Below are 57671 nucleotides of genomic sequence, written 5' to 3' on the forward strand. Positions count from 1 at the left end.
GACGGCACGAACGGCGATACGTCGTATTTCAGAAATAAAATCAGGCGCCGCCTCGTTCCCGTCCTCGACGCTCTTATTCCCGGATGGAAAAGCGCCGTTTTAGCGGGAGCGAAAAAAGCGCGCGACGACGACGACGCGCTTATCGCGCTTGCCGATTCCTTTTCGTGGAGCGAAAGCGGAGAGGGTATGCGTATGCCGAGAGCGGATTTTTCTTCCGCACCCCGTGCGCTTCAAAGGCGGCTTTTATACCACGCTTTTAATAAAATCGGAATCGAAGTGCGCGTACCCTATCGTTTTGTCGAGCGTATCTGTAACGCAGCGGCCTCTTCCGGAGTTTTTTTTGAAGAAGCGTCGGGTGTCTCCGTTGAAATAAGGTGCGAATCGATTTCCGTAAAAAAATCGCAAAAGGACGCGACCGACACGGGATTTTCTGCTATAATACGGAAAACGGGCGCTTATAAAATGCCTTTCGGTTTGCTTTGTGTCGAGAAAAAAGACGATGCTTGCGGCCGATCGGCCCGTAAAAGAGCGGCTGTTTTTTGCAAGGGCGAATCGGGGGAATCTTCCGTGCTGTGCGTTTCGCTTCCGTTTTGCATACGGAGCAGACAGGCGGGCGACTCCGTTACGACGGCTTCAGGCGGTGAAAAATCCGTGTCCGATATCCTCGCGGATTGGAAAGTTTTTCCTCGCGACAGAGAGCGCATCCCGATCGTGCAGGAACTTGCAAGGGCCGAACAAAAGATCGTGTGTATATGGGGAAGCGTATTGGGCATGCGCGATTGGATCGTAAACGATATCGAGGTTTGAACTATGAAAAAGACGGCGCTTGCCGCAGTGTTTGTATCGATTTTTTTTATTAATTTTTCCGCATCCCTTTTTGCCGAGGATAAAGGGCTTGCCGCGGCGAACAGAAAAACCGCCGTGAGATTTTTAAAACTCGCCGAAGATTATTTTGCCGAGTCCGCGTGGGATGCCTCTCTTGCTCAGGCGAAGATGGGACTCGCATACGATGACAGTGTCGCCGACCTGTATTATATCGAAGCGGCCGCGCTCGAAAAGCTTAAACACCCCCGCGCGGAAATTCTCCCGCTTGCGGAAAAGGCGCTTACGGGAGGCGTGTGGACGGGCTATAACCGTGACGGAGCTCGGCTTTTGTACGCGGATTTATTGTGCGATACGGGATCATACGAAAAAGCCGTCAGCGTGCTCGACGAGCCTTCGTTTATCTTTTCCGCGGACGCCGAATATGTGAGAGTAAAAGCGTATTACCGCATGAGGAGTGCGGATGCCGTCAATAAAGCGCGGAACAAAGTGAACGGCGCGCGCAAAATCTATTCGAACGATATGCGCTTTCCGCTTTTGTTTTTCCGCTATGAATACGCGATGAGGAGCGACGATGTTCCGCTCATCGTTCAGTCGATAGCCGATTCGCTTATTGCCCGCATGTCGCGCTTGGATCGTACCGATGCCGAGCTTGAAATCTATGCATGCCTCTTTGCATCGGGCGACGCGCAAAAGCGTATGCTCCAAGCCTTTGCGGCGGCAGGCAAGAGGCATCCGCTTTATGCCCGCGCGGCTTTATCTGCGGGACTTATATCGCAGGAGGAAGCCCTTTCGTATTTTTTTGATTTTGCCGATAAAACGATTTCTCTCCGCGATCTTTCGGACTTTGCAAGTGTCCTCACCGAAGAAAACGCAAAGCGCATTTTTGCCGAACACATCGCATCTTACGGCGGAGTGCTCACAGTCGACACTGACGGCGATTTGGAAGCGAACCTCACCGTCCGTTATGAACGGGGGAGACCTGCATCGATTTCATACGACAAAAACAGCGACGGCGTCGACGAATGGAGTGCCCTGTGCGATTTCGGTGCTCCCGTGTCGCTTTCGATGCGGAACTGCAAAATCGAATACGGAAATTATCCGTCGGTTTTAAAAGTCGAGTTTGCCGATCAGGCTTTGCAAAATCATACATCGTCATTCGATTTTGCCGACGGCGCATTTTTGTGGTCGCCCTTTTCGATGGATGTCCTTCGCGAGTTCAAAGACCGTTTCGGTACGGATTTTTTCGTTCCCGTCGTAAAAAACGATGTCTCACTGCCCGATACCGCATCTCTTTTGCTTGCCGCATCGAAGTATGAACTGCCGTCGACCGAGCGGGAGGGGGCGAATATCGTATTCAACGTGCTCGACGGAAAAGTGCAGACGGCCGATTATTATGCGGGCGGCAAAGCGTATGCGAGAGCCGTTTTTGAAAACGGTTTTCCGAAAACGCGTTCAGTCGACCACGACGGCGACGGTGTTTTCGAAACCGTCGAAGTTTTCGGAAAAGATATCGAAAACGCGATGCACCTTTCGGCCGAAGAGCGGCTTCGCGTTTCGAAAAACATACTCGGCTCTCCGAAAGACGAAGGCGTCTATATCAAAGCGATTCAAATCGACAGAGACGGAGATGCGTCCGCGGATTTTATCGAAGAATACGCAGCCGACAGCGCGAAAACCGTTTCGTGGGATACCGACGGCGACGGTTTATGGGACGTACGCTATGAGCGTATGGCGCAAAAGGCCGGGAAAGCGACGGTCGAAACGGCTTCGTTTTATCTCTTTCCCGAAAGACGCCTCGTCGTCGTCGGAAGTGAAAACGGTGTGCCGGTAAAAGTCGTTTCCGGCGGCACCCCTTATGATGTGAGAAAAGGAAAGCTCTCTTCTTTGTATTGGATAGGAGAAGCTGGAACGGCCGAAGACGAATCTCGTGCCGCCTCCGCCCTTGCATCCGTTTCCGAAGAGGGAAAAGTGACACCCGTCCAAGGCGCTTCGCGCCTCATGCTTGCAGTCCGTATCGGAAGCGTGACCTATGCCGCCTTTGTGCCGGATATTCCGAAAGAGACTTCTTTTTCCGAAACGGAGGGAGAAGTTTTGAAAGCATCTCCGCCTTCTGAAACTGCCGATGAAACGAAAAATGCGGGAGCCGTAAGCGAAGCGCAAAACGGAGTGCGGGGTAATTGAGGTTTTCATGTATGTAATAAAATTAATAAAATATATTTTTATCGCCGCCGCTTTATCGTTTGCGCTTTCGTCGTGTAAATCGCTCGGCGAGCCGAAATCGGTTTATGAGCGTTTGAACTACACGGAAAAAGACGTATACGAAAACGAAAAAAAACGTATCGCGGATCTTGTAAAAACGGAACCGGTAAACGCGCTGTGGCATGCCGAGCTTCTCGGAGATGCCGATGCGATTTCTCTGTGCCGCACGGCGGTCTCTGAAAAATACGACGAAGCGATGGCAGCAAAAAACTATCTATCCGCTTTGAAATATTACCGCTCGCTTTCCGCAGTCGGTGCGGCATCCGTTTTGTCCGGAAGCCCGAGCGAAAGCGAATTGAGCGCATTGTGCGCATCCGGCGTTCCCGGTCTTTCGCTCGATGAGAGCTGTCTTCCGAAGACGATCGCCGACTGTATCGATGCGACGGTGACGGTGTGGATCGACCGCGGCATATCGATCAAAGACGGAGCGGGGTATGCCGACCGTGTTATCGGTTCGGGGTTTTTTATCTCCAAAAACGGTTATATCGTTACGAATCACCACGTCATCGAAGACACGGTAAATCCGAAAAACGAAAAGTATTCGCGCCTCTACATCAAACTCGCTTCCGATCCCGACACGCGCATTCCTGCGAAAGTCGTCGGATACGATGCGGTGCTCGATTTGGCGCTGCTGAAAGCGGAAGTGGACGCACCCTTCGTTCTTGCCCTCGGTTCAAGCGCGGAATTGGGAATAGGCGACAGAGTGTCCGCGATCGGCACACCTCTCGGACTCGGCGGCACGCTTACGCAGGGCATCGTGTCGAACGTCGAGCGGAAGCTCTTTACGACGGGAAGCGTTTTTCAAATAGACGCCGCGGTAAACTCGGGGAATTCCGGCGGCCCCCTCATCGACTCTCAAATGCGCGTACAGGCGGTCGTGTTCGCGGGCATCGTACAGTACCAGGGCTTGAACTTTGCGATTCCCGTCGAATATCTGCGGCAGGATCTGCCGATGCTTTTCCGCGGCGGAAAACGCGAGCATCCGTGGATGTGCGCGTACGGGCACACGAAAAAGACGAACGACGGAAAACAGAATATCGGGCTTGAAGTGCAATACCTTATGCCCGGCGGAAGCATGCATCGTGCGGAATTCGGTGCAGGGGACGTCCTTACGTCCGCCGGCGGAAAAACGGTCGATTCGATCGAAGCGATGCAGGATATCCTCCGCTCGCACATCCCCGATACGATCGTAAAATGCACGTATGTGCGCGGAGATGCTTCGGGCGAAAAATACGTTTATCTTGCGCCCCGTCCCGATAACCCCGGCTACGAAATATATAAAAGCGATTTGATTTCCGGTTCGTTCGTTCCGATTTTCGGCATGAAGCTCGCTTCTTCTTCGACCGTAAATCACCGCTCGTATACCGTCGTCGACGTGCTCAAAGGCGGCATCGCCGACGAATCCGGTTTTTCGGAAAACGATCCGGTGAGCGTTTCGCGCATCGTATTTGCGGACGATAACGATGCCGTGCACGTTTCGTTGTATACGCGCAGAAAGAAAAAAGGTTTTCTCGACATCGCGATGGGATTGACGGCTCCTCTCGACAGTCCTTATTATTTTTAACAATTTCGGAAGTGCTATGGATTTAAAGTACAAACGCAATTTTTGCATTACGGCTCATATCGACCACGGAAAGTCGACGCTTTCCGACCGCCTCATTCAAAAAGGAAAAATCATCGACGAGCGGAAGATGAAAGACCAGCTCCTCGATACGATGGATATCGAACGCGAACGGGGCATTACGATAAAAAGCCAGGCGGTGACGATTCCGTATACGGCAAAAGACGGAGTCAATTACGAACTCAATTTCGTCGATACGCCCGGTCACGTCGATTTTTCCTATGAAGTGTCCCGCGCCATCGCTTCGTGCGAAGGAGCGCTGCTGTTGATCGATGCGACGCAGGGTGTCGAATCGCAGACGGTGAGCAATATGTATATGGCGGTCGAACACGATCTCGTGATCATTCCGGTCATCAATAAAATCGATTTGGCGTCGGCCGACGTCGAAGGAACGAAAGCGCAGATCACCAAAGAGCTCGGTCTTGACGGAGATGAAGCCGTCCTCGTGTCGGCGAAAACCGGCGTCGGAGTCGACGAACTTATGGAAGCGATTGTCGCCCGCCTTCCGCCGCCCAAGGGATCGCCCGACGGAAAACTCTGCGCGCTTATTTTCGACTGCAATTACAACGAATACCGCGGCGTCGTCGTCCACGTGCGCATCATCGACGGAAGGGTAAAAAAGGACGACGTGATCCGCATGATGGCGGGTTCCGCCGATTACAAAGTCGAACAGGTCGGTATCTTTAAAATCGATTTTGAAGAAACCGATTGCCTCGAAGCGGGCGACGTCGGCTATATCATCGCGGGGATAAAGACCGTAAGCGACGTGCGCGTCGGAGACACGATCACGAATGCGGCCGACCCCGTCGAAAAAGCGATGCCCGGTTTTAAAGACGTAAAGCCCGTCGTCTACTCTTCCATCTATCCGATGGATTCGAACGAATACGAAGAGTTGAAAAACGCGCTCGAAAAATTAAAGCTCAACGATGCGAGTTTGATTTACGAAAAGGATAATTCGCTTGCCCTCGGAAACGGCTTCCGCTGCGGTTTTTTGGGGCTGCTGCATCTTGAAGTCGTACAGGAACGGCTCGAGCGCGATTACGATCAGTCGGTTATATTTACCGCCCCTTCGGTGCGCTACAAACTCGTTTTGACCGACGGCAAAGAGACGTACATCGATAATCCGTCGGAGTATCCTTCAGGCCGCATCAGAGAAGCCGAAGAGCCGTACATCAAAGCGTCAATCATAACTCCGTCTCAGTACCTCGGCTCGCTCATGGAGCTGTGCAAACAAAAACGGGGCGAACAGACGAATATGATGTACCTCGATGAAAAACGTGTCGAGCTCGTTTACGAAATGCCGCTTGCCGAAGTGCTCTTCGATTTTTACGACAAACTCAAAAGCTACAGCCGCGGCTACGCTTCTTTCGATTATGAACTCATCGGCTACCGACCGACAAAGCTCGCCAAAGTCGATTTTTTGGTAAACGGCAAACCCGTCGATGCGCTTTCCCAGTTGACCTTTGAAGGAAATGCGACCGAGCGCGCGCGGAGCGTATGCGAACGGCTCAAAGGCGAGATAAGCCGCGAACAGTTTAAGATCGCGATACAAGGCGCCATAGGCGGACAGATCATCGCGCGGGAAACGGTGAGCCCCGTCCGTAAAGACGTACTCGCAAAGTGTTACGGCGGCGACATCACGCGAAAGCGTAAACTCCTCGAAAAACAAAAAGAAGGAAAAAAGCGCATGAAGATGGTCGGAAACGTCGCGATCCCGCAGGCGGCTTTCCTCGCCGTTCTCAGAGAGAGCGAAGAAAAATAAGGGTCAGCCGTTTTCCAAAATCGATTTTCCGACTGCCATATTGTGTGCGCTCTTTTATAATCGTCAGTTTTTCCGTAAATAATATGTAGACATAAACTGAAGATATAGTAAAAAGATTGATTATATGGTATAATTTTTTTTATGAACTCTAAAAACGATAAGACATTTTATACCATAACATTGGCTATTGTTATTTGTACATTTATTTTTTTAGGAATTACAATTATTTCAAAAATCTTTTCTATTCAGGATTTGAATTTTCAGTTAATCAGTGCACTTTTGGGAACTATTATTTCAGGAATTGTTACGGTTCTCCTTTTGCGAGGACAATCAGAAATTGAAGAAAATAAAGATATCGGAATCCATTTATTTGAACAAAAGCAGAAGACATATTTTGACTTTATTGAAACTTTGGAAAATATCACTCAAGATGGAAAAATAAATGTCCCGGGAACGGTAGATTATAAGGAACCGAAATCTTCTGCTGAAATCAATGATGAATTACAACATTTACTTTATCAACTTGGTAAAGTTCAAATGACAGCCAGTAAAGAAACTTCTGATGCGGTTACAGCAAAAGTCGGCAAGCTTTTATCGATCGGTTTAGGTAAAGGAACCGACAAATCGGAAGTTTATTCTAGTTTTGCCGAAAATCTTTTTGGAATTGTAGCTGATTTAAGACGTGATTTATATGCATCAGCATCTTCTGTAAAATCTGAAAAAGAATTTACGCCGGTTTCAAAAGATACGATTATTGAAACAATCAGAAATGCTGGGGTGGCTGATAGCTCTCAAAATGTTAATGAAAAAGAAAATGTCTTAAGTGATTATGTTGATTTAATAGTAGCTGAATTGAAATCTTCATATCCGAATACGGATTCCACATATATCAGATTCATAGGTGGCAAAGATACTCTTGATAATACAACTTCGCTTGTTGCTGCTAAACGATTTCTCGATTCTACAAAACAAAATACAAAATATATTCAAATTTGTTGTCCTCTAAAAGGAAAAGAATTTTTGGCAATTGAACTTGTAAACGATCTGAAATATCCTCATACGCAAATTCAGGGCGGTATCCGTACTGTTTATTCATGGAAGTCGAAATTCAATGATGCCGCATTGAAGAAGATTAATTTTGTAACTGAAGACATAGCCTATAAACAATTTAAAGATGCGGAAAAGGCGGGGCGAGTTCAAATAGTAAAAGAATTTCTGGAATCTTGTGATAAATTAAAAGTTTTTCTCGAAAAAGAATAGAGTTAAAATTCTGGTATTGTCTCTAAAAAAAATATTTTTCACAAGATGGGCACGAAAAGGACTTGTAGTTTTGATAACAGCAAACTCTTCAAGAAAATATATTTCGTGTTGTTTTGACACCCAGCCGAACTGATAGGTTGTTCTACATTAGTTTATGATTAAAATTTTTCTAATGTTTTTAAGTCCTTTCTATCAAAAAATGATAGTATCTTTGCAATAAAATGAATTTTGGATGTATAATAATCTATGAAGTACTATCTATATTTGATAGGATAATTATGTTAGGATTTAATAAAACTAGCTGTATAGGAGGAATAGTATATGGCAATTAGTGACGTACAGGAAAAAAATAATTATTACTATGTGAGAGATGAAAGAGGAAAAGAAATTGTTCATGCTTCAGTTTCAAGCTTGGGAGAATTACATGATTTCTCTGGTTCACTTATAATATTCAAAAAAAACAATTACTATTATGTTAGAGATGAGGATTTAAAAGAGATTTCACATGCATCTGTATCCAGTCTTGGAGATTTTAAGAGCGTCGCGGGAGATACTATAAACTTCATTAAGAATAATTACGTCTATACCCGTGACAGACATCTAAAAGAAATCAGTCACAGATCTGCACGTTAATAAAATACTTCATTCAAACATCGAGATTGTTTTAGAAGACGGGTTGTTTTTTGTTAGCCCGTCGACTTTCGAATCGGTATTGAGGCACCCGCAATCGAGAACTTTGTTCGTCTGTACGCGTTTTCAGCTTCGTCTCACTACCGAGCTTGCTCTACAAATTCATCGTATAACTGTGCGGTCGATTTTTTAGGGCAGTCTTCAGCCTTTTGAGGGTTCTTTTACTCGTTTTCCAAAATCGATTTTCCGACTGCAATGTCTTTAATAAAAAAATCGATTTCCGCTCTGACGCGCTTTAAAAACGACAGCTCGAGAGAAGTTTTCAAGCCGTCGGGAAAATGCAGATACAGGTATTCGCGGGAGAGAAGCAGCTTTTCGATTTCGGCGCTGCGCTCTTTTTCACTCATGTTTTGCCCCGACGATAAAATATTTTTTAAGCGTTTGAGAGCGCACTCTTCTTCTTCGTAAAAATTTCGGACGGAGAGCGCTTTTCGCTTCGAGAACGCCGTCCCTTCGGCAAAGGTTTTTTCCGCATATACCGCTTTTTCGTCCGAATCCTTTCGAGCGATATCCGTTTCCGTTTTTGCCGTATGCTTTTGTTTTCGGTTCCCTGTATTCGATTCGTTCGAATCTTTCCCTGCGGCGGTCGTTTCCGCTCCGACCGTATTACCGCTTTCCCGAATCAATTCGTCCGCACCCTTTTGCGGGATCCCCAAGTCGATGCCCGTCGTTCCCGCATCGAAAAGATTCGGCGATTCGGAAAAATAAGCGCGGAAGGTTTGGGCATAAGAGAAGAGGGCGGGGGAAGTGAAAAAAGGTATATCGTCTTTTCCGATAATTTTTTGCATGAAGGGAGAGAATGCCGCATCGTAATTTGCCGCAGGTGCGGTTTTGAAACTCGATGCAAGGCGCGCCGTATGTGCTTCGGCTCCGCGCGCATGCGTCGTACCTGCGCGGTATGAAAAATCGAGTCCCGTAACGAAGACGGGGACATCTTCGGTTTTCCGAAGCATGAGAGCTATCTTCGTCGCGGTGAGCCCCACCGAACCGAGGGGCGGCATAACTTGAGGCAGGATGCGCCTTGCTACAAGAGAATCGAAAAAGACCGTGTCGTCGTAGTGCGGCGAAAAATAGCAGATATCGGCGCCGCACAGGTCGAAAAGTTTCGGCCACGACGTAATGCCCGCGAATACACGAAATCGCTTTCCGTTTGCGCCTAAAAAAAACGGAGCGATGACCGACTGCGCTTCTTCGCACACGACGGCGTCAGGCTCGATGCCCAGGCGAAGTAGCGGGGCAAGGGCGGCATCGGCTGCAACGATGTAAAACGCGCTTTGCACGTTTCGAATGCTTCGCCCTGTTTTTTCCATGCTTTCGCCCGCACCGAAAACGATGATTGGTTTTTCGACCGACTGTGCAAGGCTTTCGATCGGGACGGAGCGCCTTATGCGCGCTATGTTACGGAAAAGATTTCTCGAAAAACGGCGTCCGAATTTGATGAGCGTAACGCGATTTTTCCAAAAACGCATCACGGCGTTTTCCGCAGCTTCGGTAAGCGCCGCATAGTACTGCGGAAAAAACTGCGTACCTGCCGAAAAGTCCGCTCGCAAAACGCGGCGAAAGGTTCCGGCAGGGGGAAGGGGAGCACCGCTTTTTGTTTCGGCGCGGCGGCTTGTGAGCATAAACGGGAGATTCGGCAATTCCTCCGGCGAAAGCATCGCGAAATTCGGAATGGATGGAGGAATATATTTCAGCGAAAAATCGTACAGCGCCGCATCGAATTCGCATCCCAGTACGAAACAATTTTCAGGAAGCGAGGCGCACAATTCGGCAAGGCATAAGCACAGGACGGGGGAGCAGGCAAGCACGAGAGTGCTCGGTGCGACCGATTTCGACAAAACCGTGCGCTTGACCGATTTTTCAGGCGCGTATTTTGAATAGAGGTATCTGCCCTTATACAAAACGGAAATACCCCCTTCCGTTTCCAGCGGACGGGGATTTCCGTCATCGTTTTCAGTTAGTATTTCCCGCATTCATAAAATAATTGAAGTATACAGTAAAGAGATCGTTTTTCAATTTCGGGCTTGCCATAAGCGCCGCAGATGCCGACTCTTCGTCGCTGCTTACGATCTGTCTTTCAATCGATGAAGTGTTTTCCGACGGCTCGTCTTTTACTTCGTTCGTATACTGCAATACGAGCACATTTTTTCCGTTGACGACGGGCGACGAGATTTCATTCGACTTTAATGAAAATGCCGTCTGCAAAAAGTTTTTGTTCGTATCGGCACCCGAAAGTCCTTGTATGCTCGTATCAACGGGATTTGCAAAGGCGACGTTTCCGTAGTTGAGAGGGAAGGGCGCGATGTCCGCGTTCACCGTATTGAATTTTTTTGCCGTTTTTTCAAAGCCGTTTATTGCGGCTTCCGCTGCAAAATTCTTTGCGATATCCGTATAATAATCTTCGATACGCCCGGCTTCATTCGAGCGCAGATAGCTCCACACGTCTTTTACCGTCTGTTCGTCTGAAAAATCGGGATCGGAAGCGTTGCCGTCCGCATGAAACACGGAAAAACCGATATTCGTTTCGATGACGACGCTCGTCTCGTCTTTTGCAAGGGAGAGCGCTTTTTCGATATCGTCGGAATTTTTTATGATACGTTCGATTTCATAGCGATACGAGTTTGTCAATTTTCCGTTCGCATCGCTGTAGTTTTTTGAAGAATATTCGTTTACCGCGTCGGCAAACGTGATTTCGTTATTTTTGAGGCGCTTTGCGACGGTTTCCGCTTTCGATTTTTCGCCGCACGTGATGATCGACATATCGTATTTGATAAATTTCTGTGCGTTTGCGCGGCCGTAGGCTTCCTTTTCGCTGTCCGGATAATCGTCGGTGCTGAAAGACGCCATATCGAATCCCCGTTTTTCGGTACCGAAATTTTTAAAAAAAGCGATTTCGTTTTCGGACGATTTCAATCCGTAGAGCGCGTTTCCCGCAAACTGTTCGGAAGAACCGAACATATCGCCGGTATAGCGGCTCATCGTGAGTTCTTCGCGGATTTCCTTTTGCCTCTGTTCGATTTCCGATGCGGGGGTTTCTCTGTATTTGCGCTGCGAGTATTTGCCGTTTTCGAAAAAGTCCGGAAGCATTTCGCGGTTTACCGCGCTCTGCGGTACGGTATAACCGCTTTCGGCTACCGCCTGCATATATGCCATTTTTTGCACGACGGCATTGAAAGCATAATTGAAAATATAATAATTGGACTGCGGGTCGAGTTGTCTGCCCTGATTTTGGAAAAACTCCGCGTATCTTGAAACGTACTTTCTGAAATCGGAACCTTCTTCGAATTTTATTTTTTTGCCGTTATACGATCCGAACGGCGGAAGCGTGTCCCGATTGCCCCGTCCGACCAAAGCGGGAGCGAGGATGAAAGCAAAAGCCGATACCGCCAAAACGACGATAAGACCGGCGGTGTAAAATCCCTTTTTCATGATAAAATCCTTATACTAATTCGTGTAAAATAGAAAATTATATAATTTTATCACGATAAGGACGGAGTGTCAATTTACGGATCGATAGTCCTCATCCGCCGTTTCGAAACGCTTCTGCGCACCTTTACCGACGGAACTGCTTTCGCGTGCGGTAATACGTCTTTTTGTCAGCATAGAGCATATCGTCTGCTTTACCGATAAGAGAGGAAGCGCAGTCGTCGGGTGTTGTACATTTCGAATATCCTATACTGATCTTCAGTTCGTACGGCAGATTGAGCTTTTCAGATTTTTCGGCAAGGGTATTTCTGATTGCAGCGATGAATTGCTCGGGTTCGGGTATGTGCTGAGCTTCGGCTATTATAATAAATTCGTCGCCGCCCCACCGGGCGATAAAGCTGTGATACGTACGTCCGATTTCCTGAAACGTTTCGGCAATGATTTTAAGCGCCCTGTCGCCTTCCAAGTGTCCGTAGGTATCGTTGATGTGTTTAAAGCTGTTTATATCCGCGATAAAAAAATAAAGCGGGCGGCTTTCGGAAACCGATGCAAGTTTATTTAAAAGCCTTTCGTCGGCGAGCCGTCTATTGTTCAATCCGGTGAGCGCATCTCTGTAAATCTGCGATTCCTGAAGATTTGAAAAAACGATAAAAACTGCAAAAAGCATCGCCATTTCCAAAACCGGCAAATCGGGAATTATTTTATCGACAATGCCTGCGGCGAGCGGACAAAATAAAAAAGCGATGAGTGTAAAATATTCTTTTTTCTTCGTTGCAATTTTTGTTTGCCGCCATGCGATAAGGGCATGAACGGAGGCGAACAGAAGATAGGAAATGTCGAAAACGAGTTGAAGAGCGTAGAGCGGACCGCGAACGTATTTGCCGTCTGCGTCATAGTAAAAAAGCCATCCGGTAAAAGAAGATGCAAAGGCAAGGAGAATGATGATGCACATCGGTAAAGGATACAGGTAATGAAAATATTTCGATTGCCATAACGGCGACTGCAGTTTCAATTCGGTATATTGAAACCAAAAAAACGCGCACACGCTGATCGAAATTATATTCATGATGCTGAGCGCTTTGCCCCACGAAGCGGGAAGATAGCCGTGATTGCACCATATCCATACGCCGTTCGTTATTAAAAAAACTGCATAACCCGAAATGACGCCTCTGAATGCGCGCATTTCCGATTCGCTTCCGACATCGCTTGTAAGTTTCGTTGCGATGACGGAAGCTATGGCAAGGCATATTACGACTACGCAAAAATATGAAACGACATACGTGAATAACACAAAACCCTCCCTCTCGTGTACTCCATCGAACGGTAAAATTTTTTTTTATGGTAAAATTTTTGTGATTGTACTATAAAATAAAAAAAAGTACTATCTTTTTTGAACAAATTTCGCTACAGTATATTAAAGAAAACGGCAAGCGATGCCGTGCGATTTTTTGAGGTCTTCATGAAGGATTTTATAAAAACGGCCATACCGCATATATCGGGACTGCAAAAAGCGGCGATTTTGCTCGGCGAACTGGACAATGATGCGAGCAGCGCCGTTTTCGCGTGTCTGAATCTTTCCGATAACGAACGGAGAATGCTCGTTTCCGCGTTCAAGCGGCTCGGACGGTACAATCCCCACGACGAGCGGCAGGTTTTGCGTGAAAATGCGGTTTTGCAGGAAGCGCTCGACTACGGAGCGGCAAAGGGAATTTTTATTGCACCGCGGAAAGGAGCAGGGAAGACGGGCACCGCGCGGAGTTCCGGCGACATCGCGCATATAGCGAAAACGGATCCCGATGCGGTTGCGAAAATAATAAAAAATTGGCTCGAAACGTAATTGTGCGCTTCGAATCCGCGGTAAAAGACCGCAAAATCGGAGCGCATGCCATGTAGTTCAGGTCCGTTTTAAAAAACGGTTTCAATAGTCTTCCGACGTCTGCGTTTTAAACTTGCCGACTTCGGTGACGAGACTGTCGATCGAATCTTTATTTTTTGCCGCGATTTCAAGAGATTCCTGTGTCGCCGAGTTGATAAGATCGACTTGCGATTCGATGGAATCCATCGTTTTGCGCAAAACGCGCGTGAGCTCGTCGAGCTGCGTCGCTTGTGTTAGAATATTTTCGCTGCTCGCGAGCATTTCCGCAGAATTGTATTTTACGCCGTTCGTTATGGAACCGACATTTTTTATCATGTCGCGGACGCTCGAACTGTTTTCTTCCTGCTTATCCATCACTTTGACGACGCTTTCGATGGCGTAATGAATTTCATTTGAATAGTCGGAAATATAGTTGAATTTTTCAACCGCACCCGATGCCGAAGATGCAAGCAGTTCGATTTCATCGATGATGTTTCTGAGCGTCGTCGAGATTTTTTTACCCTGTGCGCTCGAGTTTTCGGCGAGTTTTCGGATTTCCGCCGCGACGACGGCAAATCCTTTTCCCGATTTTCCCGCATGCGCGGCTTCGATTGCGGCATTCATAGCCAAAAGGTTTGTCTGGTTTGCGATATTTTGGATAACGGCGCTCGCTTCGATCAGACTGCCCGACGCTTCGGAAATCCGCTGCGATATGTTGTTCGCCTGCGTAAGCGTTTCGCGTCCGGAGTCCGTTGCGGATGCGAGGTTTTGCATCGTGTTTTGTGCGCCCTTTATATTTTCTTCAACCGAGCTTACGAACTTCGTCATGCCGTCAAGCGAGGAAGTCGATCTTTCAACGACGGACAGCTGTCGGTCGATGCTTTCGTGCAAGGCTCTGATGGATTTGATGACTTCTTCGATCGCCGACGCGGTTTCGGAAACGCTTTTTTCCTGTTCGGTAAAATGTCCGCGAAGCTCTTCAATGCTGTCGGTAATCGCCTTTACGAATTCGCTTACGGACACCATATTGCTTTCAAGATCGGATCCGACGGTTTTCATTTCCGATGAACCGACGCTTACGGTTTTTATCGCGTTTCTGACTTTGAATATGGTTTCGTTAAAGTATGTCGAAAGCATTCCGGTTTCGTCTCTTCCGATAACCGGCAGATTTATAGTGAGGTCTCCTTCTCCCTGAGAAATATTGCGCAGAGCGTCGATCATCAAATTGAGCGGTTTTACGATATTGCGCGCTATAAAAAATCCGATGACGGATGCGATAAGGAGCAGGATAACCGAAATGAGGATAAAGGTTCGGATAAGCATCGTTATGTCTTCGGCGATGAATTCGGAAACCGGCGCCATGATAAGCAGCGTCCAGCCGGAATAGCGCATGGACGATACCGCCGAAATATAGCGCGTATGGTTTATTTCGGAGATGCTTACGCGCGATTTTCCGGAACTCAATGCGTTTCGCAAAAATCCCTGAAATTCTTTGCTTTCGTGTTCGAATACTTCGGTAAAAATATCTTTATATAATATTTCCGGCTGTCTGTTTCCGAGTACGATGCCTTCGGGACTGATTAAATATGCCGATCCGGTTTTTCCGACGGTCATATCGCTTACGAGATTTGAAAGCGAACCGCCCAAAAGCTTTGCGCTCATGACTCCGGTAATTTTTCCCTGAAGGTCGCGCAGAGGAATCGCGATCGTCGACACGTACATGCGTTCCGTTGCGGAAAAAACGGGCTCGGTGATAACGTACTTGCCGGTCAGCGCATCGCGGAACCACGCTTCGGCCGAAATATTTTCGGTTTTATTGTCGGTACGGTAGAGGATGCCGTTTTTTCCTCCGATGCCGAAATTGATCCAACCGCGCTGGCGCTGCATTTGAATTTCATTTTTTAATAATTCGATTTTTGCCCGATACGAAAGAGAGTCTTCCTGAATGTCGGGAATATTCGAAAAGGCTTCCAATTTTTCGAACATCGCTTTCGAGCGTTCGTCAAGCACTTTGGAAGAGCTGAATACCAATTCTTTGAGAAAGTAGCGTGTATTGCTCATGAGTGAAAAAGAGGCGAGCGCTATAGAGGCGATACATGAAATAACGGCGATTGAAAGAGAAAAAAACGCAAACGCCGCTATCATTTTATTTTTGATTGAAAATATTTTATTTCCTTTTTCGTCTGAAGAAATGTGCTTCATATCCCTTCCTTAATGCCGCAACCGTGCGCATTCGCGCACCTGTATATGAGCGAGTTTTCTAAAGAAAACTCGAAGTTAACAGAGCCGCGCAATTTAAGCGGTTCTGTTGATCCTATTTTTTTAGAGTTTCATCGGCGTTTTTGACAAACATATTCAGTACGCTCTGTATGTTTTTTCCCGTCGATGCGCTTTTCAGAGCCGCATTCCAATAGCCGCGCATTTCCGCAAATCCCGTGATATTGTTGTAGTACTGCCCGAAAAATTTTTGCAGCACCGAATTGTACAGAATTTCGGGATCGTCGGTTCGGATTTCGATTTTTGAAGTGACGGGAAAACCTCCGGTCGCCTCGACAAGTTTCGGCGCCCATACTTCATCGGTCGCCATAAAATGTAAAAATCTTTTGGCCGCTTCGATTTTATTTTGATTTTTATTTTTAAAAATGCATGCGCCGCCGACGATGAATTCGAGCGACGGAGCGCCGGAATTATTCGGAAACGGCATATAAATCGGCGTAAAATCTTTGCCGCGGTATTTGCGGTTTCCGTCATTCATTTTATTCAGCTGCGGCGAATAGAGAATCGTGTGTGCGGCATCGGATGCGACGAACATGGCGATGGCGTCGTTCGACGTAAGTCCCGCTCCGTCGAGCAGCAAACCTTCCTGCATCGCCCGTGCCGTCCACTCCAAATTTTTTACGGCTTGGGGAGTATTGAACGTATAGCGGGAATAATCGTTATTTAAAAGCGACACGTCGCCGAAAAGATTGACCAAAAAAGCCCGCGTACCCTGATCGCCGCCTTGAGTTTTATAGTAGAATACGCCGGGTGTTTTGCCTTTCGGCAATTTCGCTTTGAGCGCGCGCAAAAGGTTTTCATATTCCGCGACTGTCCACTGACGGTCCCGCCGAGTGTAGGGCAAAAGCGGGAGAATGCCCAAGTCTTCGAGCATCTCTTTATTGAACGCCATTGAAAAGGGACTTTCGTGCATCGGATACATATATGTGCGCAAATCTTTGCCTGCGGAAACCGCAAGCATACCCGTCATGATATAGGGCTTTTCCGTTGCGAGCACGTCGTCGAGAGGCTCAAGCAAACCTTCGTCAGCCCATGTGATGATGCGGCCGGGAGCGTCGTATACGATATCGGGAACATTGCCGGAGGCGATCGCCTGTTTGATTTTATCGGCTCCGTCGATATAACTGAGCGGCGTAAAACGCACGTTGATCGACGGATTTTCTTTTTGGAAAGCGGCGATAAGTTCTTTTTCGAAATCGCCCTGAATACCCGTTTCCGAAGTGAAGTTGGGGAATGACCAAAAGTCGATGTCCGCCGCGACGGAATCGGTTTTTCGATTCATACAACCCGCTAAAAGCGATACGCACACGATGATCGCACTGTGCTTCAGCAAAAGTCCCCATCGCCCTTTGTTCATAAACACTCCTAAGCTGCGCAATGTTTTTTGTATTAATTATGCAGATGTATAAATATCAATAATAGTACCGACTAAAGGAGAGTCTGTCAATCTTTAAAATGAATTTATTTGTTTTGTTTAAAATCCGTACAAGACGGAGTATTGAAGAAAATGCGGTAAAGAATCAGCAGTCGGGCAAGGCGGATTTGAACCGCCGACCTCTTGGTCCCGAACCAAGCGCGCTACCACCTGCGCTATTGCCCGTTCGTCGTTTTTTCCGGCGTGAAAAAAATACCCATTCCTTGGAATGGGTCGTTACGGGAGCGACGGGGCTCGAACCCGCGATCTCCGGCGTGACAGGCCAGCGCGATAACCAGCTTCGCTACGCCCCCGTGATTTGAACACTATAGCATAATTTTATTTTTTATGTCAAGTATCGTGAAAAAAAACGGGCGAAATTCGAAACGGTGTCGAGCGTAATACCGTATAAACGCTCTCCGTTTTTTCATATACAAACGGCCGGCACCCTGTTATAATCGGCGATATGAATCGCATCGATGTGGACGACATACAGCAGATCGCTTCCGCCGCAGGAGCGGTCGTACTTGAAAACGGCGGGGAAACTTATCGTGCGGAAAAAACGGTTGTGCGGACGGCTGCGGCTCTCGGCGCGATCGAGCCTTCTTCGTTTATAACAACGACGGTCGTTATGGTTTCGTTTCTCGACGAAAAGCGAAAGCATTATTCGTATTTCAAACGCATATACAAGCGCAATATCAATCTCAATAAATTGACGATGATCAACAGTCTGTCGCGCGCTCTCGAGCGGAGAAAACGCGTTTTGGACGCTGCGTTTATCGAGCGGCGCATCGCACATATCGGCGATGCGAAAGAGTATTCGGCAGCCTTTATCATCGCTTCCGCCGCGTTCAGCTCTTTTTTCTTTACGCTGCTTTTCGGCGGAACCGTACTCGATGCGCTGTGCGCGCTCGTTATCGGCGGTATCCTCCGTGCTGCGATCCGTCTTCTCGGAAAAAGCACGGTCAATAATTTTTTTGTTTCGCTGTGTGCGGGTTCTGCCGCTTCGATTATGACGGATATTCTCGGCATTACGCCGATCCCCCTTCATTCGTCCGTCGTCATCATCGGCGTGCTCATGCAAGTCGTCCCCGGTCTTGCCCTCGTCAATGCGATACGCGACAGCATTGCAGGCGATTTCGTCGCAGGAACTTCGCGTCTGGTCGATGCGCTTTTGACGGCTCTCGCACTTTCGGTAGGGGGTACCGCCGGCTTATTTGTGACACATGCGATACAAGGAGGGATGCAATGACTGCAAAAATCACGCTTGAAATTTTCTGGGCATTCGGAGCGTCCGCTTGCTGTGCCTTTTACTTTAATGCGGAAAAAAAAGACGCGCTTATCGCTTCTGCGCTTGCGGGTGTCGGTTGGTTTTTGTTTTGCGTGTTTAAGATAAACGGCGCACACGAATCGTTCGGATGCTTTTGCGCTTCGTGTGCGGTTGCCTCCGGTGCGGAAGCGTTTGCGGTGATCGTAAAGCGGCCTGCGACCGTTTATCTCGTACCGGGGATCATTCCCCTCGTACCCGGAGGCGGCGTGTTTTTGATGATGAGGAGCGCAGTGCAAGGGGATTTTTCCGCGTCCCTTTCATACGGTTACGGCGCGCTCGGTGCGGCGATCGCAATTGCGCTCGGTATCGCAATTGCATCCTCGGTTGCAAGAACCGTGAGAGCTGCGATCGCAAAACATCGCGGAGTGCATCGATAAAAGATTTCGGTCAATCGATTTTATTTTCAAAGCGTCGGATATACGCCGTCATTCCATAAGGTAATTGTAATCCGCGCCGGAATCTGCGGCATCGTCTTCCGTTTGTTTTCCGCTTCCGCCGTCGAAAAGGTCGGACGGAATCGTCAGCGGGGATGTGTCGTAGGCATGATCATAGCCGAATCCCGATTTGTACATTTCCTTTTGCAGCCGGTCTATAAATACGGCGGTCGCGTTTTTATCCGAATGAATCGTACAGATTTCCGTCGGTGCGGTTCCTTCGAGGAACCACTGCGTCGTTATGTGGTTGCCGCATTCGGGCGTCGGCAAGAGTCCGCTTTCGGTGCAGACCGTCGCGCGGATAACGCCCGATGCGGGAACGGGAAAATCTTTTGACGGAAGATCTTTGTGAATTGCGCCCATAAAGTCGCCCATCGCGGGACCGGCAAGTGAGGCTCCGGTTATGTTGAGTCCGAGCGAATTGCCGCGCTTATCGAAGCCAAACCAAAATGCCGACGTGTAATACGGACTGAAAGCGATCGTCCACGCGTCCGCCCAGTTTTGCGTCGTTCCCGTTTTGCCCGCGAGCGGTATCGCATAGGATTTCCCGCTTTCCGTTTTATATGAAAGCTTCGCTCCCTGTCCCGCGAGCGTTCCGCTTTTTACGGTATTGGTCAAAAGCTGCGTCATAACGTATGCGGTTTGGGGCGAAAGAATTTGCGCAGCACTGCCTTTTTGCTGCTGAGCCAAAAGGATATCGCGTTCTGGGTTCAATATGACGTTTCCGTTTCTGTCTTCGACCGTACGGATCGCCATAGGTATGACTTCTTTTCCGCCGTTTGCAAATATCGCAAATGCGCGCGCCATTTCGATCGGCCGCACGTCGCAGACGCCGAGACCGAAAGGATAGACGGGGATAAAGCTGCGCTCGCGGTATTCTTTTTGCGGAATGCCCAGCAGTTTTGCCGCCCTGTCGATTGCGGCGTCGAAGCCGACGGCATCGAGTATTTTTATGGAAGGTACGTTCATCGAATGGGCGAGCGCGTACCACAGTTGGACATTGCCTCGATAGACGCCTTTGAAATTCTGCGGAATGTAGGGAGTTCCGTCGGATTTATGAAAAACGGTCGGCGTATCGGATATAATTGTCGCGGCCGTAAATTTTTTCGAATCGATCGCCGCCGAATAGTAAAGCGGTTTGAATGTGGAACCGGGCTGGAAGCGCGACTGGACGGCGCGGATAAATTGATTGCTTTGTCCGTATTGACTGCCGCCGACGAGAGCCGTGATATAGCCCGTATCGTTTTCGATCGCGATCATCGTTCCTTCGATCGTCGTCCGCTCGCTTTCCGCCTGCGAAATTTTCGTCGCATTGTTGACGATCTGCATTTTCAAATCTTCAAGTCCGAACATGAGGGAGCAGGTGTCGAGTACGGGATTGATCTGATCGACAAACGCTCCGTTCGCCGTTTTTTGTGCGCGTTCGGCCGAAAGCTTTATACCCGGCAGATCGAAGGTGAGTGCGATGAGTTCGGAAAGGGGGACGTAGGGGCTGAATGTCGTTACCGCCCTGTTTCCCTGTTCCCGCCGCCACATTCGGTTCGCCTGCGAAATGTATTTGTCCATAACCGCCTGCGCCGCCGCCTGATGCGAGAGATCGAGGGTCGTATTGACGGTAAAGCCGCTCGTGTAGATATCTTCCGAACCGTAGATCATATTGCCGAGTTCGCGCCGCACGTATTCGCTGAACCACGGTGCTTTATCGTCCCTTGTAAAATATGCCGATGCGCTCGTTCTCGTATAATCGAAATTCGCCCAGTACTCGTCGAAAGATTCGTCGGCGTCCGCCTTTGTGATGTAGCCGCCGTTTACCATGGAAGCGAGGACGTCGCGCTGACGGTCCATCGCTCTGTTGGGATGATCGAAAGGATTGTAGTACGCGGGATTCGACAGCTGGATGACGAGAATCGCGGCTTCTGCCGGAGTGATTTTGGTCGCGTCGTGTCCGAAATAATATTTCGATGCGGCATTGACGCCGTAAGTGCCGCCGCCGAAGTAGATGCGGTTGAGATATGTTTCGAGAATTTCGTTTTTGGAGAGCCTTCTCTCCATCTGCATCGCCCACCACAGCTCTTTGATCTTTCGCTTTATGCTTCTGTCGGAGCGGTCGCAGTAGAGCGTTCCCGCAATCTGCTGCGTCAAAGTCGAACCGCCGCCGAGACCCAAATGCAGCGCCTGTCCGATTACGGCGCGCACGATCGCCTTTGCAGAATAGCCGCGGTGTTTGTAAAAGACGCGGTCTTCGCGCGTAAGAAGCGTATTTACTACGAGGCGCGGCAAGCGCTCGAAACTGATGATTTCGCGCTTTTCGTCGGATGCAAGCTCCGTAATGAGTTCGCCGTTTATGTCGAGGAGTTTTGTCGGCAGCGCCGTTTCGAATTCGGTGATGTATTCGGTGTTTTTAATGTTGATCGTTTCGGACAATGCCCAGCCGAGCGTTCCGCCTGTCACGAGTGCAAAAAATGCGAGCAGTGCAATCTCTATAATTGTCGATTTTTTAATCGAACCGGTAATTGTATTTCGTATCATACGCGTCAATACGGGTATAGTAGCCCGAATAGCGTATTTTGTAAATCACCCGATTTTAAGGAACCGTATTCATGCATCGATCTGAATAAAAAAGGAGCCGGTACGCAAACGCATATCGGCTCCAATGCCCATCAGGCAATCGGGGACATGGGTGGGAGGGGAAATGCCCCCGATATATATAATATCGACTTAAACGACGAAAAAGAACAGCGGATTTTAAAAAAATACCGCATTTTTTGCTTTTGACGCAGGGGCGATACGCGCTTAGTCTTCGCTTATCTTCAAATCGACTGCGACCGAAGCCGTATAGGATTTTCCTTTTTGCGCGTTGATCGTACGCACGATTTCGTAATCGCCCATGACGAAACGCACCGTATGTTCGCCTTCGGAAATCTCGAACGCTTTACCGAATCCGCCGCATTTTTGCCCGTCGACGTATACCGAAGCATTGTCGGGAGAAGCGACGGTAAGCGTCGGAACGAGGCTTTTGAGCGCAATCGCAAGCTCCGTCGTTTTCGCCTGATCGATGCGCACGGTACGCATTTCACTGCGGTAAAAATCGGATACGATATTTACGTCGTGCGTACCCGGCGAAAGTGTATATCCGTTCGTATCGGCTGCAGTTTTATTTCCGTCGATAAAAATCGTATAAGGAGAAGTTTCTCCCGTCAAAGCGGCGACGGAAATACACAGCTTTCCTTTATTTATTAAAATCGGTTTTACGCTAATCTTCAATTCCGCATTGATCGTTTCGTCCGGAATGCCTTTCATGGCCGGCTGCAGACGCACGAAGACGAAGCCCCGCTTCGTGTCGGGAACGAGGGCAAGTTTTGTTTCGTATGCGCTTTCTTTAAACGATACCGATGCCGAAAGCGGGATCCGGATGATCCATGAAAGCCTGGTCGGAAGCGGTTTGACAAACGAGCGCGTTCCGCCGTAATCGATTTGAGAAGAGGAGGGGCGGGGCGTTATATTGTCGTAGAGGGAAAGAGCGACCGAATCCTGCCATGCGGCGACCGCTTCGGGTATTGCAATTTTTATTTCGATGCCTTCAAGCCAGCTCCTGTCGTCCGGTAAAAAAATTGCGATACCGTCGTTGATGCCCGTTACGAAAGTCTGTTCGTTTTGTACCGTACCGGTGAGCTTTAGAGGAAAAAGTTTTCGTACTCGGAATGTTTCTGAAAAAAGCGGAGATGCGGCACATAAAAGTGAAAAGACAATAATTTTACTGCAGATACCCTGTGTTTTCATCGTCCCTGCCTGACGCCGTAATCCGGCAAAAGACCGCGGGGGTCGGTCGAAACGCCGTTTATACGTATTTCGAAATGGAGGTGCGGTCCCGTCGCAGCTCCCGTTTTTCCCACTCGTCCGATTCGCGCTCTGCCTGTAACGATGTCGCCTTCGCGTACGAATACGTCCGAAAGGTGCGCGTAGATACTCGTCATACCCTTGTCGTGTTTAAGTACGACGTAATTTCCGTATATCGGATCGCCCTTCGTACATCGTATGACGCTTCCGCTTTTGCACGAATACACGAGCGCTCCTTCAGCGGCCGCCAAATCGATACCGCGGTGAAAACGCATTTCGCCGGACAGAGGACTCATCCTCATGCCGTATGCGGAGGAAAGCCACGAAGCGTCGAGCGGCATTTTAAAATCCGCGTCGAGAAAGTATGCGCGCTCGGTCGAGCCGAAACGCTCTCCGTGCAGAAAATAAAAACGTCTGCCGTTTATACTATACCACTCTTTCGTCAAATTTTCCATAACCGGAAAATATTTTTTTTCTATTAAAATTTCGATGGACGATTCCGGCGTTTCCGGAACGAATAAGCCTGCGTCGGTCGGAAGAATTATCGTTTTGCCTTCGGTCATGCCGCCTATATTTTCGATACCGTTTACAGTCGCTATCGTTTCATAGGGGATAGAACAGGCTGCCGCTACGGTAAAAAGCGTATCGTCCGCCGTCGGCGTGTACGTATAAAACTGTACGCTTTTTATTTTTCCCGCAGCTGCACGTTTATAGTTTTCTTCGACGTCGGCGCCGTATTGTTTAAAAACGTCGTCGTACGACGAAAGCCGCGGAATGCGCGGAAGCTTTTCCGTTTGCAGCGTGATGCTCTTCCGTACGGATGACGGAGAACTTTGTACGGTCTTTGAAACCGATATGTGCCGGTCGTTTACGATTGTTTGTACATTTTTATTTTGCAGCGCATATACTTTTCGGGGCTGCGCAAAAAAAAGAGGAACGAGGACTGCCGTAAAAAAAAGACGGCGCAGCTTTTGCATGGCCGAGACTTATTGTCCGTCCTGCAAGAGGCGAGAGCAGATAATACAGAGTACGGGGATGATGATAACGACGGGAATCGCGATAAAGCGCGCGCCGGCAAATACGAGCGCGATCGAAGCCGTAAGCCCCGATGCGATGATGACGATGCGGAGTACGAAACAGAGTGTCCGTTTCCACGTCGATTTTTTTACCGCCGCGGCAATTTTATAAAGAATATATCCGCCTGAAAAGACGAGAACGAGCGCCGTGTAGAGCGACGGGAGCGAAGTTGCAAAGCGCCACAACGGAAGCGTAAGGACAAAACCTGCGAGCGCACATGCGGCTATAAGGCCAAGCGCTTTTGCCGCCTGTGAAAACGCTCCCGCTATATAAGAAAAAAAATGTTTTGCCATAGTTTTCCGTAAAAAGAGGGACGCAGGCAAAGCGATTTCCGTTTCGCCACACGTCCCTGTTTCAAAGCGATAAAATTTACACTTCCGAAATCGCCGACGTCGGGCATTCGCCTGCGCAGGTTCCGCAGCTGATGCATTTTTCTTCATCGATGATGCGGGCGTTATCCGCTTCCGATATTGCGCCGACCGGACAATCGGGTTCGCAGGTTCCGCAGTTTACGCACTGCGATTTGTTGATTCTGTACGCCATAAGTGTTCTCCTGTTATAGCTTGAGTTTTTTATGCGCCGTAACACGGCACGAGCCACGTATAAAATAATACACTATTGCCGAAAACCGCGCAAGACCGTTATACTGTATTCGTTATAAATTGATTATTTGGCAGGGGTGATTATGAAAAAAGAAACTGTTGCATCTATGATAGACCACACGCTTTTGGCGCCGGAAGCGGGAATCGAAAAAATCCGCGAACTCTGCGCGGATGCAAGAAAATATCGTTTTGCATCGGTATGCGTAAACCCCGTCCATGTACGGCTGTCGGCTTCCGAACTCGCAGGTTCGACCGTCCGCGTCTGTACCGTCATCGGTTTTCCCCTCGGTGCGAATGCAAGCGCCGTCAAAGCTTTTGAAACCGACCAGGCGATCGCGGACGGAGCGGATGAAGTTGATATGGTAATCGATATCGGTGCTGCAAAGGACGGCCGTTTCGAAGACGTGGAAGCGGACATCAAAGCCGTCACCGATTCGGCGCGGAATGCCGCAAAAAAAGCGGGAAAGAGCGTCGTCGTTAAAGTGATTCTCGAAACCTGCTTTCTTTCCGATGAAGAGATCGTTTCGTGCTGTACCTCTGCGGTAAAAGCCGGAGCCGATTTTGTAAAAACATCGACGGGTTTTGCAAATCCGAAAGGAGCCGACGGAAAGCCGCTTCCGAACGGCGCGACCTCTCATCACGTCGCTCTTATGCGGAAAACGGTCGGCACATCTTTCGGCGTAAAAGCGTCGGGAGGTATACGCTCGGCCGAAAAGGCTTTGGAGATGCTCTCGGCCGGTGCGAACAGGCTCGGAACATCGAGCGGCGTCAAAATCGTCGAAGATTGGGACGAAAGCGCTGCGGTAAAAGGCTGTTAAGCTGAAATCGAAAAAAGGGGCTGTCTTAAAAAGCGCTTACTTTTTCAACAGCCCCGTATCCTTTGTGTGATGCTTGAGAAAAGGCCGTAAAATTATCTGCGGTATTTTTCTTCTATGTCCGAAATCATCCGTACGCGGTCGGCATGGCGGCCGCCTTCGAATTTCGCATCGAAAAAAGAGTCCACGATCATCTTTGCCAACTCGGAACCTACGACGCGGGCACCCATCGCGATGATGTTGGCATCGTTGTGTTCGACGGTGAGCTTTGCCGTATAGGGTTCGCTGCACACCGCAGCCCTGATGCCCGGCACTTTGTTTGCGGCGAGCGAAATACCGACGCCCGTTCCGCAGATGAGAACGCCTTTTTCAACTTCATTCGATTTGATCGCTTCGGCGACTTTTAAACCGAACTCGGGGTAATTCACTCTCACATTGGGATCGGACGCGCCATAATCGACGCATTCGAATCCTCGGTTTTGCAGGTGTTCCATTAAAATACGCTTTAATTCGATCGCCGTGTGATCGCATCCGAAACCGATTTTCATATTGTCTCCTTAATAAAAATATATGATTTTTTTTATTATCCGTACGGCAGCACGCAGCCTGCGGCAAGCAGCGCCTGCGCCGTGATATACGTAAGCATAATAATAAAGCGCGAGTACGGAATATCTTTTTTGAATACGGTATACGATAGAACACCGTCCGATATGAAAAACAAAATCGATCCTGCCAAATAAAAAAGCGCTGCTTTTCCGTTTATGCCGCTGACGACGGCGTTGATCGCGGTAAAGTTCAGTGCGCACAATATGCCGCCGTAGGCTATGACGCCTCCTCCCATGACTCCCTTCGGTTTTCCGAGCAGTACGTATGTCGAAGCGAGTACGATACCGTAGCATATAAAACAGATAAGCGCAATGAAAAAAAACATTCGTCCGCCCCAAGCGTATGCCGATGTTCCGTTAGGAGAGAAGACATATTGTACAATCCAAAATATGTGACCTGCGAAAAACGAAAGTGCGCCGGCCATAAAACGTTTTTCGCTTACGGAAAGAAGCAATACGTCGCCGATGCACCCGAAACCGAGGGCGCAAAGCGTACATACGAACGCCGTTCGCGATTCGGGCAGGCGAGGGGCGAGAGCGAGTGCCGAAGTGAGCGCAAGCAGCGGCATTAAAAACACCTTTGTCGCATCGGCGGCTTTATTCCGTTTGAGCGCGCAAAATGCAAGATGTACGATACTTGCCGCGATAAATAAAATTAAACCGCAATATATCATAAATTCAGTATAGCACGAGTTTTCAAAAACGCAATATGTAAAAACGATTCGGAACGGAGCGGTTTTCAATTGCTCGGAAAGGCGATAGCCTGCTTGAAAAAAAGAGCGCTTTATTCTAAAATCGAAACAATCGTTTTTTTTAAATCAATAGGTATTGCGAGCGCAATACCGCGTTGGAGGAAATATGACAATAGCTGAAATGCTTCAGCAGAGCGGCATATTGACGCTGCTCGGAATGGGCGTTGTATTCTCTTTTCTTATTATCATGATTGCGTGCATGTACTTGCTTCACGTTGTACTCCGTGCGCTCAAACTGGATAAAGAAGAAAAAAAAGAAACCGCGCAATCTCCCGCACCTGCACCGGCGAGGCACGACGACGCGATTATCGCCGCGATCGCCGCCGCCGTTCACAAATAAATCATCAAGGAAAACACCATGGCAAAGAAAGTCCACATTACGGAACTCGTTTTACGCGACGCACATCAGTCGCTTTTGGCAACGCGCATGACAACTGCGGATATGCTTCCCGCATGTCCGATGATCGATAAAATCGGCTACTATTCCGCCGAAGCATGGGGAGGGGCGACCTACGATTCGTGCATCCGCTTTTTAAATGAAGATCCGTGGGAGCGCCTGCGCAAACTTCACGCGGCGATGCCCAACACGAAGATCATGATGCTGTTGCGCGGTCAAAATCTTTTGGGATACCGCCACTATGCCGACGACGTCGTCGATAAGTTCGTCGAAGCCGCCGCAAAAAACGGCATCGGCATTTTCCGCATTTTCGATGCGTGCAACGATCCTCGTAACCTCGAACGTTCGGCGAAAGCCGCAAAAAAAACCGGCAAACACGTGCAGATGGCGATTTCCTATGCGACGACGCCCTATCACACAAAAGAAGTGTACGCCGATTTGGCCAAGCGCTATGCCGAATTCGGCGCGGATTCGATCTGTATCAAAGATATGTCCGGTTTGTTAAAACCCTTTGAAGCCTACGACCTCGTAAAAGCGATCAAAGCGAAAGTCGATATGCCGATCGAAATTCACTCGCACTCGACGACGGGCTTGAGCGTTGCGACGCTTTTGAAAGCGTCGGAAGCGGGAGCCGATGTCCTCGATACGGCTATTTCTTCCATGGCGATGGGAACGTCCCACAGCCCGACGGAAACCGTCGTCGAAATGCTCAAAGGTTCCGAATACGACACTGGCCTCGACACGAAAGCGCTCCTCGAAATTGCGGCGTATTTCCGCGACGTGCGCGAACACTATGCGTCCCTCGAATCGAAATTCCACGGAGCGGATACGCGCATCCTCGTTTCGCAAGTACCGGGAGGCATGCTTTCGAACCTTGAAAACCAGCTGAAAGATCAGGGCGCGGCGGACAAAATCGATGACGTATTGAAAGAAATTCCGATCGTGCAAAAAGACGTGGGCTATGTGCCGCTCGTAACTCCGACAAGCCAAATCGTCGGTACGCAGGCGGTGTTCAACGTGCTTTTCGGACGCTATGCGCGCCTCACGCAGGAATTCCGCGATCTCCTTACCGGAAGATACGGAGCGACTCCCGCGGCGGTCAACGGCGATTTGCAAAAAGAAGCGCTCAAACAAAACAATATGGACTCAGTCGTTACGTGCCGCCCCGCCGATCTCATCGCAAACGAATGGGATAAATGCGTCGAAGATGCGAAAAAAGCGGGCGGAGACGGAAGCGACGAAGACGTTTTGACTTACGCGATGTTCCCGAAAGTCGCCGAAAAGTTTTTCAAAGAGCGCTCAAAGGGTCCGGTCGATGCGCAAAAAACTTTCGGCGCAAAACCCGCTTCCGAAAGCGCGCCTGCAAGCGCTCCGAAATCGGGATCGTACACGGTAACCGTAAACGGCACTCCCTACTCGGTTACGACGAGCGCGGGAAGCGATACCATCATTGTAAACGGTACGTCGTATAACGTTTCCTTCGGCGATGCCGCCCCCTCATCTGCGCCCGTATCCGCACCCGTCGTTACGGGCGGCGCGGATATCAAAGCGCCGGTTGCCGGAACGCTTTTGCGTTACGTGGCCCAAAACGGCGCCGAAGTAAAAAAAGGCGACACCGTTTTGATGATCGAATCGATGAAGATGGAACTCGAAGTAAAAGCTCCTGCCGACGGAAAGGTAAACTTTATCGTCCAGCCGGGCTCTCAGATTGCGGCGGGACAAGTTATCGCAAGTCTCGGAGGCACCGTCGCTGCGGCCCCGGCTCCCAAGCCCGCAGCAGCTCCTGCTCCGAAAGCGGCTCCCGTTTCTCCGGCCGCTTCGACGGGCGGAAAACCCGTAAACGCGCCGGTTGCCGGAACGCTTTTGCGCTATGAAGTCGCTGAAGGCGCTCAAGTAAAAGCCGATACGACGGTTATCATGATCGAGTCGATGAAGATGGAATTGGAAATCAAAGCAGGTGCGGCCGGCGCCGTTCACTTCCTCGTTCAGCCGGGTTCTCAGATTACGGCGGGTCAGGCGCTCGCTGAAATCAAATAAGGGAAGGCAGTATGAATACGACAAAACCCAGTACGCGGCACATCTTTATTACGCTCTTTTTGATGCTCGGCGTCGCATCGGTCTTTGCCCTTGTGCGCCCTGCAGCGTTTGCGCAAAACACGTATGAAGAGCACGCGTCGTTCCGCACGATAAATACCGCAAAGATTAAAAATTCCGAAGGTATCAAAAATATCGATGTCGGAACTTTTATCGAAAACATTTGGGAAAATACCGGCATCTACCAGATGATCCACACGAAAACCGTTGCTGAAAGGGCGGCGGAAAAGGCTGCCGCCGCCGCATCCGCGGCACAGCAGGCGAACGATCCCTTTGCGGGAGTTACGGTTCCCTCGTGGTACAGCCTCATCATGATCGCGATCGGATTTTTAATAATCTATCTCGGAGCTGCGCGAGGCTTCGAACCGCTTCTTTTGATTCCGATCGGTTTCGGCACCGTCTTCGCAAATATACTCGGAGCGGGCATGATAGAAGCGCCTCACGGTATGCTGCACATTATCTATACGGCGGGCGTCGGAAACGAGTTTTTCCCGATGCTCATCTTTATGGGGATCGGCGCCATGACGGACTTCGGTCCGCTCATCGCAAATCCGAAGACCGCGCTTCTCGGAGGAGCCGCACAGCTCGGCGTCTTTGCGACGATGTTCGGTGTCGCCCTTTTCAATTTGATTCCCGGCGTCGATTACAATATGCTGCAGGCCTGCGCCATTTCGATCATCGGAGGCGCGGACGGCCCGACGACGATCTACGTGGCGGGAAAACTCGCTCCCGAAATGATGGCGGTCGTCGCCGTCGCCGCGTATTCGTACATGGCGCTCGTGCCGCTCATCCAGCCGCCCATCATGAAACTGCTTACGACGAATCACGAGCGGCGCATTGCGATGCCGCAGCTCCGTCCCGTTTCGCGCACGGAAAAGATTCTCTTTCCGATCATGCTGCTCATCCTGACCATTTTACTTTTGCCGCCTGCAGCACCTCTTATCGGTATGCTCGCTTTCGGCAATTTTATTAAAGAAGTCGGTGTCGTCGAGCGCCTTTCCAAAACGGTACAAAATGAATTGATGAACATCGTTTCCATTTTGCTGTCGCTCGGCGTCGGTGCACAGATGACCCCCGAAAAGATCATCAATCGGGGATCGCTCGGTATCATTGCGCTCGGCCTCATCGCGTTTATCATCGCGACGATAGGCGGTCTTTTGATGGCGAAATTGATGAACGTCTTTTTACCGAAAGATAAAAAGATCAACCCGCTTATCGGATCCGCAGGCGTTTCCGCAGTTCCCATGGCCGCCCGCGTTTCGAATAAAGTCGGCATGGAATACGATCCGTCGAACTTCCTGCTCATGAATGCGATGGGACCGAACGTTTCAGGCGTTATCGGAACCGCGATCGCGGCCGGCGTCTTTATCGCAACGTACGGTTAAGATCGTGTGCGCCGCACCTGTATAAATTAATAATATCGGTTTTTGCCGATCGAAGGGGCTGTCGAAAAAGCTGACGCTTTTGGGCAGCCCTTTTGCTTTTGGGAAAAGCTTCAAAGGCGCGCAGTTTGTATGCGGGGCTCTCATGATAGTGTCGTATTTGTTTTTTGCATTTATCATTTTGTGTGTTCTATGCGGTACGATTATCCTCTTGGGAATCATGCTTTTTCGAAAAAACCGTATTGCCGGTATTATTACGATGATTCCGGGAATAACGCTTGCGATTTGTATGTTGTGTTTTACGGGAGAATTTATTTCCGACATCATAAAAGAAGTAAAACCCGAAATTTGGCCGATGACGGACGATGACAGATTTTATGAAGCGGTAACGGATTCTTCTACGGAAAAAATGGCGGATATGCTTGCAAGAGGACATAATCCGAACAAAATGTCGCGAAACGACGGATATAATCCATGGCCATATCATAATCCGCTCTGGATAGTAATTCAAGAAAAGGATACCGATGCCGCGTACGAAAAAGCCGAATTGTTGATTAAATACGGAGCCGATTTGAAAACGCGGCCTTTTGTCGCGCATGTCCTCTTTTCGTCGGTGATACGATCGGAAAAATTTCCCAATCTGCATTCTTCCCGTGCTTATTCGGGAATCGAAGAAAAAAAATTGATCCCTTGGTTGAAATTGCTTTTGGATAACGGAGCCGATATCGACGCGCGAGTGTACGGATGCGATATCGCTCTGTGGGATTGGAATTACAGGCGGCAGGCCAAAAGAAACGGATATACGGCATTGAATATTGCGATACGGGAAAATGCATTCGTCGTAGCGGATTTTCTTATAACGCACGGTGCTGTTTTTGATGAAAAAACGGATGAGTGCGTAGAAGCTGCGACAAAGCTCAGCGGTTCGAATGCGATGGAGCAATATATTTCCAGCTTGCTGCATAAATGATTGTTCTGCATTCAGGAAAACCTAAAAGATGTATAGTGCGCTTGAGGATACCTGCAGTCGGATCCCTCGCAAGTTGACGCGTTCTTTTCAATGTGCGACAATAAGCTATGAAGCGTATAGCGATATTTGCCGCGTCTTTGCTTTTCGTCTGTGCTTCGTGCACGCGCGTTCCCGAAATGACCGAAGAAGAAATCGATTCGGCGATCGGAGCGATGAACGGCGAAATGCTTTCGCACACTCGAGCGAAACCGTGGACGGGAGGCCCCTATGTTCCGGGAAGGGTGGGCGGTACGTGGTACGATTCGGTTATGACCGATCCGAAAACCTTCAATCACTATATCGCCGAACGCGATGTATCGTCGAGTTCCCTTATCGCGCAGACGACCGATTTTCTTTTCGATTACGATCCGACGCTTCGAAAGTGGTCGCCGCGCGCCGCCTCTTACGCGATCGACATCGACAAGCAAAAAGGAACGCTCACGCTGCACTGTACGCTCCGTGACGATATGTACTGGACCTATTACGATTCGCCTGAAAGGATTCCCGTTACGAGCGACGATGTCGTTTTTTGGTATGATGAAATTGCGGGCGACAAAGCCTTTCAAAGTTCAGGCTATCCGCAGCAGTTTATGACGATGGACGACGGTTCCGTCCGCCATATCGATATCGTAAAGATCGACGAAAAGCGTTTCGATTTTCTTTTCCCGCGCATCGTCGCCGAACCCCTCCTTGCAGTCAATATGAATATCTGTCCGTCTTTTATCTATCGTCCGGCAAAAGAGGCGGGCGGCGTCGATGCTGTAAAAAATCTTTTCAGTATCGCATCCTCCCCGCAATCTCTTCCTTCGGCGGGCAAGTGGTATATCGCAGAATATGCGCCCTCGCAGCGTATCGTACTCAAGCGCAATCCTCACTATTGGAATAAAGACGCAAACGGAATCTCGGAACCTTATCCCGAAGAAAAAGTTTTGCAGATCGTCGGAGATGAAAACACGGATTATCTTTTGTTCCGTCAGGGAAAAATCGAAACGTATCAGCTCCGTCCCGAAGACGTAAACGAAGCGGTCGCCGATCAAAGAGATTTTACGGTGTTCAATGCCGAGGGCTCGCTCGGATCTTCTCTGTGGTCGTTCAATCAAAATCCCGTAAACGAAGAAAAACCTTTTTATTCATGGTTTACGAAAAAGGAATTCCGTCAGGCGATGAGCTGTCTTTTAAACCGCGAGCGCATCATCGTGCAGACGTATCGGGGGCTTGCCGAACCGATGTATTATTTTTTCTCTCGTGCAAATCCGTACTACAATCCCGACATCACGCTCCGCTGGCGTTATGATGTCGACGAGGCAAAAAAATTATTAAAAAAATGCGGTATGGAAGAGAAGGGCGGCTTTCTCTATGATTCGAAAGGCGCTCTTGTCGAATTCGATTTGGCGATTCCGTCGACGAGTACGCTTGCAAACGATATCGCGCAGATCATCGCCGACGAATGCGCAAAGGCGGGCATAAAGGTAAACGTCCGCCAAGTCGATTTTCAAAAGCTCGTCGAATCTTTGACGGCAACTTACGATTGGCAGTCGGTGATCATCGCGCTCGGCACTCCTCTCTTCCCGTCGCAGGGGAGTAACGTATGGCCCTCGTCCGGAAATCTGCACTTGTGGCACCCGCTGCAAAAGTCTCCCGCAACCGAATGGGAAGCGCGTATCGACTATCTTTATAATAAAGGAAATTATACGATAGATCGGGAGGCTGCCTTTGCGGTTTGGAACGAATACCAGCGGATTTTGCTCGACGAGTGTCCCGTCATCTATCTCGTCCGTCCCCGCAGTTTTTTTGCGATTCGAAACCGATGGGATCAGTCGAACGTGTATTACGACAATCTGAACGGCGCGATGCTCGATTACGTTTTTTTAAAACAATAGGACACTGTGATGCGTAGTACGGATAAAATCAACTTTACCAATATAATCGCTGCCGCGTTCGGCTCGCTTTCGTTTCCGTGGCGGAGGTTCCGAAAAACCTTTCCGCTCGCGTCGTATATAAGCGCTCGTTTTATCACGATGCTTGCCCTTCTTTTTTTGCTCGGTCTTTCGATGTTCGCCCTTATGGCGCTCGCTCCCGGCGATATCGTCGACCGGATGATGACGCAGCAGATCATGTCGAGTGCGCAAAGCGCTCCTTCTTCCGGCGCAAAAGCCGACAACGCCTTTTCTTCCGAACAGATGGCATCCCTCCGCGCGGAGTACGGACTCGACCGTCCCTTTTTCGTGCAGTATTGGAAGTGGCTCGGCCGCGTCGTCGTCCATCACGATTTGGGCGTGTCCCTCGTTTCTCGCGCACCGGTTTCATTTTTAATAAAATCGCGCCTCGTCAATTCCGTCGTGCTGAATCTCATTTCGCTCGTGTGCATTACCTTTACGTCTTTTTTGCTCGGCGTCTACCTTTCAAGCAAAGCGGGCACGAAACTCGATGCGGCGGTAACCTTCGTCGCGCTTTTTTTTCACGCGTTTCCGGGCATACTGCTTTTGATTTTGCTGCAGCTCTTCGCATCGGCTACCGGTCTTTTTCCGGTGACCGCTTATCCCGATTTTCCGTTTTCGCTTTCTCCCGGACGATTTGCGCTTTCTTATATACATCACACATTTCTTCCGCTCTTCGCTTCGTTTTTAGGCGGTACCGTCGCTACGCTCCGCATGATACGCGCGACGATGCTCGATCAAATGGGAATGCCCTATATCACCGCTTTGAGATCCCGCGGTACGAGCGAAAAGAGAGTGTACTTCAATCACGCGTTCCGCAATACGCTCAATCCGTATATCACGGGAAGCGCGAATTTGCTTGCGGGTCTTTTTTCGGGTTCCCTCGTGCTTGAAATCATCTTTGCTTATCCGGGCATCGGGCGTCTCATGTATGAAGCGGTTTTACAGGAGGATATCAATCTCGTGCTTGCGAACAGTATGTTTATTTCGTTCCTCGTCCTCGTCGGTATGATCGCTTCCGATATCGCGCTCGCCTTTGTCGATCCGCGCATCCGCTACGGAAGTCAATGAGGCACGTATGAAAGAAATTATTAATTTTTTAAAGACGAAACGCATCGCATTCGCTTCGCTTATCGTCATTGCAATTTTATATATCATAATGCTCTTTGCGGAATTCGTTGCGCCCTATCCCGCGTCGATGAGCTTCGGACGCGATACGTTTCATCCTGCGAACCTCCGCATAACGAAAAGGGGAATCGCAGCTCAGCAATGCCGCGTCCTCGATCCCGTTTCGTGGAAATACGCGCGCGTCAAAGGAAAGTACCGAACGGTAAAGTTTTTTGTAAAAGGCGAACCCTACAAATTGCTCGGGCTTATCCCGTGCAGCAGACATCTTTTCGGCACTATGCCCGACGAAAAGGGCGAACGCTATCCCGTCTTCATCCTCGGAGCGGACAACCTCGGCCGCGATCTTTTTTCACGCATCGTCTACGGAAGCCGCATATCCCTTACGATAGGTTTTGCCGCATCCGCAGTTTCGCTCCTGCTCGCCGTCCTTTTGGGCGGGCTTGCGGGGTTTTACGGAGGTGCTGCGGACTGGAGTCTCATGCGCCTTGCGGAATTTTTTATGCTCATTCCGAGCCTGTATCTCATTTTATTTTTGCGCTCTCTTTTGCACACGCAGACGGACAGCGGTACTTCTTACGCGCTCATCACGCTGATCCTCGCTTTCGTCGGTTGGCCGTCGAGCGCCCGAACGATACGCGGCATGGTGCATGCGATAAAGCGTGAAGATTTTATTCTCAACGCGCGTCTTGAAGGGATCCCGCCGCTAGTTATCATCTTCGGCCACATCATACCGCAGACGGCGAGCCTTCTCATCGTAAGCGTTGCGCTCAGCGTGCCCGGCTTTATCATGAGCGAAACGACGCTTTCGTACCTCGGACTGGGTATCAGCGATCCTGCCGTCAGCTGGGGCTCTCTCATCAACCGCAATATTTCGACGCTTTCGAATCTGCAAAATTATCCGTGGCTGCTCGCTCCGGTGCTTTTGCTTTTGACCGTAACGCTCGCGTTCAATTTTTTAGGCGACGCGCTCCGCGATTACTTCGATCCGTATCATGCGGTTTTTGCGGCAAAAAAAATTCGGCGAAAAAAAACGCAGGCTTTCCGAGAGATCGGACATACCGCTCCATCCGCTTTCGACATAGACGCGGCGGACGATGCGGAAGTTCCGCCCGATGTGCATAGCGCGCATCCGGAAGCACGCAATTTCCTTTCGGTCGAAAATCTTTCGGTTACCTTTACCGTTTTCCGTGAAGGGAATCGCATCGATGTTTTTGCCGTGCGAGGCGTTTCGTTTTCGATGCAAAGGGGCGAAGTGCTCGGCATCGTAGGTGAATCGGGAAGCGGCAAATCGGTGAGTGCAAGCGCGATTCCCGCGCTCCTTCCGCAAAACGCGTTTCGATCGGGACGCGTGTATTTCGAAGGGACGGAATTATCTGCGCTCGGTGAAAAAGAGATGCGGGCATTCCGCGGTAAAAAAATCGGTATGATCTTTCAAGAGCCCGCGCTTTCTTTCGATCCGCTGCAAACCGTCGGAAGCGTATTTTTCGAAGCGCTCCGCACGATTGATAAAAACTGTACAAAGGATGCTGCGTATGAAAAAGCCGAAGCGCTCTTGAAAGAAGTAGGGCTTCCCGATCCGCGAAAAAGGCTTGCAAGTTATCCGCACCAATTTTCCGGCGGTCAGCTGCAAAGGATCGGCATAGCGCTCGCTCTCGCGCAGGGCTGCGAATTGCTCATTGCGGACGAGCCGACGACGGCCCTCGACGTGACGATTCAAGCTCAGATCGTTTCGCTTCTTATGCGCCTGCAAAAAGAAAGGGGGCTTTCGGTCATCTTTATCAGCCACAATATCGACATCGTTTCGCGCATCGCAGACCGCATCATCGTCATGTACGGCGGAAAAGTGATGGAAGAGGGGAGCGCCGAATCGATCGTGCGATTCCCCCGCCATCCGTATACGAAAGCGCTCCTTGCATCTTCCGCAAACTTCGGTATGCATTATACGAAAGAGCGCATGAAATCGATTCCGGGAAAAGTATGCGATCCGTCCGCTCCCGAGCGGGGCTGCCCCTTTGCTCCGAGATGCGCCTTTGTGCGCTCATCGTGCTTCAAAAGCGGAGAGTCGTGTCCCGAGATGAAAATCGACGGAGGAGCGAAAAAATGAGCGGCGCGATAATCGAAGTACGGCATCTTTCTAAAACGTTCAGCTTCGAAGCGGGATTTTTTGCGCGCGGAGAGCGGACGGTGTATGCGGTAAACGACGTATCCTTTTCGATACAACGAGGGTCGACATACGGCCTCGTCGGAGAATCGGGCTGCGGCAAAACGACGACGGCGCGCCTTTTGGTCGGCATGTACTCACCGACATCGGGGGAAATACGCTATGCGCCGGAAGCGGGGGAAGCGCGGAATATCGCATCGTACACGAAAAACGAAATGCGCGCTTACCGCGAAAAAGTAAAATATATCTTTCAGGATCCCGCACGTTCGCTCAATCCGCGCATGAACGTTTTTGAAATTATAACTTCTCCGCTTCGCTATTCGTCCGAATGGCGCGGAAAAGACGACGCAAAAGAAAGGGCTTTGAAAATTATTAAAGAAGTCGGTATGAGCGAAGCCGATCTTTTCCGCCGTCCGTCGGAATTTTCAGGCGGACAGCGTCAGCGCATTTCGATTGCACGCGCTCTTATTATGGAACCCGAAGCGCTCATCTGCGACGAAGTGATTTCGGCGCTCGATGTTTCGATTCAGGGACAGATCATCAATCTGCTCGACGATCTTCGAAAAACGCGAAGTTTAAGTTTTTTGTTTATCACGCACGATTTGAAAGCCGCCTCTTATTTTTGCGATGTGATCGGCGTCATGTACCGCGGCATCCTCGTCGAAGAAGCGCCTGCCGCCGATCTGTATGAGACGAAATTGCATCCGTATACGAAGCTTTTGTTCGACGGCGCGCTCGGAAAAGAGGCGGCATCGAACGCGGAAGTAAAGACGACGCTCGAAGCCGAAAAGGGCTGTCCTTTTGCGTACCGTTGTCCCCATGCGGAAAAAGCGTGCTATGAAATGCTTCCCGAATTGACGGAAACGGAAAACGGCCACCGCGTGCGCTGCCTCCTCGTACAATAGAGGACGTTGCGCAATTTTACGCGCGCTGTACTAGGCAGGTGTCGTGTGATTTCGTGCGAGCCGTACAAGGCAGACATCATGTGATTTTACACGCCGGTATGTATGCGATGGGTAAACCGTCCGCCGGCTTCCTATTTCATTTGTTCGTTTTTTAATTTTTCAAGCATGCGGCGGAACGCGCTTTCTTCTTTGTGCAATTCGCGCGATCCCCGCGTGATTTTGCACAAAGACATACCGAATCTTCTTGCGATCTCCCGCTGCGTCGTACCCTTATCGATTTCTTTGACTAGGAGCCATCTGTTTGCAAAGTCTTTGCGTTCCGCAGGCGTAAAAAGACAGCCGAAAAAATCGCGGATAAAGCACTCGTCATCCGTTTCGGCGATGAGGCGGCAGAGCTCCAGAAAACTTTCTTCGAGCGTTTTTTGAGACGCGCCTTTTTTTGTGTTTTTCACTGCCTGTGTGCTCATAACCCGTTTCCGTTTCTGTCTGAAATGATACTAGGGAGAACCTCTAAAAAACTGCGGTTTTTAAAGATACCTATGCATAGTATCATGAAAGCTTGTAAAAGTCCAATATCTTGTGTAGTATGTACCCATGACCGATGCTTTGACTTCTCTCGAGCGGCAATACGACGAATGTTTTGAAGGCGAACTGCGTATGCTCGCCCGCCGTCGCGAACAGGATAAAGATTTGACGATCGAAACGCTCGAGATGACGCTCAATGTGCTGTATGAAATCGACGGAAACAATTGGGAAGGACGCAGCGCCGTCGTGCAGCGCGCCCTCGACGCGCAGATCGACGCATACGAAAAATTTATCAACGATTGGAAAAAAGAAAAAGATAGCGGGCAGGCGCATCCGGTGTGACGCGGGATCGGCGGAGGGGCACGTTGACCGCTTTGTGATTTCCTCTATATCATAAAAACTGATTTTTTATCCGTCACGCTTAAGCTGCAACAGGCTTTTTCATCCTATTTTTATAATATTAAAACTGAACAAATAAATAATGAATGCACAACCGATGTTTGTTATTGCATTTACTGACAGGGATATAAAAAATGTTTGCTTCCATCGTATCCCGAGTTTTCGGAACAATAGTATATTTATCGGTATTTCTATCAATAAAGTTATCACGAATATAATGAAAAAATATAAAATAAAAAACGGACTCATAAATTGTATTTCGTGAGAACCGACCCAAGGGAACCAGAAAGCACCCAGCCAACCCCCGTTTAAAAACAATGACAATACAAATCCCGATATTCCGCTCACTAAGTTTGAAATCGCTAATCGCCAAAATAATTTTTTAAATTCATATTCGCGTTTTAGAAAAAAATAAAAGAGAGCAACTTCAAGCGATAGTATTGCCGCAATGACAGCCCATCCCTGCGGCATCAAAATAAGAATTGCCATTGAAACATTCAATGTCGTCGCAGAAAATTTTGTTATAAAATCGTGCAATTCATTTTTCAATTTTTCTTTCCTATCGCTTTGCGTTTTCCGCAGCTTTCAGCACATCCGCCGCATCGTTTCGCTTCCAGCGGAGAGCCGTCATATACGGCGTTTCGCCTGAAATGTTTTTCGCGTTTGCGTCGAGTCCGTATGCGAGGAGTTTTCGTATCGTGTCCGCCGATGCCGTGCGAGCTGCGTAGTGCAGGAGGGTATTGCCTTGAATGTCCGATTTCGTTCCTGCATATTTTGCTATATCGGCAAGTATGCGCTCTTCGTTTGCAAGCGCGATCGTCGCCGCGTTCCGCCCTTTTTTGTCGATCGATGAAAAAGGATTCGCTCCGTTTTGCAGTAAAATGCGCGCATAGTTTTCATCGTTGTTTTCGACCGCATAACCGAGCGGCGTCATGCCTTCGGCATTGCGCGTATCGAAAGGATAGCCGAGAGAGGCGAGTAGGGAAAGAATTCGAAGAGGTCCTTTCGCCTGGACGATTATATGAAAAGGCGTATTGCCGTCGCTGTCGGTTATCGTCCTGTCGTTTCCGAGTACGATTTTTACGAGGTCGTCGCTTTTATCGAAGGCGAGCGAAAACGGCGTGTTGGCATTTTTATCGCGGGAGAGCGCTTTCCCGCCCGCATCGCGTACTAAAGCGATGATGCGTGCGTCTCCGGTCAGCACCGCTTCGTGATACGCGTTCCGTCCGTTGATTTCCTGAATCTGGGGATTGGCTTTATTTGAAAGCAGCATTGCGATGACGCCGGTATTCCTGCTTCGAATCGCATCCATGAGAATCGTGCGGCCGGTATTATCGCTTGCATTGATATCGGCTCCCGAATCGATTAATAATTTCGCCGTCGGAATTTTTTCCGCAAGCACGGCTTCCGAAAGGGCTGATTTGCCTGCTACGTTTTGTGCGTTTACGTCGATACCGAGCCGTACGAGTTCCCGCACGGACGCATCGGCATCTCGGCGGACTGCAGCGTGAAGCGGACTGCTTCCCAGATTATCCCTCGCTTTTATCGATGAACCGCCCTTTACAATGAGTGCGATCATGGCCGGATCGTTCGTTTTTACCGCGCTGAAAAGCGGCGTTTCTCCGTTCGCGTTTTTTGCTTCGGGGTTTGCACCCTTTTCGATGAGCGAAAGCGCGGCTTTTTTTAAATCCCATTCGACCGCATAGTGCAGAGCGGTGTTGCCGCTTCCGTCGGTTGAGGTAATCGTGCGCGATGTGACAAGCCAACCTTGTATATCGCCTCCTTTTTTCAAGGCAAGGTGGAGCGGTGAATCGTTGGCATTGTTTGTCGAAAATATATCGGCATTTTTTGCGAGCAGGAGTTCGCCGATTTTTTTATTGTTCCTTTCGACTGCAAGATAGAGCGCGTTGTTGCCGTCTTTGTTTCGCGCGTTTATATCGTCGGTAAGACTTACGAGGTATCGGATCTGTTCGATCGACGCATTGACGATGACCGCTGTGTGAAGCGGAGTGTTGCCGTTCGAATCGTGAGAGAGAGCGTTTGCCCTGTTGACGAGCATTTCGAGCATGGCCTGTCCGTCTTTGAGTGCAAGCGAAAGGGGAGTGGTACCCGATCTATCGGCAGAATTGATATCGGCTCCGCGTTCGGCATAGAATTTGACGTGGCTTAAATTGCGTTTTTGTACCGCTATCAAAAGAGGTGAAACGCCGTCTTTATTGCGGGCGTTTACATCGGCTTCCGATGCGGTAAGCATTTCGAGGACAGCGGGGGTGAGCGATGTCATCGTCGCGCTGTGCAGTACGGTATCGCCGTATGCGTCTTTTTTTGCGGTATCGGCTTTGTACGCGAGGAGAATGCGGTACATCGCTTCGCGCTTGTCTTCGGGTATGACGAGCATGACGGGCGTTTTTCCGAGATTGTCTTCGGCGTTTACATCGGCACCGCTTTCAAGCAGCGCTTTTGCGATATCGGTATCGCCGTAACGGACGGCTTCGTGAAGCGGTGTCGCTCCGGTTATGTCCTGAGCCGATGTGTGCGCACCGTTTGCAATCAGGTATCGCGCAATGCTTTTGTGATTTTTTATCGATGCTATATGGAGCGGTGTCTGGCCGTCTCCGAATCGATAATTGAAGTTCCGCTCCGAAACCGCGGTTTGAAAATACGAAAATTGACTATCGTTCGTTTCGGCTCCCGCCATTATTAAATCGGCTGCGATGGCGACGGATTTTTCGTCAGCGGAATTTCCGAGCGCGATATCGAGCGGTGTTTTTCCCGCTTTGTTTTGTACGGAAACGGCTATGCTTTTTTTTATGCATTCGCGCACGGCGCCTTCGTTTTGCATACGGACGCAGTAATGGACGATCGTGTTGCCGTCCGTATCGCGCGCGCTGCCGGTCTTTTGCGTGATAAAGATTCGTTCATACGCTTCGCTTTTTTCAAAGCCTTCTTCGAATGCCGTTTTTCCGTATGCATTGCGTACGAAAACGCCGCTTCCGTTTTCGGCAAAAATGCGTGCTGCGCCGAAGCTGTCGTTTTTGATTGCGGCGTGCAGAGGCGTATCTCCGTCGAAATTGACTTTCGTGTCGTCGGCGCCTTTTATCAATAAAAAGAGCGCCAAATCCGCATCGTCTACGATCGCCGCCGCGTGGAGCGGGGTATTTCCCGATGCGTCGGTTTCGTTTATATCGTATTTCGATTGGAAAAGGCTTTTCGCTTCGTTTTCTTTGCCGCTTAAAATCAATGCGACGACGGATCTTTCTTTCGGAGTCGATGCGCATCCGAATATAAAAACGCAGAAGATAAACGCCAGAGCGTATGTGATTGTCTTTTTAATCATCGTATTTTCTCCCGAATTTAATTATCGGGAAAAAACGGGGAACGATTGAGTGAAATCGCGTCAGCGCTTTGCACAGTCGCGGCAGATACCCCACATATTGGTTTGCATCTTTGTCATGACAAAACCTTCGGGAAGGGCGTCCGTGCTTTTGAGCATATAGTCGGCGATGTTCGTATCGTCGAATACGTCGAACACTTTGCCGCATTTTTCGCATTTGAAGTGAAGGTGCGGCCGTATATCCGCATCGTAGCGCAGTTTATCGTCTTCGATTTTCAGAGAGCGTACGAGTTTTTTTTCTTCGAATAATTTCAGCGTATTGTATATGGTCGTTTTCGAAAGCGTCGGATATTCGGGCGACAGGGAAGCGTAAAGCGTTTCCACCGTCGGATGCACGGGATGTTCGCACAGATAGGAGTAGACCGCAACTCGCTGTACCGAGGGTCTGACGCCGGCGTCGCTCAGTGTGGTGTGGTAATTTTTCATAATTGAACCTCTTTCTGTTTTATATCCGGTTGATTTATATATCCGTTTGATTACTATACCCGTTTTTAATAAGAATGTACAGCCCCCTGATTATAAATATGAATTATTTATAAAACGGTAATGAGTATAATTTACGGCTTTTATGCGTGTTTTATAATCGATCGGCGGGAAAAAAACTGCCCTTAAAAACGGCTTCGAATTGAAGCAAGCTGTAGGCGGTTTACCGCACGGCAAGGGCGCGCTTATTTCAGCTTTTCGGCGGCTCTTTCGGCACGGTAGCGGTTTGCGTGGATCGTGACGGCGGATTCGGGAAGCCAGCCGTCTTTGAATTTGTACCAGGTGCCGCTTTCTTTTACGTCGGCTTTTCCCGTCACTTGTAAAATATCGCCTTTTCGGCAATAGCCCTCGGCGGCATCATCCCACGACGGGGAGGGACGGTATGCGGCGTAGGGATCGAGCACGACAGCCCAACTGATGTCCGGCGCGAGAGCGAGGGGATCGGATAAATCCAGCCGAATCGATTCCGAGGATTTTTTCGTGCATGAAACAAAAGAAACGAGGACTGCAAAAAGCAGCGCCGCACTTACAACTCGCATCGATATACCTAGAGTAAAAGTACGTCGGGAAAACTGAAGTGGAGGACGGCGGCTGCGATGCACGCATAGCCGACGTATTTCCTTCTTTCGACAAAGCACAAGTCGATCCAATGAGGAAGGGCGAGTTCGGATGCGGAATTCGTTTTGTAGAATTCGACGAGGATACAAAAGCCTCCGAACAATCCTGCTGCCGCCGGAAGCAAATCTCCGACGACCGGTACGTCGGTGCGCACGACCGAAAGCAGTTTCATAATGCCGACGAAGACGGTCAAAATGCCGAGTACGAGGCGGAAGGTTTTGTCGTCGAAAAACGCGTTTTCACCGAGAATGCCCCGCGCTTTACTTTCGGGACTTTCGCCTGAGATGAGATTTTTACCGTAGACGAGAATGATTCCCGTAACGAGATTTAATAAAATCGATAAAAAATAGAACTGCAACATAGCATATCCTTCCTTAAATGCGGCATTGCAGAAAATGTCAATTTTCGAAAATACCGCATCAGTGCGCGAACGCGCACAGGTATATGGACGAGTTTTCAAAAGAAAACTCGAAGTTAAAAGCGCTGCGCCATTTCAGCGGCGCTTTTCATTTTTTACTCGCGCACGACGCGCGCGACGAGCGTTTTCGTTTCGCCTTGAAAGCGTATTTCCGCCCGTACCGCTACTATATCATAATCGGGAAACTTTGTCCGCACCGACAGTTCTTCTCCCGTATAACTTTGCGCATCTTCGGTTTCGCCGACGATCGCCTTTTGCACGTCGATCGACGAAAAGCGTACGGTAACCGTGCCGCCCTTTATCGCGTCGGCTTTATCGTTTCCGTTTCTGACGGTGAGGCTTGCGTATATTTCATCCGCATACGAAAAAGCCGCAAGCGTCGCTTCCGCTCCTCCTATAGTTTTGCGGTAGGGTTTTTCGCCGATAAGCGAATAGACGTAGATAAACGCGCAAAAAATTGCGATAGCGAAAAGACCGAAGCGGTTCGCTTTTGTCGCGACAAGCGATTTTAAAATTCCTTTCGGGCTTTGGATCCCCTCTCCGTTGTAATAATCCTGCACGATTTTCGGCGCGCGTTTTATGCGCTCTTCATGGCTGAAATAATAATGCAGCGCTTCTTTTCCGTCTTCGCGGCCTTCGTCCATATTGGTGAAATCCATCGTCCGATCCTTCTTTGCGCTTTACGCGTTCGGCGCCGCTCTCTTACGATTTTACGATCGCGGCCGAAAGCGAATCCGTCCGCCACCACACGACGCGCGCTTTTTCTTTTTCGATAAACAGCGCTGAAATGATGCCGCTGTCCGACAGCGAAAGCACGTAGTAGAGGATATCGTCGTGCATCACATTGAAATGCCGCTTGATGACTTTTTGTCCCGAAGGCTGCACCATTTCGATACCGAAACCCGTATCCGTCGAAATGATAAAAAAAAGCCAACCGCTGTTCGAAACGCCGAGAAAATCGTAGGGCAGGCGGAACACGAGTTTACCGTAATCGGCGGAAATCGTCTCTTCGTAGGGAGGGACTGCGACGGGGTTACCGTATTTGCCGCTTTCTACGGCGAGCGGAAATATATAGGTTTTTACGAAATCGATACCTGCTTCGGTTTTGGAATCTTCGTCGATACGCGGTTCATAATAATCGACTTTTACGAAAAGCTTCCTCGACGTACAGTCGGGTATGACGTCTTGTAGGACGGAAATAGTGTTTGCGCCCGCTTTGGCGTCGGGTATTTTCGGCGCGTCTTTTATTAAAATCGGAATTTGATACATGAGAAATCCCGCTTCGGAAAACCAATAGACGATCGTTCCCTCCGTGGTGATGCAGACGACGACGAGTTCATCGTTCGATGTCGTATAGATGTTTTTTATAAACGGAAAGGGAGTGCCGCCGATGCCCTGCTGTCCGATATAATCTTCCGACGTACCGTCGCTTGCAAAGCGCAGTATGATTTGACTGTACAAAAGCGTTCCTTTTTCGTTTTCTTCCTGCCGCTCTTTCGGCATCGTGCTTACGACGTACATACGTTTTCGCGAATCGACGGCGATCGAACCGGGATTGTTGAAAGGGTAGGCTATCGCTTTGCGTTTGCTCGCCGCGCTTTCATGAGTTTGGGTTTCGGATGCGTCTTCCGTTTCGTTGTAGTACAGCGTCAAAAGATCGCCGTACGAATTGAGCTCCATAATCTTTTGGGCTTCACCGTTTGCGATGTAAAAAAAACCGTCGCGCATCGTCATGCTCGTGTGTACGTTTCCTATATCCGCAAGGTCGAACATATTGAGCTGATCTTCGAAGCGTCCGTATGAAAGCGAAAAAAGCTCGTCTTCCTTTATCGATTCGACCGACGGTGAGTTTTTGCAGGAAAAAAAGCAGGCGGAAAAAACGATCATACACGCGGCGATTTTTTGTATCATGCGTTCAGCATAAACATTGGTTTTCGTCTTGTCAATGCACTGCAAAATATCGTATATTTATAGGTATGTTTATCGATAAGATTCTTACGTTTTTCTTCGGCTCTCAAAACGAACGAGATGTCAAAGCGCTCGCTCCGATCCTTGCAAAAGTGAACGAAAAAGAGAGCTGGGCAAAATCCCTTTCGGCGGAAGATTTTCCGAAACAGACCGCAATTTTTAAAGAGCGCATCGCAAAGGGCGAAACGCTCGACGACATACTTCCCGAAGCTTTTGCGCTCGCGCGCGAAGCTTCGTTCCGCGTATTGGGAGAACGTCCTTACGACGTGCAGATCATGGGTGCGCTCGTGCTGCATTCGGGGCGCATTTCCGAAATGAAAACGGGCGAAGGCAAAACGCTTATGTGCGTCGCGGCCGCCTATTTGAACAGCCTTTCGGGAAAGGGCGTTCACATCGTCACTGTAAACGACTACCTCGCCGGGCGCGATGCCGAATGGATGCGGCCTGTATACGCGTATATGGGTCAGACCGTCGGCACCATCCTTTCGAATATGGACAACGCGGCTCGAAAAGCGGCGTACGACTGCGACATCACGTACGGAACGAACAACGAACTCGGCTTCGACTACCTCCGCGACAATATGCAGATAGAGCTTTCGCAAAAAGTGCAGCGCGGATTCAGCTTTTGTATCGTCGACGAAATCGACTCGATTTTGATCGACGAAGCGCGCACGCCTCTCATCATCAGCGGGCAGGGCGAAGACGACACGTACAAGTATCACGAAGTCGATAAATATGTCGGGCAACTTGTCGAAGTGGAAAAGGATCCCGTGACGGGGCTTTATCCCGACGAAGTGAACATGGATCCCGAACAGCGGAAAAACATCAAAGGCGATTACACGCTCGATGAAAAATCGAAGCGCGTGTCGTTTACCGACGCGGGTATGAACCACATCGATGCGATCCTCCATCAGCACAATTTAATAACGGGAACCGTCTTCGACGAAAACAATTTCGAATACGTCCATTATTTTACGCAGGCGGTACGTGCGCACACTTTGTACAAAAACGACGTCGATTACCTTGTCAAAGACGGACAAGTGCAGATCGTCGACGAGTTTACCGGCCGCATCCTCGAAGGCAGGCGCTACGGCGACGGACTGCATCAGGCGATCGAAGCGAAAGAGCATTTGCGCATCGCACAGCGGAACAGAACGCTCGCGACGATCACGTTCCAGAATTTTTTCCGCATGTACGACAAGCTTTCCGGCATGACCGGAACGGCTGCGACGGAAGCGGTCGAATTTAATAAAATTTACAAACTCGACGTCGTTTCCATTCCGACGAATAAACCGGTTGCAAGAAAAGACGAAAACGACGAAGTTTATCTCAACGAAAGCGATAAATGGACGGCGATCTGCGATGAAATCGCCGCAGCTCACGCCAAGGGACAGCCCGTACTCGTCGGTACCGTTTCCGTAGAAAAATCGGAGCACCTTTCGGCGATGCTCACGCGCAAGGGAGTCCGCCACGAAGTGCTGAACGCGAAGAATCACGCACGGGAAGCGCTCATCATAGCCGAAGCGGGCGCAAAGGGCGCGGTGACGATCGCCACGAATATGGCAGGCCGCGGTACCGATATCAAGCTCGGCGGCAATCCCGAATTCCGCGCGCAAAAACGAGCGGGAACGAATGCAACTCCCGAACAATACGATGCCGCCTATAAAATCGAAAAAGAACAGTGGAAAAAAGATTACGAAGACGTAAAAGCTTCGGGCGGACTGTACGTCATCGGCTCCGAACGTCACGAAAGCCGGCGCATCGACAATCAGCTGCGCGGCCGTTCCGGACGTCAAGGAGACCCCGGTCGCAGTAAATTCTTTATTTCGATGGATGACGATCTCATGCGATTGTTCGGCGGCGAGCGCATGAAAGTGATGATGAGCAGGATCGGCATGAAGCCCGGAGAGCCGATCGATCACCCGTGGCTGAACCGCGGCATTAAAAAAGCGCAGGAAAAAGTCGAAGACAGAAACTTTGAAATCCGCAAAAACCTGCTCGACTACGACGACGTTTTAAACGAACAGCGCGGTGTCGTCTATAAACAGAGGGACAGCATTCTCGCCGACGAAAATCTTTCCGTGCGCATTATGAACAACGCAAAAGACGCCGTAAACGATATTTTCGACGAATACGAACTGCACACGAAAAAACAAAAGGATGCCGCTTTTGCAGAGCTCAACGACCGCATCAGAAATATGTTCGGCATTCAATTGGCACCCGAACAGCTTTCGCGCGAAACGCTTGAATCGATGCTGCAAAACGATTTGACGGAAAAAGAAACGCTTGCCGGCAAAGAAAACCTCAATATGTTTATCCGTTACCAGTACGTGCAGACGATCGACAAAAAATGGCTCGACCAGCTCGAAGAACTCGAAAGTTTGCGCGACGCGGTGCACTTGCGTTCTTACGGCAGCAAAAATCCGCTTACCGAATATAAGATCGACGGTTTTAATATTTTCGACGAAATGATGGATTCGATCCGTACGACCGTTATGTCGCGCGTGTTCAAAGTGCGCATCCAGCTTTCACCGGCTGCAGCCGAAGCACGAAAAAGAATGAGTGCACGCGATATGAGCGCACAGCATTCCGAAGCCGCGTCTTTTGCGGGAGGAGCGTCGACCGAGGACCGGCGTGTCACTTCCATGCAGATGAGCGGAGATGCCGCGCGGAGGGCCGCCGCAGGCGGGGCGATGCAAAAACATACACAGGGACAATCGGTGACTGTCCGGAGAACGGTGCCGAAAATCGGCCGAAACGATCCCTGTCCCTGCGGCTCCGGGAAAAAGTATAAGAACTGTCACGGGCGTAACGGATAGTAAAATCCGTGACAGTTCTCGTCAATTGATGCGCGACAGCGCATCTCCCTTGCACGGAAGAAACGGATAGCAAAATCCGTGACAGTTCTCGTCAATGATGCGCGCGAGCGCATCGATCGTAATTGTATATAATTTGACAAATATGTATAACGGGTCTACACTATTGTTACAGGTTATCGATGATATTTGAATGGGACGAAGAAAAGAATATACAAAATCTGAAAAAACATGGAATTACGTTCGATGAAGCTGTACGAGTTTTTTTTAGATGAAAAGCGCAAAGAAAAAATAGATTTCGAACATTCAAATACGGAAGAAGAGCGAATAAAAGTTTTGGGAATGGTTCATAAAGTTGTTGTTGTGATTTATACGGAACGATATGAAAATATTCGAGTGATTTCTGCACGCTTTGCAGAAAAGGATGAAATCGATGAGTACTATCGTAACTATGACTTTAGATGAGATAAAAAAATTGCCACCCTTGTCGGAAAAGAGAAAAAAAGAAATGGAAGATTTTAAAAATAAAGATTTTTCCGATTGTCCCAAGCTGACACGAGAAGAACTCGCAGAATTCAAGCCGTGGTATGCAATTCATCCCGAATGGGCTGAAACGGAAAAAGCCGATAGCGAAAATTTAAAGATATCAGTTCCGCAATAAAAAATTGTTTTGCGGATTTTCCGATATTTTCAAAAATCATCGTTGTACGGCGCTTCTTTCCGCGCTTACGGACGATGCACGATGTCTTCCCAATCGACGCCTGCCCCCGAGCGGACGTCCCGTGAAAGGCGCGCGTTTACGATCGTTTCAAAGTATTCCGGTGAAATGCCGGGCGTGAGCGTTTTTTCGGTACGGAGGACTGCGATATCGTTTTCTCCGACGACGTCGCCTGCTTTCATCGCGTGCATAAAATGGAGCGAGCGGTTTGTCCTTCCGTAGTTTTCGATTTCCGACGGCGCAAGCGTTTTGATTCCCGTACCCAATACATCGCGCACTTTTTTCCTGCCGTATTGTTCGCGCATCTCTTTGAGTATGCGTGCTTCTCCTCGTTTTTTGCCGTAGCGCCGTTTTGCCGCTTCGCACTGGCGAAGAGAACGTACCATCAGGGCGAACTGTTCGGCTTCAAGCGCGACGGGATCGTCGAGTCCGTCCGTCTTTTTGCTCAGCGTGATGTGTTTTTCGGTCATAACGCTTCCGCATGAGGCAGCGAGGACGGGAACGAGGACGGGATCGAGAGAGTGATCGCTGATGCCGCAGGGTACGCCGAACATATCGTGCAGCGTGGAAACGAGGCGCACGTTGTATTCGGTTTCGGGAGCGGGGTAGCTTGTGATGCAGTGGAGCAGCGTAACGTTTTCTTTTCCGACGATGTCGAGAGCGCGTTCGATGTCGGCGAGCTTTGAAACGCCGCTTGAAAGGATGACGGGGACGACGGCATCTCCGAGCGCTTTTTGCACCGTACGGAAATCCGACAGGGCTTTCAAAAGCGGGATATGATTCAATTCGGGAGATGCGATTTTTACGGCGTCGGGTTTCAATGTGAGCAGTTCACGGAGACTTTTGAGACCGAAAGGCGAGCAGACGAAGAGGAGATTTTTTTGGTGCGCGTACGCCATTACCGATTTAAAAAAATCGATCGGCACTTCGAGCGTTTTGAATCGATCGTAGAGCTTTATTTTTCCGCCCGGCAAATCGACCGTTCCCGTGTCGGGGTGCAGGATTTCATCCGCATACACCCATTGAAATTTTACGGCATCGGCTCCGGCAAAAAAAGCCGCGTCGATGAGCTTTTTTGCTTTTGCAAGCGAACCTCCGTGTGCCGTTCCTATTTCCGCGATGATCATACCGAAACTATAGCGATTATCGAAGCGGCTGTCGAGAATGAAAAAAATTATTGGAAAATATCAAAAAACAATTTCTATAACAATTTCCGTATCGTTGACAGGCACCTTCGTTTTATGCTATAGTTACAAAACAATCATTATTCAGTAATTTTTTTCATAGGAGTTCGATAAAACCATGTCAGGACACAGTAAATGGTCAACAATTAAACATGCAAAGGGAATCGCCGACGCAAAACGCGGTCAAATGTTTACAAAATTCATTAAGGAAATTTCAATCGCTGCGCGCATGGGCGGCGGAGACCCGAACTCGAATCCCAGACTTCGCACCGCCATTTTAAAAGCGCGCGCGTCGAGTATGCCGAAAGACAATATCGAACGCGCGATCAAAAAAGGCACCGGCGACACGGACGGAAAAACCTACGAAGAACTCGTTTACGAAGGATACGGACCGGGCGGAGTTGCAGTCCTTGTCGAAACGCTTACCGACAATAAAAACCGCGCGGCAGCCGACGTGCGCAACATATTCGACAAAAACGGCGGAAAACTCGGAGTAACGGGTTCGGTTTCCCGCATGTTCGCGCGCAAAGGCACGATCGAATACGACGCCGAAAAAGTATCGGAAGATACGGTTATGGAAGTCGGTCTCGAAGCCGGCGCCGACGACATCGTAAACGACGGCGGTATCATCACCGTAACGACCGATCCTTCCGCTTTCGACGGCGTGCTCGAAGCGCTGCAGGAAAAGGGACTCGAATCGCTTTCAGCGCAAGTGGGCATGGTCGCCGATACGAGCGCGCAAGTCGACGCGGCGACGGCCGAAAAAGTACAAAAGCTCATCGACAAGCTTGAAGAAAACGACGACGTACAAAACGTGTACACGAACGTCGAATATCCCGAAGATTTCGCGCCTGCAGAGTAAAGTCGATTCGATTTTGCCGCTTGCCGTTTTTATAGCGAGCGGTATGTATGGAAACCTCCGAAAACGTATCCGGTTTTCGGAGGTTTTTTTATTGCGAGCCGTGCGCAGAAAAGCTGAAACTGCCGATATGATAGATATGGGTAAATCTTTTCGCCTTTTGCCTTTTTTTATTTTTTTCTCCGCTTCTCTTTTTCCTCAGACGGAACTCGATGCGCGCACGATCGCCGCGATGTACGGGTGGGACTATGTGAGCGTTCCCGAACGGGAGACGGTAAACTTTCCTGCATTGCTCGAAGGCATTTGGACGGGCGGCGACCGCTATGTGTTTTTTGTGCCGGAGAATACTGCGGCGGGAACTTCCGCAGCTGCACAAGCTTCGTCTGAAAATGCGAAAGTCGCGCCGACCGATATCGCCCTTATCTTAAAAACGTATTACGGCTGGTTTTACGACAGGGCGGCAGAACCGGAAGCCTTTGCGGATCTGAGCGAACGATTTTTGTGTACGGCGACGACAAAAGAAGCCGAGCGACTTACGGTGACGGCGGAAGACCTTTTGAATCGTCCACCTCGCTACGATACGAACGGAAACGCCCTGCCTTACGAGAGCGGCGCGTGGGAACTCGTCGTCAAATACAACGGCAAAAAGCGATATGAAACGCGCATCCCCGTCGCCGTCATCGGAAACGAACTCTATCTCGATTTCGTACTTCGCTTCGATTCGGAAGACCGTCCCGCCTCATCCGGCGGCGAGCTTAGGGGCTATTGGCAGGGCGTGTGCAAGCGGGAGAGCATACGCCTTGCGCCCTATCCGAGAGTGCCTGAAATACGCTCATATTATGTAAGCGATGACGGCATGTACGTGCTCCGTTTTTGGGAGACGACGATGCCGTACACGGACGCCCTCGCGTCCTTTGACGACACGGATAAAACTTTTTCCGTCGCAAAGCATATTGTTTCGAGCGCGAGCGTTTTTACCTGCGTGACGGGACGAAGCAATCGCATCAGAAATATCGTAAAGACGCCGCTCGATTTCGGCGATTACAAACTCGATGAAACGGGGACGATCTGCGTTTTCGGAAAACCGTATATGACGAAAGTGCTCGGTAAAGACAGCGCGTCGCACTTGATGCAAATCGTCGCCGAAGCGAACTCGCGCCGAAAAGATCCTCCTCCGCCGCTTTTTCCTCCGAGCGATTTGAATTGGCATTGGGATCTCATCGCCCTTCTTGAAAAAGACAATACGCTCGTGAAGGAAGTCCGCCTGAGACAGCGCGCATTTGCCGAAACGAAAGGCGAGGGCGGGAAAATCGATGCGCTTGCGGCATCCATGTACGGCACGCATTTGAAGCTGCAGGAAGACGCGCTGAAAATTTCCGATGAAGCGCGAAAAAAGGCGCAAAAAGAAGCCGGACGATGAGCTTTGAATACCGCTGCGAGTGCGGCGATTTTTAGCTCGGTCTTATAAGCTCGTTTTTTCCGGAAGCTTATTTTTCATCCCCTGTGCGCTCCGCTTTGCGTTATACGATTCGACGCGCGCTTTTATATCGCGGTAATTTTCCGGATAATACGCATACTTACGGACGAGGCGGCGCACTCCGTCTTTTATGCCGTAAAGGCGGAGTTCGTCGAAGGGCGGGTCTGAAGCGAATACGCTTGAATCGACGATCGAAGAAAGACCGTTTATCGCTATCCAATTTTCTTTAAGCTTCCGCCCTTCGCGCATAGGAGCGTCGAGCGGCACGGCGATATAATCGCTTTCTGAGCGATAGGTTCTGTGATGCGATTTTGCGCGGTATCTTTCGAGGATGAGTTTTTCGTAGCCGATCCTATCGATTTTTTTTGTGCCTTCATAAGTTTGAATATCCGCACGCCACTTGCACTCCCGCACGTTGATAACGACCGAAGCTGCTGCGGCCGAAAAGACGAGAGAGGCGATAATGCCGAGCAGAACCGTCACGCTTCGAGTCCCGGAATCTTTTTCCTAAGCGATTTTAAAAACTGCGCGCCGCTTACCCCCTCGCGAAGACATGCAAAGAGACAATTGTCGCCTGCAACGGTGCCGAGTATATCGTCAAAGTCCATATTGTCGATCGCGTTGCTGACCGTATTCGCGTGTCCCGGAAAAGTTTTAATAACGACGATATTGCCCGAACAGTCTATGCTGATATAACCGCGCAAAAAATCCTGAATGTAAATCTTTTCCGCTTCCGTGCGCTCTTCTTCTTTTTCGAGCGTGTAGATATAGCCGCCTTTTCCGTCGCTCATTTTGCCGACTTTGAGCAGCTTCAAATCGCGCGAAAGAGTCGCCTGCGTTACATCGTACCCCGCTTTTTGCAAGTGGGCGAGCAGCGACTCCTGGCTTTCGATCCTGTTTTTTTTAATAAGTTTTTCTATCGCGGTAAGCCGCGCACGCCTTTCTTTTACAGCCATCGTATATTGTATACCTCATTTTCGCCGAACATACAATCGGACAATTCAGGGCGACTTTTTGCGATTGCATCGCAAAAACCGGGCTTTTCGGGGTTCCGGCTTTCGCCTCCATTCCTCTTCTCGCCTCCGGCTCGCTTCGGAACACGCCCCTGCAATCCCTGTCGCATTAAAATCCGCATTCGACCGAATAGTCTTTCAGTGCAGTTCGACGTAGGTTTTTCCCGCTCCTCCGTCTTCGGGAGGCGCAAAACGGAACGCTTTTACGCCCGCGCAGTGCGAAAGATAATTTTGCACCGCCTGCTGCAGCACGCCGTTTCCCTTTCCGTGTATGACACTGAAACGCTTAAAGTCGTGAATCGTGCAGAGGTCGAGCTGCCGTTCGAGGGCGGCAATCGCTTCGGCTTCGCGGAGTCCCAAAAGGCGCAGTTCGAAAGCCGGATGTTCGCCCGCACCTTCGCGCTTCGTTTCGACGGTGACAAGCGGCGCGGATGAAAGCGTACTCGAAGCGGCGGGCGTCAAATCTTTTTGCTTCATTTCGATTTTTATCGAACCGAACTGTACGAGGAATTTTCCCTTGCCCGTGCGCGAAACGATAGTACCGCTCATGCGTTTTTCACCTGCAATGACGGCAGTCCCCGGCTCAAAAGAGGGCGGTTTTATTTTCGTTTCGTTTGCATTGCCCTCTCTTTGGAGCGCGCGGAGCGCTTCGGCGTTTTTCACGCGGCGTTTTGTCGGCTTCGCGCTTTTCGGGTGCGGCATGGGAGTGATATTTTTAAATGCGTTTTGCGCATCGGAAAGTTTTTCGCCTTTTTCGTCGAGCTCTTTTTTTTGCGCCGCTGCCGCTTCCGTCAATTCGTCGATATAGCGTTTTACCGCAAGCGTTTTTTCCCTCGTGATTTCGCCCTCTCTGATGACGCGAACGAGATTTTCAAGGCGCTTCCGGCTTTCCGAAAGAAAGATTTCGGCTTTTTCGTGCACCGCTTCTTGCAGCTCGTGTTCCTTTTGCCGGTTTTCGAGCTCTTTCGCGTCGAGAACGTATTGCCTTTCCGCGAGTTCTTCTTCTTTCCGACGGCAGGCTTGTACAAGAGCATCGGCTTCGGCGTGCTTTGCCGTAAGTCCCGCGATAAGAGCGGAAATATCGGCACTGTTTCCCGCGATATAGTCTCTCGCTTTTTCGACGACGGAAGGAGAGAGACCGCTTTTTTGCGCGATGTCGAGGGCGCGGCTTTCGCCCGGAACGCCCATGAGTATGCGGTAAGTCGGCGAGAGGGTTTTCCCGTCGAACTCGGCCGACGCGTTGATGCAGCTTTCGTGCGTCCATCCGTAATTTTTGAGTATGCCCTGATGCGTCGTCACAAGCGTAAACGCTTTTTTTTCGATAAGCGCATCGAGAACCGCCATGCCGATCGCAGAGCCTTCCTGCGGATCGGTACCGCTTCCGAGTTCGTCGAGGAGGACGAGGCTTTTGTCGCCGCATTCGGCGATCGCGCGCGCGATGTTTTTCATGTGAGAGCCGAAGGTCGAAAGCGACGAATCGATCGACTGTCTGTCGCCTATGTCGGCGAACACTTTATCGAAGATCGGAAGACGCGAACCTTCCGCTGCGGGAATCGGAAAGCCGCTTTGGTTCAAAAGCGAAAAGAGTGCTATCGTTTTGAGCGTAACCGTTTTGCCTCCGGTGTTCGGCCCCGTGATTATTAAAACTTTTTTTCCGCTCATAAAACGCACGTCTATCGGCACCGCTTTTTCTCCGAGCAGAGGATGGCGCGCTTGGATCAGCGTGAGCGCATCTTCCCTTCCGCAGGGAAGCGCATAGGCCGCACGGTGTTCACCGCCCCATTTCGCCCTCGCATAAGCTTCATCGATCGCGATCATTGAAGGAAGAGCCGCTTCGAATAGGGGCACATAAGGCGCAATCGATGCGGTAAGCTTTTTTAAAATCGCTTTGACCGCGATTTGGAGATTCGCCTCTTCTTCGAGCAGTTCGTTTCCCGTCCGTACCGATTCTTCCGGCTCTATGTACACGGTTTGCCCCGACTGCGACACTTCGTGCACGATGCCCGCAATGCGGCTTCTGTGAGAAGCTTTGACCGCGAGCACTTGATGACCCGAACGTAGAGCGGGCACCGTCGATTCGAGGGCGGAGGAAAGCTTTTGATTTGCCGTATACGAGCGCATAATGCTTTGAATTTTTTTATTGAGGTTTGCGATTTTCGTTTTTATTTCGCGGAGTTCGGGAAGATCTTTCAGCTCTCCGTCGGGCGCGATGACCCGTGCGATCTCGGACGCGGGCTTTGTTAAATCGGGAAGGCGTCGGACGGCTTCGGAAAGCGTTTCTATCGAAAGCTCTTTTTCGGCTCCCTCGATGCACGACGAAAGTTTTTTAACCGAAGTGCAAAAGAGCGAAAGCGCGTGAAACTCTTCGACGGAAAGAGAAGAACCCTGAACGCTTATACGGGAAAAAAGGGAGGCGACCGGAGGCCACGAAAAAAGCGCGATCCCGAATGAAGATGCGTTGTATGCGCTCCAATCGCGGCTTATATTTTTCAGCGCTTCGATTTCCGCTTCGTCCGTGAGCGGAAGCCGTTCGCAAAAACTCTTTTTCCCTTCTTCGCTTACGCAGTATGCGGACGCTTCGTCTCTGATACGGAAAAAGTCGAGCTCGGAAAGTGCTGATGCGTCCATGCTAATCTTCCCAGCTTTGCGATTTCATTTCATCCTTTATGCGCATCCAGCTCGAAAACCTCTCTTCGGTGATCACGCCCGCGTAGACGGCTTCGAGGATTTTGCAGCCGGGTTCCGCCGTATGCGTACAGCTCATGCCGAAAGTACAGCTGCCGACGATCGGTTTGAACTCGCGGAAATAAAGCGCCAAATCTTCCGGATCGATATCGTGCAGCACAAAGCGTCGGATACCCGGCGTATCGATGATCGAAGCCTCATCTCCCTCTCGTCCGGTAAAGCGCTTATCGATGACGATCGTATTGAGCGAACCCTTTGTCGTCGTATGAGCGCCGCGCTCATATTTTCGGCTTAAATTCCCCGTGCGGAGCGCTTCGTTTCCCGCAAGCGCGTTTATAAGGCTCGACTTTCCGACGCCCGACTGCCCGACAAAGGCAGCGACGTGCCCTGCGAGAGAGCGCGCCAATGCATCAAGTCCCGCTCCCGTTTTTGCCGAAACATACAATACCGCATATCCGAGATCTTCCCATATTTTCGCTCTCGCTTGAAAATCGATGTCGTCACCGGCTGCGAGGTCGCATTTATTGCACACGATAATCGGTTCGAGATTTTGACATTCGGCTTGCGCGAGTTCGCGATCTATAAAGCGCGGACGAAACGGCGGTTCGTCGGGAGTCGTCACCAAAACGATAAAATCGAGGTTTGCCGCGAGGAGCTGCGGACATTTGCGTTTGACGTTCCAGCGTACAAAAGAGTTTTTACGCGGCACAAGCGACAGTATCTGCCCCTTCGATGAGTCGAGCTTATCGGCTTCGACTTCCACGATGTCGCCCGGAGCGAGCGGATTGTAAAACCGGTCTTCGCTTTTTAATATTTTTCCTTTGAGCGAACACGAGCGCAGTTTTCCGTCACTGCATCGCACCGTAAAAAAATTATTCGTTCCGTCGAAGACCGTTCCCTGCATAAAAATATCGTAATAAAAAGGACGCGATTTTGCAAGCGGGGACATATCGTTTTATCCGATCCGTCCGCAAAAAGCCGCCTGTACGGTAAAAGTCTTTTTTATATCCCCTCCGGTTTCCCGCCTGAACGAGCCGAAGCGGTCGTCGCATTTCGTACAGTCGTCGCATACGACGATGTTTTCGTCAAGGATGCCTTCTTTTTCCAGGAGAAAAAGATTCGCTCTTTCAAGCGAAAGCCGGTAGCGTTTTGTCCCGTCGTATTCGCTTACGCAGTCTTCGCAAAAGTTCTTTTTAAAATACGAAGCGCGCTCTTCGTCAACGATATAGCAGCAGGTTCGTATATGAGGTCCGAGGGCGA

At 49.7% G+C, this 57671-nt stretch carries 50 protein-coding genes and 2 tRNA genes (2 of these 52 running past the window's edge); 24 read left to right on the top strand and 28 right to left on the bottom strand.

Annotated features, from left to right (window positions below; genetic code table 11):
* The 6 genes from tilS to H9I35_RS00525 all read left to right on the top strand — a co-directional run.
* On the top strand, positions 1-807 hold the 3' portion of the coding sequence (gene tilS / locus H9I35_RS00500) for a tRNA lysidine(34) synthetase TilS (RefSeq protein ID WP_187419729.1). 717 nt of this gene lie to the left of the window's left edge; 807 of the gene's 1524 nt are visible here — the last part of the coding sequence; its start codon lies beyond the left edge, outside the window; its stop codon occupies positions 805-807.
* A 3-nt stretch (positions 808-810) separates the two neighbouring features.
* Complete coding sequence (locus tag H9I35_RS00505; RefSeq protein WP_187419730.1) at positions 811-3006, top strand: tetratricopeptide repeat protein; 2196 nt, start codon at positions 811-813, stop codon at positions 3004-3006.
* Positions 3007-3013: 7 nt separating this feature from the next.
* Entirely contained in the window at positions 3014-4648 is a 1635-nt protein-coding gene (locus H9I35_RS00510; RefSeq protein ID WP_252722682.1) for a S1C family serine protease, read from the top strand.
* 16 nt (positions 4649-4664) lie between these two features.
* A complete protein-coding gene (lepA, locus tag H9I35_RS00515; protein ID WP_187419731.1) occupies positions 4665-6467 on the top strand; it encodes a translation elongation factor 4 in 1803 nt (600 codons plus the stop codon).
* A gap of 141 nt (positions 6468-6608) precedes the next feature.
* Positions 6609-7727, top strand: a complete 1119-nt coding sequence (locus tag H9I35_RS00520; RefSeq protein ID WP_187419732.1) for a hypothetical protein — start codon at positions 6609-6611, stop codon at positions 7725-7727.
* Between the two features lie 321 nt (positions 7728-8048).
* The gene (locus H9I35_RS00525) at positions 8049-8360 is read left to right on the top strand and encodes a hypothetical protein (protein WP_187419733.1); all 312 of its coding nucleotides are present in this window, start codon (positions 8049-8051) and stop codon (positions 8358-8360) included.
* Positions 8361-8578: 218 nt separating this feature from the next.
* Here H9I35_RS00525 and H9I35_RS00530 read toward each other — a convergent pair whose 3' ends face one another.
* The 3 genes from H9I35_RS00530 to H9I35_RS00540 all read right to left on the bottom strand — a co-directional run bounded on the left by H9I35_RS00530 (position 8579) and on the right by H9I35_RS00540 (position 13134).
* Positions 8579-10390, bottom strand: coding sequence for a 6-hydroxymethylpterin diphosphokinase MptE-like protein (locus tag H9I35_RS00530; protein WP_187419734.1), 1812 nt, complete (start codon positions 10388-10390; stop codon positions 8579-8581).
* Positions 10371-11846 carry a SurA N-terminal domain-containing protein gene (locus H9I35_RS00535; protein ID WP_187419735.1) on the bottom strand — a complete coding sequence of 492 codons (1476 nt, stop codon included), beginning with the start codon at positions 11844-11846 and terminating at the stop codon, positions 10371-10373. The genes H9I35_RS00530 and H9I35_RS00535 overlap by 20 nt, the downstream gene beginning before the upstream one ends.
* Before the next feature lie 124 nt (positions 11847-11970).
* On the bottom strand, positions 11971-13134 hold the full coding sequence (locus H9I35_RS00540) for a GGDEF domain-containing protein (protein ID WP_187419736.1): 1164 nt from the start codon (positions 13132-13134) through the stop codon (positions 11971-11973).
* Between the two features lie 168 nt (positions 13135-13302).
* Between H9I35_RS00540 and H9I35_RS00545 the strand changes: the two genes are divergently transcribed.
* A complete protein-coding gene (locus tag H9I35_RS00545; protein WP_187419737.1) occupies positions 13303-13680 on the top strand; it encodes a hypothetical protein in 378 nt (125 codons plus the stop codon).
* An 81-nt stretch (positions 13681-13761) separates the two neighbouring features.
* Here H9I35_RS00545 and H9I35_RS00550 read toward each other — a convergent pair whose 3' ends face one another.
* The 4 genes from H9I35_RS00550 to H9I35_RS00565 form a co-directional block, all read right to left on the bottom strand.
* Positions 13762-15900 (bottom strand): methyl-accepting chemotaxis protein, encoded by a 2139-nt coding sequence (locus H9I35_RS00550; protein WP_187419738.1) that lies wholly within the window; start codon positions 15898-15900, stop codon positions 13762-13764.
* Positions 15901-16012: 112 nt separating this feature from the next.
* Positions 16013-17332, bottom strand: a complete 1320-nt coding sequence (locus H9I35_RS00555) for an ABC transporter substrate-binding protein (RefSeq protein WP_187419739.1) — start codon at positions 17330-17332, stop codon at positions 16013-16015.
* A gap of 170 nt (positions 17333-17502) precedes the next feature.
* Positions 17503-17575: transfer RNA gene (locus H9I35_RS00560), tRNA-Pro, on the bottom strand.
* A 54-nt stretch (positions 17576-17629) separates the two neighbouring features.
* Positions 17630-17703 (bottom strand) — tRNA-Asp (locus H9I35_RS00565).
* A gap of 152 nt (positions 17704-17855) precedes the next feature.
* Here H9I35_RS00565 and H9I35_RS00570 point away from each other — a divergent pair.
* Positions 17856-18641, top strand: coding sequence for a threonine/serine exporter family protein (locus H9I35_RS00570; RefSeq protein ID WP_187419740.1), 786 nt, complete (start codon positions 17856-17858; stop codon positions 18639-18641).
* On the top strand, positions 18638-19096 hold the full coding sequence (locus H9I35_RS00575) for a threonine/serine exporter family protein (RefSeq protein WP_187419741.1): 459 nt from the start codon (positions 18638-18640) through the stop codon (positions 19094-19096). The genes H9I35_RS00570 and H9I35_RS00575 overlap by 4 nt, the downstream gene beginning before the upstream one ends.
* Before the next feature lie 48 nt (positions 19097-19144).
* Here H9I35_RS00575 and H9I35_RS00580 read toward each other — a convergent pair whose 3' ends face one another.
* The 5 genes from H9I35_RS00580 to H9I35_RS00600 form a co-directional block, all read right to left on the bottom strand.
* Positions 19145-21682: a penicillin-binding protein 1A gene (locus H9I35_RS00580; RefSeq protein ID WP_187419742.1), complete on the bottom strand. Its 2538-nt coding sequence runs from the start codon at positions 21680-21682 to the stop codon at positions 19145-19147.
* A gap of 264 nt (positions 21683-21946) precedes the next feature.
* On the bottom strand, positions 21947-22933 hold the full coding sequence (locus tag H9I35_RS00585) for a PEGA domain-containing protein (protein WP_187419743.1): 987 nt from the start codon (positions 22931-22933) through the stop codon (positions 21947-21949).
* The gene (locus tag H9I35_RS00590; RefSeq protein WP_187419744.1) at positions 22930-23967 is read right to left on the bottom strand and encodes a M23 family metallopeptidase; all 1038 of its coding nucleotides are present in this window, start codon (positions 23965-23967) and stop codon (positions 22930-22932) included. Before H9I35_RS00590 ends, H9I35_RS00585 begins: the two co-directional genes overlap by 4 nt.
* Positions 23968-23976: 9 nt before the next feature.
* Complete coding sequence (locus H9I35_RS00595; RefSeq protein ID WP_187419745.1) at positions 23977-24360, bottom strand: hypothetical protein; 384 nt, start codon at positions 24358-24360, stop codon at positions 23977-23979.
* A gap of 76 nt (positions 24361-24436) precedes the next feature.
* Positions 24437-24610, bottom strand: coding sequence for a 4Fe-4S binding protein (locus H9I35_RS00600; RefSeq protein ID WP_016519881.1), 174 nt, complete (start codon positions 24608-24610; stop codon positions 24437-24439).
* A gap of 142 nt (positions 24611-24752) precedes the next feature.
* Between H9I35_RS00600 and deoC the strand changes: the two genes are divergently transcribed.
* Complete coding sequence (gene deoC / locus H9I35_RS00605; protein ID WP_187419746.1) at positions 24753-25487, top strand: deoxyribose-phosphate aldolase; 735 nt, start codon at positions 24753-24755, stop codon at positions 25485-25487.
* Positions 25488-25579: 92 nt separating this feature from the next.
* On the opposite strand, the gene rpiB is transcribed toward deoC, so the two are convergent.
* Together rpiB and H9I35_RS00615 are read right to left on the bottom strand one after the other, a co-directional pair.
* Entirely contained in the window at positions 25580-26032 is a 453-nt protein-coding gene (gene rpiB / locus H9I35_RS00610; RefSeq protein WP_187419747.1) for a ribose 5-phosphate isomerase B, read from the bottom strand.
* A 35-nt stretch (positions 26033-26067) separates the two neighbouring features.
* Positions 26068-26763: a lysoplasmalogenase family protein gene (locus H9I35_RS00615; RefSeq protein WP_187419748.1), complete on the bottom strand. Its 696-nt coding sequence runs from the start codon at positions 26761-26763 to the stop codon at positions 26068-26070.
* A 184-nt stretch (positions 26764-26947) separates the two neighbouring features.
* Here H9I35_RS00615 and H9I35_RS00620 point away from each other — a divergent pair, with 184 nt between their 5' ends.
* The 8 genes from H9I35_RS00620 to H9I35_RS00655 all read left to right on the top strand — a co-directional run bounded on the left by H9I35_RS00620 (position 26948) and on the right by H9I35_RS00655 (position 37854).
* On the top strand, positions 26948-27181 hold the full coding sequence (locus tag H9I35_RS00620) for an OadG family protein (protein WP_187419749.1): 234 nt from the start codon (positions 26948-26950) through the stop codon (positions 27179-27181).
* A gap of 18 nt (positions 27182-27199) precedes the next feature.
* The gene (gene oadA, locus H9I35_RS00625; protein WP_187419750.1) at positions 27200-29275 is read left to right on the top strand and encodes a sodium-extruding oxaloacetate decarboxylase subunit alpha; all 2076 of its coding nucleotides are present in this window, start codon (positions 27200-27202) and stop codon (positions 29273-29275) included.
* An 11-nt stretch (positions 29276-29286) separates the two neighbouring features.
* Positions 29287-30717 carry a sodium ion-translocating decarboxylase subunit beta gene (locus H9I35_RS00630; protein WP_187419751.1) on the top strand — a complete coding sequence of 477 codons (1431 nt, stop codon included), beginning with the start codon at positions 29287-29289 and terminating at the stop codon, positions 30715-30717.
* A gap of 142 nt (positions 30718-30859) precedes the next feature.
* Complete coding sequence (locus H9I35_RS00635) at positions 30860-31684, top strand: TspO/MBR family protein (protein ID WP_187419752.1); 825 nt, start codon at positions 30860-30862, stop codon at positions 31682-31684.
* A gap of 107 nt (positions 31685-31791) precedes the next feature.
* Complete coding sequence (locus H9I35_RS00640; RefSeq protein ID WP_187419753.1) at positions 31792-33603, top strand: ABC transporter substrate-binding protein; 1812 nt, start codon at positions 31792-31794, stop codon at positions 33601-33603.
* Between the two features lie 9 nt (positions 33604-33612).
* Positions 33613-34731: an ABC transporter permease gene (locus tag H9I35_RS00645; protein WP_187419754.1), complete on the top strand. Its 1119-nt coding sequence runs from the start codon at positions 33613-33615 to the stop codon at positions 34729-34731.
* A 7-nt stretch (positions 34732-34738) separates the two neighbouring features.
* The gene (locus H9I35_RS00650; RefSeq protein WP_187419755.1) at positions 34739-36892 is read left to right on the top strand and encodes a dipeptide/oligopeptide/nickel ABC transporter permease/ATP-binding protein; all 2154 of its coding nucleotides are present in this window, start codon (positions 34739-34741) and stop codon (positions 36890-36892) included.
* A complete protein-coding gene (locus H9I35_RS00655; protein WP_187419756.1) occupies positions 36889-37854 on the top strand; it encodes an oligopeptide/dipeptide ABC transporter ATP-binding protein in 966 nt (321 codons plus the stop codon). The genes H9I35_RS00650 and H9I35_RS00655 overlap by 4 nt, the downstream gene beginning before the upstream one ends.
* A 131-nt stretch (positions 37855-37985) precedes the next feature.
* On the opposite strand, the gene H9I35_RS00660 is transcribed toward H9I35_RS00655, so the two are convergent.
* Positions 37986-38321: a Trp family transcriptional regulator gene (locus H9I35_RS00660; protein WP_187419757.1), complete on the bottom strand. Its 336-nt coding sequence runs from the start codon at positions 38319-38321 to the stop codon at positions 37986-37988.
* 127 nt (positions 38322-38448) lie between these two features.
* On the opposite strand from H9I35_RS00660, the gene H9I35_RS00665 reads away from it, so the two are divergent.
* Positions 38449-38721 carry a hypothetical protein gene (locus H9I35_RS00665; protein WP_187419758.1) on the top strand — a complete coding sequence of 91 codons (273 nt, stop codon included), beginning with the start codon at positions 38449-38451 and terminating at the stop codon, positions 38719-38721.
* A 99-nt stretch (positions 38722-38820) separates the two neighbouring features.
* Here H9I35_RS00665 and H9I35_RS00670 read toward each other — a convergent pair whose 3' ends face one another.
* From H9I35_RS00670 to H9I35_RS00700, 7 genes are all read right to left on the bottom strand, one after another.
* A complete protein-coding gene (locus H9I35_RS00670) occupies positions 38821-39327 on the bottom strand; it encodes a hypothetical protein (RefSeq protein WP_187419759.1) in 507 nt (168 codons plus the stop codon).
* Between the two features lie 10 nt (positions 39328-39337).
* Positions 39338-42115 carry an ankyrin repeat domain-containing protein gene (locus tag H9I35_RS00675; RefSeq protein WP_187419760.1) on the bottom strand — a complete coding sequence of 926 codons (2778 nt, stop codon included), beginning with the start codon at positions 42113-42115 and terminating at the stop codon, positions 39338-39340.
* Positions 42116-42175: 60 nt separating this feature from the next.
* Positions 42176-42598 carry a Fur family transcriptional regulator gene (locus H9I35_RS00680; protein ID WP_187419761.1) on the bottom strand — a complete coding sequence of 141 codons (423 nt, stop codon included), beginning with the start codon at positions 42596-42598 and terminating at the stop codon, positions 42176-42178.
* Between the two features lie 242 nt (positions 42599-42840).
* The gene (locus H9I35_RS00685) at positions 42841-43194 is read right to left on the bottom strand and encodes a hypothetical protein (protein ID WP_187419762.1); all 354 of its coding nucleotides are present in this window, start codon (positions 43192-43194) and stop codon (positions 42841-42843) included.
* 8 nt (positions 43195-43202) lie between these two features.
* Positions 43203-43634: a hypothetical protein gene (locus tag H9I35_RS00690; RefSeq protein ID WP_187419763.1), complete on the bottom strand. Its 432-nt coding sequence runs from the start codon at positions 43632-43634 to the stop codon at positions 43203-43205.
* A gap of 152 nt (positions 43635-43786) precedes the next feature.
* Entirely contained in the window at positions 43787-44350 is a 564-nt protein-coding gene (locus H9I35_RS00695; RefSeq protein WP_187419764.1) for a hypothetical protein, read from the bottom strand.
* 43 nt (positions 44351-44393) lie between these two features.
* Complete coding sequence (locus tag H9I35_RS00700; protein WP_187419765.1) at positions 44394-45602, bottom strand: LIC_12708 family protein; 1209 nt, start codon at positions 45600-45602, stop codon at positions 44394-44396.
* 65 nt (positions 45603-45667) lie between these two features.
* Between H9I35_RS00700 and secA the strand changes: the two genes are divergently transcribed.
* The 3 genes from secA (at position 45668) to H9I35_RS00715 (ending at position 49136) form a co-directional block, all read left to right on the top strand.
* On the top strand, positions 45668-48478 hold the full coding sequence (gene secA, locus H9I35_RS00705; RefSeq protein ID WP_187419766.1) for a preprotein translocase subunit SecA: 2811 nt from the start codon (positions 45668-45670) through the stop codon (positions 48476-48478).
* A gap of 228 nt (positions 48479-48706) precedes the next feature.
* Positions 48707-48940, top strand: coding sequence for a BrnT family toxin (locus H9I35_RS00710; RefSeq protein WP_371809451.1), 234 nt, complete (start codon positions 48707-48709; stop codon positions 48938-48940).
* Complete coding sequence (locus H9I35_RS00715; RefSeq protein ID WP_187419767.1) at positions 48927-49136, top strand: hypothetical protein; 210 nt, start codon at positions 48927-48929, stop codon at positions 49134-49136. The genes H9I35_RS00710 and H9I35_RS00715 overlap by 14 nt, the downstream gene beginning before the upstream one ends.
* A 65-nt stretch (positions 49137-49201) precedes the next feature.
* Here H9I35_RS00715 and H9I35_RS00720 read toward each other — a convergent pair whose 3' ends face one another.
* Positions 49202-50320 (bottom strand): N-acetylneuraminate synthase family protein, encoded by a 1119-nt coding sequence (locus H9I35_RS00720; protein WP_187419768.1) that lies wholly within the window; start codon positions 50318-50320, stop codon positions 49202-49204.
* 175 nt (positions 50321-50495) lie between these two features.
* Here H9I35_RS00720 and H9I35_RS00725 point away from each other — a divergent pair, with 175 nt between their 5' ends.
* Positions 50496-51239: a YebC/PmpR family DNA-binding transcriptional regulator gene (locus H9I35_RS00725; protein WP_187419769.1), complete on the top strand. Its 744-nt coding sequence runs from the start codon at positions 50496-50498 to the stop codon at positions 51237-51239.
* 136 nt (positions 51240-51375) lie between these two features.
* A complete protein-coding gene (locus H9I35_RS00730; RefSeq protein WP_187419770.1) occupies positions 51376-52656 on the top strand; it encodes a hypothetical protein in 1281 nt (426 codons plus the stop codon).
* A gap of 42 nt (positions 52657-52698) precedes the next feature.
* Here the strand turns inward: H9I35_RS00730 and H9I35_RS00735 are convergent, their stop codons facing one another.
* The 5 genes from H9I35_RS00735 to H9I35_RS00755 all read right to left on the bottom strand — a co-directional run.
* On the bottom strand, positions 52699-53196 hold the full coding sequence (locus tag H9I35_RS00735) for a hypothetical protein (RefSeq protein WP_187419771.1): 498 nt from the start codon (positions 53194-53196) through the stop codon (positions 52699-52701).
* Positions 53193-53669, bottom strand: a complete 477-nt coding sequence (locus tag H9I35_RS00740) for an arginine repressor (protein WP_187419772.1) — start codon at positions 53667-53669, stop codon at positions 53193-53195. Before H9I35_RS00740 ends, H9I35_RS00735 begins: the two co-directional genes overlap by 4 nt.
* A gap of 195 nt (positions 53670-53864) precedes the next feature.
* The gene (locus H9I35_RS00745; RefSeq protein WP_187419773.1) at positions 53865-56354 is read right to left on the bottom strand and encodes an endonuclease MutS2; all 2490 of its coding nucleotides are present in this window, start codon (positions 56352-56354) and stop codon (positions 53865-53867) included.
* A 1-nt stretch (position 56355) separates the two neighbouring features.
* The gene (gene rsgA, locus H9I35_RS00750) at positions 56356-57360 is read right to left on the bottom strand and encodes a ribosome small subunit-dependent GTPase A (RefSeq protein ID WP_252722683.1); all 1005 of its coding nucleotides are present in this window, start codon (positions 57358-57360) and stop codon (positions 56356-56358) included.
* A 6-nt stretch (positions 57361-57366) separates the two neighbouring features.
* Positions 57367-57671: the 3' portion of a purine nucleoside phosphorylase YfiH/LACC1 family protein gene (locus H9I35_RS00755; RefSeq protein WP_187419774.1), read on the bottom strand. 490 nt of this gene lie beyond the right edge of the window; 305 of the gene's 795 nt are visible here — the last part of the coding sequence; its start codon lies off the right edge, out of view; it ends in the stop codon at positions 57367-57369.

It is taken from the genome of Treponema sp. Marseille-Q4132, from assembly GCF_014334835.1.
In the GTDB taxonomy this organism is placed as follows: domain Bacteria; phylum Spirochaetota; class Spirochaetia; order Treponematales; family Treponemataceae; genus Treponema_D; species Treponema_D paredis.

Bases quoted from the DNA above. Each gene is read 5' to 3' on its own strand.
- H9I35_RS00505 (WP_187419730.1), top strand. From the start codon at position 811: ATGAAAAAGACGGCGCTTGCCGCAGTGTTTGTATCGATTTTTTTTATT.
- H9I35_RS00510 (WP_252722682.1), top strand. From the start codon at position 3,014: ATGTATGTAATAAAATTAATAAAATATATTTTTATCGCCGCCGCTTTA.
- lepA (WP_187419731.1), top strand. From the start codon at position 4,665: ATGGATTTAAAGTACAAACGCAATTTTTGCATTACGGCTCATATCGAC.
- H9I35_RS00520 (WP_187419732.1), top strand. From the start codon at position 6,609: ATGAACTCTAAAAACGATAAGACATTTTATACCATAACATTGGCTATT.
- H9I35_RS00525 (WP_187419733.1), top strand. From the start codon at position 8,049: ATGGCAATTAGTGACGTACAGGAAAAAAATAATTATTACTATGTGAGA.
- H9I35_RS00530 (WP_187419734.1), bottom strand. From the start codon at position 10,390: ATGCGGGAAATACTAACTGAAAACGATGACGGAAATCCCCGTCCGCTG.
- H9I35_RS00535 (WP_187419735.1), bottom strand. From the start codon at position 11,846: ATGAAAAAGGGATTTTACACCGCCGGTCTTATCGTCGTTTTGGCGGTA.
- H9I35_RS00545 (WP_187419737.1), top strand. From the start codon at position 13,303: ATGAAGGATTTTATAAAAACGGCCATACCGCATATATCGGGACTGCAA.
- H9I35_RS00550 (WP_187419738.1), bottom strand. From the start codon at position 15,900: ATGAAGCACATTTCTTCAGACGAAAAAGGAAATAAAATATTTTCAATC.
- H9I35_RS00555 (WP_187419739.1), bottom strand. From the start codon at position 17,332: ATGAACAAAGGGCGATGGGGACTTTTGCTGAAGCACAGTGCGATCATC.
- H9I35_RS00570 (WP_187419740.1), top strand. From the start codon at position 17,856: ATGAATCGCATCGATGTGGACGACATACAGCAGATCGCTTCCGCCGCA.
- H9I35_RS00575 (WP_187419741.1), top strand. From the start codon at position 18,638: ATGACTGCAAAAATCACGCTTGAAATTTTCTGGGCATTCGGAGCGTCC.
- H9I35_RS00580 (WP_187419742.1), bottom strand. From the start codon at position 21,682: ATGATACGAAATACAATTACCGGTTCGATTAAAAAATCGACAATTATA.
- H9I35_RS00585 (WP_187419743.1), bottom strand. From the start codon at position 22,933: ATGAAAACACAGGGTATCTGCAGTAAAATTATTGTCTTTTCACTTTTA.
- H9I35_RS00590 (WP_187419744.1), bottom strand. From the start codon at position 23,967: ATGCAAAAGCTGCGCCGTCTTTTTTTTACGGCAGTCCTCGTTCCTCTT.
- H9I35_RS00595 (WP_187419745.1), bottom strand. From the start codon at position 24,360: ATGGCAAAACATTTTTTTTCTTATATAGCGGGAGCGTTTTCACAGGCG.
- H9I35_RS00600 (WP_016519881.1), bottom strand. From the start codon at position 24,610: ATGGCGTACAGAATCAACAAATCGCAGTGCGTAAACTGCGGAACCTGC.
- deoC (WP_187419746.1), top strand. From the start codon at position 24,753: ATGAAAAAAGAAACTGTTGCATCTATGATAGACCACACGCTTTTGGCG.
- rpiB (WP_187419747.1), bottom strand. From the start codon at position 26,032: ATGAAAATCGGTTTCGGATGCGATCACACGGCGATCGAATTAAAGCGT.
- H9I35_RS00615 (WP_187419748.1), bottom strand. From the start codon at position 26,763: ATGATATATTGCGGTTTAATTTTATTTATCGCGGCAAGTATCGTACAT.
- H9I35_RS00620 (WP_187419749.1), top strand. From the start codon at position 26,948: ATGACAATAGCTGAAATGCTTCAGCAGAGCGGCATATTGACGCTGCTC.
- oadA (WP_187419750.1), top strand. From the start codon at position 27,200: ATGGCAAAGAAAGTCCACATTACGGAACTCGTTTTACGCGACGCACAT.
- H9I35_RS00630 (WP_187419751.1), top strand. From the start codon at position 29,287: ATGAATACGACAAAACCCAGTACGCGGCACATCTTTATTACGCTCTTT.
- H9I35_RS00635 (WP_187419752.1), top strand. From the start codon at position 30,860: ATGATAGTGTCGTATTTGTTTTTTGCATTTATCATTTTGTGTGTTCTA.
- H9I35_RS00640 (WP_187419753.1), top strand. From the start codon at position 31,792: ATGAAGCGTATAGCGATATTTGCCGCGTCTTTGCTTTTCGTCTGTGCT.
- H9I35_RS00645 (WP_187419754.1), top strand. From the start codon at position 33,613: ATGCGTAGTACGGATAAAATCAACTTTACCAATATAATCGCTGCCGCG.
- H9I35_RS00650 (WP_187419755.1), top strand. From the start codon at position 34,739: ATGAAAGAAATTATTAATTTTTTAAAGACGAAACGCATCGCATTCGCT.
- H9I35_RS00655 (WP_187419756.1), top strand. From the start codon at position 36,889: ATGAGCGGCGCGATAATCGAAGTACGGCATCTTTCTAAAACGTTCAGC.
- H9I35_RS00660 (WP_187419757.1), bottom strand. From the start codon at position 38,321: ATGAGCACACAGGCAGTGAAAAACACAAAAAAAGGCGCGTCTCAAAAA.
- H9I35_RS00665 (WP_187419758.1), top strand. From the start codon at position 38,449: ATGACCGATGCTTTGACTTCTCTCGAGCGGCAATACGACGAATGTTTT.
- H9I35_RS00675 (WP_187419760.1), bottom strand. From the start codon at position 42,115: ATGATTAAAAAGACAATCACATACGCTCTGGCGTTTATCTTCTGCGTT.
- H9I35_RS00680 (WP_187419761.1), bottom strand. From the start codon at position 42,598: ATGAAAAATTACCACACCACACTGAGCGACGCCGGCGTCAGACCCTCG.
- H9I35_RS00685 (WP_187419762.1), bottom strand. From the start codon at position 43,194: ATGCGAGTTGTAAGTGCGGCGCTGCTTTTTGCAGTCCTCGTTTCTTTT.
- H9I35_RS00690 (WP_187419763.1), bottom strand. From the start codon at position 43,634: ATGTTGCAGTTCTATTTTTTATCGATTTTATTAAATCTCGTTACGGGA.
- H9I35_RS00695 (WP_187419764.1), bottom strand. From the start codon at position 44,350: ATGGATTTCACCAATATGGACGAAGGCCGCGAAGACGGAAAAGAAGCG.
- H9I35_RS00700 (WP_187419765.1), bottom strand. From the start codon at position 45,602: ATGATACAAAAAATCGCCGCGTGTATGATCGTTTTTTCCGCCTGCTTT.
- secA (WP_187419766.1), top strand. From the start codon at position 45,668: ATGTTTATCGATAAGATTCTTACGTTTTTCTTCGGCTCTCAAAACGAA.
- H9I35_RS00710 (WP_371809451.1), top strand. From the start codon at position 48,707: ATGGAATTACGTTCGATGAAGCTGTACGAGTTTTTTTTAGATGAAAAG.
- H9I35_RS00715 (WP_187419767.1), top strand. From the start codon at position 48,927: ATGACTTTAGATGAGATAAAAAAATTGCCACCCTTGTCGGAAAAGAGA.
- H9I35_RS00720 (WP_187419768.1), bottom strand. From the start codon at position 50,320: ATGATCATCGCGGAAATAGGAACGGCACACGGAGGTTCGCTTGCAAAA.
- H9I35_RS00725 (WP_187419769.1), top strand. From the start codon at position 50,496: ATGTCAGGACACAGTAAATGGTCAACAATTAAACATGCAAAGGGAATC.
- H9I35_RS00730 (WP_187419770.1), top strand. From the start codon at position 51,376: ATGGGTAAATCTTTTCGCCTTTTGCCTTTTTTTATTTTTTTCTCCGCT.
- H9I35_RS00740 (WP_187419772.1), bottom strand. From the start codon at position 53,669: ATGGCTGTAAAAGAAAGGCGTGCGCGGCTTACCGCGATAGAAAAACTT.
- H9I35_RS00745 (WP_187419773.1), bottom strand. From the start codon at position 56,354: ATGGACGCATCAGCACTTTCCGAGCTCGACTTTTTCCGTATCAGAGAC.
- rsgA (WP_252722683.1), bottom strand. From the start codon at position 57,360: ATGTCCCCGCTTGCAAAATCGCGTCCTTTTTATTACGATATTTTTATG.